The organism is Microvirga sp. M2 (assembly GCF_047497095.1).
Classification (GTDB): domain Bacteria; phylum Pseudomonadota; class Alphaproteobacteria; order Rhizobiales; family Beijerinckiaceae; genus Microvirga.
In genome coordinates this window covers 1859992-1916242 of record NZ_CP134064.1, presented here as the reverse complement: position 1 = coordinate 1916242, position 56251 = coordinate 1859992, and the positions used below count along the sequence as shown (strand labels likewise).

General features: G+C 65.0%; 56 protein-coding genes and 1 riboswitch (2 of these 57 running past the window's edge). Of the genes, 24 read left to right on the top strand and 32 right to left on the bottom strand.

The window, feature by feature from the left end:
* Positions 1-181: the 5' portion of a basic amino acid/polyamine antiporter gene (locus RE429_RS28450; RefSeq protein ID WP_414475965.1), read on the bottom strand. Its footprint begins 1202 nt before the window's first position; only the first 181 of its 1383 coding nucleotides appear in the window; it begins with the start codon at positions 179-181; the stop codon falls past the left edge of the window.
* A gap of 988 nt (positions 182-1169) precedes the next feature.
* On the opposite strand from RE429_RS28450, the gene RE429_RS28445 reads away from it, so the two are divergent.
* Positions 1170-2096: a DMT family transporter gene (locus RE429_RS28445; protein WP_414475067.1), complete on the top strand. Its 927-nt coding sequence runs from the start codon at positions 1170-1172 to the stop codon at positions 2094-2096.
* A gap of 3 nt (positions 2097-2099) precedes the next feature.
* Here the strand turns inward: RE429_RS28445 and RE429_RS28440 are convergent, their stop codons facing one another.
* On the bottom strand, positions 2100-2990 hold the full coding sequence (locus RE429_RS28440) for a LysR substrate-binding domain-containing protein (RefSeq protein WP_414475964.1): 891 nt from the start codon (positions 2988-2990) through the stop codon (positions 2100-2102).
* Between the two features lie 269 nt (positions 2991-3259).
* On the opposite strand from RE429_RS28440, the gene RE429_RS28435 reads away from it, so the two are divergent.
* A complete protein-coding gene (locus tag RE429_RS28435; protein ID WP_414475066.1) occupies positions 3260-3562 on the top strand; it encodes a DUF1127 domain-containing protein in 303 nt (100 codons plus the stop codon).
* A gap of 10 nt (positions 3563-3572) precedes the next feature.
* Here RE429_RS28435 and RE429_RS28430 read toward each other — a convergent pair whose 3' ends face one another.
* From RE429_RS28430 to RE429_RS28420, 3 genes are read right to left on the bottom strand one after another with little or no spacing between them, the layout of a single operon-like run.
* Positions 3573-4307, bottom strand: coding sequence for a DUF937 domain-containing protein (locus RE429_RS28430; RefSeq protein ID WP_414475065.1), 735 nt, complete (start codon positions 4305-4307; stop codon positions 3573-3575).
* 37 nt (positions 4308-4344) lie between these two features.
* Entirely contained in the window at positions 4345-5724 is a 1380-nt protein-coding gene (locus RE429_RS28425; protein WP_414475064.1) for an MATE family efflux transporter, read from the bottom strand.
* Positions 5724-7574: a monovalent cation:proton antiporter-2 (CPA2) family protein gene (locus tag RE429_RS28420; protein WP_414475063.1), complete on the bottom strand. Its 1851-nt coding sequence runs from the start codon at positions 7572-7574 to the stop codon at positions 5724-5726. The genes RE429_RS28425 and RE429_RS28420 overlap by 1 nt, the downstream gene beginning before the upstream one ends.
* Positions 7575-7717: 143 nt before the next feature.
* Between RE429_RS28420 and ispH the strand changes: the two genes are divergently transcribed.
* Genes ispH through rnhA form a run of 3 tightly spaced genes read left to right on the top strand, consistent with a single transcriptional unit; the run spans position 7718 to position 10098 of the window.
* Positions 7718-8677, top strand: a complete 960-nt coding sequence (gene ispH / locus RE429_RS28415; protein ID WP_414475062.1) for a 4-hydroxy-3-methylbut-2-enyl diphosphate reductase — start codon at positions 7718-7720, stop codon at positions 8675-8677.
* Positions 8678-8680: 3 nt separating this feature from the next.
* A complete protein-coding gene (locus RE429_RS28410) occupies positions 8681-9646 on the top strand; it encodes a homoserine kinase (protein WP_414475060.1) in 966 nt (321 codons plus the stop codon).
* Positions 9643-10098: a ribonuclease HI gene (gene rnhA, locus RE429_RS28405; protein ID WP_414475059.1), complete on the top strand. Its 456-nt coding sequence runs from the start codon at positions 9643-9645 to the stop codon at positions 10096-10098. Before RE429_RS28410 ends, rnhA begins: the two co-directional genes overlap by 4 nt.
* 62 nt (positions 10099-10160) lie before the next feature.
* Here the strand turns inward: rnhA and RE429_RS28400 are convergent, their stop codons facing one another.
* Both RE429_RS28400 and RE429_RS28395 read right to left on the bottom strand, forming a co-directional pair.
* Positions 10161-10643 (bottom strand): peroxiredoxin, encoded by a 483-nt coding sequence (locus RE429_RS28400; protein ID WP_370434393.1) that lies wholly within the window; start codon positions 10641-10643, stop codon positions 10161-10163.
* A 43-nt stretch (positions 10644-10686) separates the two neighbouring features.
* Positions 10687-11514 (bottom strand): protein-disulfide reductase DsbD domain-containing protein, encoded by an 828-nt coding sequence (locus RE429_RS28395; RefSeq protein WP_414475058.1) that lies wholly within the window; start codon positions 11512-11514, stop codon positions 10687-10689.
* Between the two features lie 105 nt (positions 11515-11619).
* Between RE429_RS28395 and RE429_RS28390 the strand changes: the two genes are divergently transcribed.
* Positions 11620-12231 (top strand): YqgE/AlgH family protein, encoded by a 612-nt coding sequence (locus RE429_RS28390; RefSeq protein WP_414475057.1) that lies wholly within the window; start codon positions 11620-11622, stop codon positions 12229-12231.
* Positions 12232-12236: 5 nt separating this feature from the next.
* Here the strand turns inward: RE429_RS28390 and RE429_RS28385 are convergent, their stop codons facing one another.
* The 11 genes from RE429_RS28385 to coxB form a co-directional block, all read right to left on the bottom strand.
* A complete protein-coding gene (locus RE429_RS28385; RefSeq protein WP_414475056.1) occupies positions 12237-15119 on the bottom strand; it encodes an EAL domain-containing protein in 2883 nt (960 codons plus the stop codon).
* A 200-nt stretch (positions 15120-15319) separates the two neighbouring features.
* A complete protein-coding gene (locus RE429_RS28380; RefSeq protein ID WP_414475055.1) occupies positions 15320-16603 on the bottom strand; it encodes a M16 family metallopeptidase in 1284 nt (427 codons plus the stop codon).
* Positions 16600-18015: a threonine synthase gene (gene thrC / locus RE429_RS28375; protein ID WP_414475054.1), complete on the bottom strand. Its 1416-nt coding sequence runs from the start codon at positions 18013-18015 to the stop codon at positions 16600-16602. Before thrC ends, RE429_RS28380 begins: the two co-directional genes overlap by 4 nt.
* Before the next feature lie 115 nt (positions 18016-18130).
* The gene (locus tag RE429_RS28370; RefSeq protein WP_414475053.1) at positions 18131-18877 is read right to left on the bottom strand and encodes an SURF1 family protein; all 747 of its coding nucleotides are present in this window, start codon (positions 18875-18877) and stop codon (positions 18131-18133) included.
* The gene (locus RE429_RS28365; RefSeq protein WP_414475963.1) at positions 18874-19248 is read right to left on the bottom strand and encodes a DUF983 domain-containing protein; all 375 of its coding nucleotides are present in this window, start codon (positions 19246-19248) and stop codon (positions 18874-18876) included. Before RE429_RS28365 ends, RE429_RS28370 begins: the two co-directional genes overlap by 4 nt.
* A gap of 97 nt (positions 19249-19345) precedes the next feature.
* On the bottom strand, positions 19346-20191 hold the full coding sequence (locus RE429_RS28360; protein WP_414475052.1) for a cytochrome c oxidase subunit 3: 846 nt from the start codon (positions 20189-20191) through the stop codon (positions 19346-19348).
* Between the two features lie 68 nt (positions 20192-20259).
* Positions 20260-20850 (bottom strand): cytochrome c oxidase assembly protein, encoded by a 591-nt coding sequence (locus tag RE429_RS28355; protein ID WP_414475051.1) that lies wholly within the window; start codon positions 20848-20850, stop codon positions 20260-20262.
* Positions 20851-20857: 7 nt separating this feature from the next.
* A complete protein-coding gene (locus RE429_RS28350; RefSeq protein ID WP_370434401.1) occupies positions 20858-21019 on the bottom strand; it encodes a hypothetical protein in 162 nt (53 codons plus the stop codon).
* Positions 21020-21024: 5 nt separating this feature from the next.
* The gene (locus tag RE429_RS28345) at positions 21025-21981 is read right to left on the bottom strand and encodes a heme o synthase (protein ID WP_414475049.1); all 957 of its coding nucleotides are present in this window, start codon (positions 21979-21981) and stop codon (positions 21025-21027) included.
* A gap of 136 nt (positions 21982-22117) precedes the next feature.
* Complete coding sequence (gene ctaD, locus RE429_RS28340) at positions 22118-23734, bottom strand: cytochrome c oxidase subunit I (RefSeq protein WP_370434403.1); 1617 nt, start codon at positions 23732-23734, stop codon at positions 22118-22120.
* A 32-nt stretch (positions 23735-23766) separates the two neighbouring features.
* A complete protein-coding gene (gene coxB / locus RE429_RS28335) occupies positions 23767-24621 on the bottom strand; it encodes a cytochrome c oxidase subunit II (protein ID WP_414475048.1) in 855 nt (284 codons plus the stop codon).
* 316 nt (positions 24622-24937) lie between these two features.
* On the opposite strand from coxB, the gene RE429_RS28330 reads away from it, so the two are divergent.
* Both RE429_RS28330 and RE429_RS28325 read left to right on the top strand, forming a co-directional pair.
* Entirely contained in the window at positions 24938-25450 is a 513-nt protein-coding gene (locus tag RE429_RS28330) for an invasion associated locus B family protein (RefSeq protein ID WP_414475047.1), read from the top strand.
* A gap of 37 nt (positions 25451-25487) precedes the next feature.
* On the top strand, positions 25488-26048 hold the full coding sequence (locus RE429_RS28325; protein ID WP_414475046.1) for a hypothetical protein: 561 nt from the start codon (positions 25488-25490) through the stop codon (positions 26046-26048).
* A gap of 256 nt (positions 26049-26304) precedes the next feature.
* Here the strand turns inward: RE429_RS28325 and RE429_RS28320 are convergent, their stop codons facing one another.
* Positions 26305-27609 (bottom strand): hemolysin family protein, encoded by a 1305-nt coding sequence (locus RE429_RS28320; RefSeq protein WP_414475045.1) that lies wholly within the window; start codon positions 27607-27609, stop codon positions 26305-26307.
* A 168-nt stretch (positions 27610-27777) separates the two neighbouring features.
* Positions 27778-27870, top strand: a riboswitch (glycine riboswitch).
* Positions 27871-28029: 159 nt separating this feature from the next.
* On the opposite strand from RE429_RS28320, the gene gcvT reads away from it, so the two are divergent.
* From gcvT to gcvPB, 5 genes are read left to right on the top strand one after another with little or no spacing between them, the layout of a single operon-like run.
* On the top strand, positions 28030-29178 hold the full coding sequence (gcvT, locus tag RE429_RS28315) for a glycine cleavage system aminomethyltransferase GcvT (RefSeq protein WP_414475044.1): 1149 nt from the start codon (positions 28030-28032) through the stop codon (positions 29176-29178).
* 18 nt (positions 29179-29196) lie between these two features.
* Positions 29197-29571: a glycine cleavage system protein GcvH gene (gene gcvH, locus RE429_RS28310; protein WP_414475043.1), complete on the top strand. Its 375-nt coding sequence runs from the start codon at positions 29197-29199 to the stop codon at positions 29569-29571.
* A 16-nt stretch (positions 29572-29587) separates the two neighbouring features.
* Positions 29588-30064, top strand: coding sequence for an OsmC family protein (locus RE429_RS28305; protein WP_414475042.1), 477 nt, complete (start codon positions 29588-29590; stop codon positions 30062-30064).
* Between the two features lie 16 nt (positions 30065-30080).
* A complete protein-coding gene (gene gcvPA / locus RE429_RS28300) occupies positions 30081-31421 on the top strand; it encodes an aminomethyl-transferring glycine dehydrogenase subunit GcvPA (protein ID WP_414475041.1) in 1341 nt (446 codons plus the stop codon).
* Positions 31421-32989, top strand: coding sequence for an aminomethyl-transferring glycine dehydrogenase subunit GcvPB (gene gcvPB, locus RE429_RS28295; protein WP_414475040.1), 1569 nt, complete (start codon positions 31421-31423; stop codon positions 32987-32989). Before gcvPA ends, gcvPB begins: the two co-directional genes overlap by 1 nt.
* Before the next feature lie 127 nt (positions 32990-33116).
* Here gcvPB and RE429_RS28290 read toward each other — a convergent pair whose 3' ends face one another.
* Positions 33117-33767 (bottom strand): HAD family hydrolase, encoded by a 651-nt coding sequence (locus tag RE429_RS28290; protein WP_414475039.1) that lies wholly within the window; start codon positions 33765-33767, stop codon positions 33117-33119.
* 425 nt (positions 33768-34192) lie between these two features.
* On the opposite strand from RE429_RS28290, the gene RE429_RS28285 reads away from it, so the two are divergent.
* Positions 34193-34846 (top strand): flavin reductase family protein, encoded by a 654-nt coding sequence (locus RE429_RS28285; RefSeq protein ID WP_414475038.1) that lies wholly within the window; start codon positions 34193-34195, stop codon positions 34844-34846.
* A gap of 40 nt (positions 34847-34886) precedes the next feature.
* On the opposite strand, the gene RE429_RS28280 is transcribed toward RE429_RS28285, so the two are convergent.
* The gene (locus tag RE429_RS28280; RefSeq protein ID WP_414475037.1) at positions 34887-35831 is read right to left on the bottom strand and encodes a LysR family transcriptional regulator; all 945 of its coding nucleotides are present in this window, start codon (positions 35829-35831) and stop codon (positions 34887-34889) included.
* Between the two features lie 196 nt (positions 35832-36027).
* On the opposite strand from RE429_RS28280, the gene RE429_RS28275 reads away from it, so the two are divergent.
* From RE429_RS28275 to RE429_RS28240, 8 genes are all read left to right on the top strand, one after another.
* Positions 36028-36855: an ABC transporter ATP-binding protein gene (locus RE429_RS28275; RefSeq protein WP_414475036.1), complete on the top strand. Its 828-nt coding sequence runs from the start codon at positions 36028-36030 to the stop codon at positions 36853-36855.
* A 22-nt stretch (positions 36856-36877) separates the two neighbouring features.
* Complete coding sequence (locus tag RE429_RS28270) at positions 36878-37840, top strand: ABC transporter substrate-binding protein (RefSeq protein ID WP_414475035.1); 963 nt, start codon at positions 36878-36880, stop codon at positions 37838-37840.
* On the top strand, positions 37830-38582 hold the full coding sequence (locus RE429_RS28265) for an ABC transporter permease (protein WP_414475033.1): 753 nt from the start codon (positions 37830-37832) through the stop codon (positions 38580-38582). The genes RE429_RS28270 and RE429_RS28265 overlap by 11 nt, the downstream gene beginning before the upstream one ends.
* Positions 38564-39352, top strand: a complete 789-nt coding sequence (locus RE429_RS28260) for an ABC transporter permease (protein WP_414475032.1) — start codon at positions 38564-38566, stop codon at positions 39350-39352. The genes RE429_RS28265 and RE429_RS28260 overlap by 19 nt, the downstream gene beginning before the upstream one ends.
* A 111-nt stretch (positions 39353-39463) precedes the next feature.
* Positions 39464-40696, top strand: a complete 1233-nt coding sequence (locus RE429_RS28255; RefSeq protein WP_414475031.1) for a CaiB/BaiF CoA transferase family protein — start codon at positions 39464-39466, stop codon at positions 40694-40696.
* Positions 40697-40728: 32 nt separating this feature from the next.
* On the top strand, positions 40729-41550 hold the full coding sequence (locus tag RE429_RS28250; protein WP_414475030.1) for a p-hydroxycinnamoyl CoA hydratase/lyase: 822 nt from the start codon (positions 40729-40731) through the stop codon (positions 41548-41550).
* 60 nt (positions 41551-41610) lie between these two features.
* On the top strand, positions 41611-42456 hold the full coding sequence (locus tag RE429_RS28245; RefSeq protein ID WP_414475029.1) for an MBL fold metallo-hydrolase: 846 nt from the start codon (positions 41611-41613) through the stop codon (positions 42454-42456).
* A 36-nt stretch (positions 42457-42492) separates the two neighbouring features.
* Positions 42493-43305 (top strand): TIGR03084 family metal-binding protein, encoded by an 813-nt coding sequence (locus RE429_RS28240; RefSeq protein ID WP_414475028.1) that lies wholly within the window; start codon positions 42493-42495, stop codon positions 43303-43305.
* 65 nt (positions 43306-43370) lie between these two features.
* Here RE429_RS28240 and RE429_RS28235 read toward each other — a convergent pair whose 3' ends face one another.
* The 8 genes from RE429_RS28235 to RE429_RS28200 all read right to left on the bottom strand — a co-directional run bounded on the left by RE429_RS28235 (position 43371) and on the right by RE429_RS28200 (position 51036).
* Complete coding sequence (locus RE429_RS28235) at positions 43371-43853, bottom strand: ATP F0F1 synthase subunit B (protein ID WP_414475962.1); 483 nt, start codon at positions 43851-43853, stop codon at positions 43371-43373.
* Between the two features lie 16 nt (positions 43854-43869).
* Complete coding sequence (locus RE429_RS28230; protein WP_414475027.1) at positions 43870-44424, bottom strand: F0F1 ATP synthase subunit B'; 555 nt, start codon at positions 44422-44424, stop codon at positions 43870-43872.
* Between the two features lie 218 nt (positions 44425-44642).
* Complete coding sequence (locus tag RE429_RS28225; protein WP_009764739.1) at positions 44643-44867, bottom strand: F0F1 ATP synthase subunit C; 225 nt, start codon at positions 44865-44867, stop codon at positions 44643-44645.
* Positions 44868-44928: 61 nt separating this feature from the next.
* Positions 44929-45657 carry a F0F1 ATP synthase subunit A gene (locus RE429_RS28220; protein WP_414475026.1) on the bottom strand — a complete coding sequence of 243 codons (729 nt, stop codon included), beginning with the start codon at positions 45655-45657 and terminating at the stop codon, positions 44929-44931.
* A 62-nt stretch (positions 45658-45719) separates the two neighbouring features.
* Complete coding sequence (locus tag RE429_RS28215) at positions 45720-46091, bottom strand: AtpZ/AtpI family protein (protein WP_414475025.1); 372 nt, start codon at positions 46089-46091, stop codon at positions 45720-45722.
* Between the two features lie 206 nt (positions 46092-46297).
* Positions 46298-49756 carry a chromosome segregation protein SMC gene (gene smc / locus RE429_RS28210; protein ID WP_414475024.1) on the bottom strand — a complete coding sequence of 1153 codons (3459 nt, stop codon included), beginning with the start codon at positions 49754-49756 and terminating at the stop codon, positions 46298-46300.
* A 59-nt stretch (positions 49757-49815) separates the two neighbouring features.
* Entirely contained in the window at positions 49816-50454 is a 639-nt protein-coding gene (locus RE429_RS28205) for a DsbA family protein (protein WP_414475023.1), read from the bottom strand.
* Between the two features lie 72 nt (positions 50455-50526).
* Positions 50527-51036, bottom strand: a complete 510-nt coding sequence (locus RE429_RS28200; RefSeq protein ID WP_414475021.1) for a DUF721 domain-containing protein — start codon at positions 51034-51036, stop codon at positions 50527-50529.
* Between the two features lie 57 nt (positions 51037-51093).
* Here RE429_RS28200 and mutY point away from each other — a divergent pair, with 57 nt between their 5' ends.
* The gene (mutY, locus tag RE429_RS28195; RefSeq protein ID WP_414475020.1) at positions 51094-52197 is read left to right on the top strand and encodes an A/G-specific adenine glycosylase; all 1104 of its coding nucleotides are present in this window, start codon (positions 51094-51096) and stop codon (positions 52195-52197) included.
* 285 nt (positions 52198-52482) lie between these two features.
* On the top strand, positions 52483-53304 hold the full coding sequence (locus RE429_RS28190; RefSeq protein WP_414475019.1) for an SPFH domain-containing protein: 822 nt from the start codon (positions 52483-52485) through the stop codon (positions 53302-53304).
* An 11-nt stretch (positions 53305-53315) separates the two neighbouring features.
* Here RE429_RS28190 and RE429_RS28185 read toward each other — a convergent pair whose 3' ends face one another.
* The 3 genes from RE429_RS28185 to RE429_RS28175 form a co-directional block, all read right to left on the bottom strand.
* A complete protein-coding gene (locus tag RE429_RS28185; RefSeq protein WP_414475018.1) occupies positions 53316-54284 on the bottom strand; it encodes a LysR family transcriptional regulator in 969 nt (322 codons plus the stop codon).
* Positions 54285-54368: 84 nt separating this feature from the next.
* The gene (locus RE429_RS28180) at positions 54369-56180 is read right to left on the bottom strand and encodes an ABC transporter permease (RefSeq protein WP_414475017.1); all 1812 of its coding nucleotides are present in this window, start codon (positions 56178-56180) and stop codon (positions 54369-54371) included.
* Positions 56177-56251 carry the final stretch of an extracellular solute-binding protein gene (locus RE429_RS28175; RefSeq protein WP_414475016.1) on the bottom strand. It continues 906 nt past the right edge of the window, so the window shows 75 of its 981 coding nt (coding positions 907-981); its start codon lies beyond the right edge, outside the window; its stop codon occupies positions 56177-56179. The genes RE429_RS28180 and RE429_RS28175 overlap by 4 nt, the downstream gene beginning before the upstream one ends.

Below are 56251 nucleotides of genomic sequence, written 5' to 3'. Positions count from 1 at the left end.
CATAGACGCCGGCGTCGAGATCGGGCTTCCTCTCGGCAAGAGCCTGGAAGACGCGTGCCAGCGTGTACATGCCGCCGGCAGCGATGCACCACGCGATGATGGCCCCGAACGGGCCAGTCGCATTGCCGAAGGTGCGAGGCAGGGAGAAAATGCCAGCGCCAACCATGGAGCCCACGACCATTGCAGTGAGCACCGGCAACGTCAGCCGCTGATCCGGAGCATTCGCTGCCGGGTTGACTTGTGTCTGTTCAGAGCCTTCTCGCGGCTGGATCGACTTGTGAAGCGGGTGTGCCTCTGCCATCGCCGTCCCTCCTGCCTGTCGTCTCTTCGTCGGACCTGACGACAAGGAACTCCAAGAGATGATGGCTGAGTTTTCAGCGATCAGGCCGGAGAGTGTTGTCGGTGGACGTCGGATTCATCAGGCCTAACCCCGAGACTGATCAAGGATCGTTCTCTGTCGTGAGATCCCTTCAACGCTGTCGTCTGCACTGGAACGCAACGCTTTACTATTGGGCCAAGAGTCAATGCCTTGGGATCGGATTGACAACCATACTCCCTTTTCGGCAAAGCCCCAACATGCACGTCTTGCCCGTCGATCCGCAGGTTGGGATCCCACAAGTGGTGTTCCGCCCCGGCTGCGTATCAGCGCGAAACCACCTGTGGGCGCAGCCCCTTTGATCCGGAACTGCCGCGCTTGTTCGTCGAACGACAGCGTCGTGTCGAACCCGCTGGCTGCTCCGGTTCGGGCCTAACCTGCGGCACGAGCGCGGAGTTTGATCGCTGCCGTTCGCTCTGCCTATCGGGGAAAACCCCGAAGTCGAGCGGAGAATGCCCGGAACCGAGCAGCAATTTGCCCATCCCGACAGTCCGGTCCTTGCTGCCCGGGACCTTCGGTGACGTAACCAGATCGAATGGCCAGAGGGACGACAATCCCGGTCCCATATGACTTGCAGGGGATTCCAATGTCTCAGGCAACGCGGGTCATTGCGTTGCGCAGATCGCATTCCCAAACGGCACATTCGGGCGGTTCAGGACCCGGTCTGCGACGATTGCCAGGGTATTTCTTGCGCGTCTCATCAGCATTCCAGGAAAAATCGATGATATTTCATCATTTGTGTTGATGATCGGCTCCGCGTAATCGGGATATCTCACGATTCTTCGGAAGACCCATGACCCAGGCCACTGCCACGATGTCTGCGCCGGATGCCAAGCGCTTCGACGGAACCACCTTCGGGCTCTATGCCGCCACCGTTTTCCTGTGGGGCGTGAGCTGGATCGGGATCCACGCGCAGCTCGGCGTGGTGGCGCCGGAGATGTCGGTGCTGTGGCGCTTCCTGCTCGCAGCCTTCCTCATGTGGGCCTGGGTGCTCGCCACCGGCCACCGGGTTCGGTTCGGGCTCGCCGATCACCTGCGTTTCGCGGCGGTCGGATGCTGTCTGTTCTCGTTCAATTTCATCTCGTTCTATTATGGCGGCTTGAGCGTGCCGTCGGGGCTGCTCTCGGTGGTGTTCTCGCTCGCCTCCGTGTTCAATCTCGTCCTGAGCTTCGTCATCTTCCGGCAGAAGGTGGAACCACGGGTGGCGCTCGGCGGCGTGATCGGCGTCATCGGCATCGGGCTCCTGTTCTGGCCGGAAATTGCGGGTGCGGGCTTCAATGCGGACGCGCTCAGGGGCCTCGGCCTCTGCGTCATGGGCACGCTGTTCTTCTGCTCGGGCAACATGATCTCGACCGTCGTGCAGCGCCGGGGCGTGCCGCTGCTCTCCGCCACCGCCTGGGGCATGACCTATGGCTGCATTGTGCTGCTCACGCTGAACGTTCTTCGCGGCAATGCCTTCATGGTCGAGCCGACGGCCGCCTATATCGGCTCGCTGCTCTATCTCTCGATCGGCGCTTCGGTCCTGGCCTTCATGGCTTATCTCACGCTGCTGCGCCGCCTCGGGGCCGCTCGGGCAGGCTACTCGACCGTGCTGTTCCCCATCATCGCGCTTGCCGTGTCCACGCTGCTCGAAGGCTACCAGTGGACGGCGCTCGCCGGGATCGGCGTGGTGTTCGCGCTCATCGGCAACGTGCTGGTGCTGCGCAGGCCCGCCCGCTGAGGCTCACTCCGCGGCGGCCGGATAGACCGGGCGGGTGGAGCCCAGATTGTCGAGCGACTGCTTGATCTGGAATCCCAAAGCATCTGCGAGCGGGTTCTCCTCGCCGCGCGCGCGGATGAGGCCGATCTTGCACGAGGGCAGTGCGGGGAATCCGTCGGAGGGCCCCAGGATGCGCATGCCGGGGCGCACGGCGCTTTCCGGGAGGACCGAGACCGCGAGACCCGACAGGACCGCTGCGCCCACGGCCGTGGAGTTCCAGCTCACATAGGCGATGCGGAAGGCGCGGTCCGCGCTCTCCAGAGCTTCTGTCGCGTAGTGGCGCCAGTCGCAGTTCGGGCGGCCGAGCGCCAGCGGGATCGGCGTCTCCTCATGCACGCCGTGGCGGCCCGAAGTGACCCATAAAAGCTGCTCGATGCGCACGATCTCGGATGGGCCGCGCCGGTCCACATGGGTGATGATCGCGAGGTCGAGGTCGCCGTGCTGCACCCGCCCGATCAGGTTGTGGGTGGGTTCGCACATCACCGTCACCTCGGCCTTCGGGTTGGAGCGCGAGAACCGCGCCAGGATCTCCGGCAGGTAGCGGTCGGCATAATCGTCGGGAAGGCCCAAACGAACGCGGCCCGTGAGCTCGTGCTCGTTGAAGGAAGCCATGCATTCCGCGTTCAGGCGCACGATCCGGCGGGCGTAATCGAGGAGCCGCTCGCCCTCGTCCGTGAGCTTGGAGAGGCGTCCGTCGCGCTCGAAGATCGGGCGCCCCACCCGGTCCTCCAGCCGCTTCATCTGCATGGAGACGGCGCTCTGCGTCTTGTGGACGATCTCCGCCGCGCGGGTGAACGACCCCGTATCCGCGATCGCCACGAAGGTGCGGAGCTGGTCGATATCAAGCAGGTGCATGGCCATGATCCCATCATCAACGATTCTGATGATACAAATCTCAAACAATCGTTTCAAGTGATGAAAGGGAACGTGCTATTTTTCCGAAAAGATGAAAAGATTCGTCTTTCGAAACAAGGTCTTAGAGGAAGTTTCGTTCTAGCTGGCGTTCCATAATGTCTCCCAGGAGCCCTGCTGGAACGCCTTTGGAACTCCCTGGAACGGTTCGGAGCGTTCCAGAGCATCCCGAGAGCCCCTGTGAGGTCCTTCACGAGCGAAAGGAGACTGACATGTCCCGGTCTGCGGCGCCTAACCTGATCTCTCCCGTACCCCCGATGCTGGGCAGGCTCCTGCGTACGCTCGTCTCACTCGCCAGGGCAGTCAGGGATCGCAGCGAGGTCAAGCATCTCGCCGAGTTCGACGAGCGCATGCTCAAGGATATCGGCCTGACGCGCGGCGACGTTGAAAGCGCCCTGATGGAACCCGTTCATCATCGCCCGTCATCGATGCTCGTGCGATGCGCGGAGGCGTCCGCCCGGCACATGGATCTGCCGCCGCCGCACGCCAGTCACGGCCGGTGGACACGCTTGTGAGGGGAGGAGGCTAAGATTTCCTCGGGCCCGTTCCCCAGGCATCCTCCAGAATCCCTTGAAGGGATGTGAGATATTGTATCTGCATCTCGCGTCCCTTTTCCATCATCTCGCCCCATGAAGCGGACGGCGAGGGCTCCGGAGGCTTCTCGGTCTCGGGCATCGAGAGGAAGCCCGCCATCATCTCCTGGAGGGGGGTAGCGGCAGGCTTCTTCTCCGGCGCCGGGACCTTCAACCATCCGGCCCAGAGTTCAGTCCAGGCATTGACCGCATCCTGCTTCGATGTGTCGGCCGTATCCGGCGAAGCAAAACTCTGGACGACCTTCGACTGCGCGGCCATCCACTGCGTCAATCCCCCCGCGAGGAGGCCCGCATAGATCGGCAGGATCTGCTGCATGATATCGACGCCGATGCCGGCGAAATTCGCCGCCTGATGGGCCACCAGGCGGCTGGCCTCGTCGGAGCCGAAGAGCTGGTCGAGCAGGCGTCTGCCCTCCTGCTGCGCCTGCTGAGAATAGGTTTGTCCGGCGGCCTGCCAGAAATTCTGATAGCCGCCACTCATCAGGGATTGCAGGAAGCGGCCCGGATCGCCGTTGGTCAAGGTGTGCTGAAGTCCCATGGCGAAGGCCGGCAGAACGGCCGCCATGGCGCGCTGCTGCTGGTCGGCCGAGAGCTGGAACTGCCGTGCCAAAGTCTCGAAAGCCGCTTGGGTCTGCGCCTGGCGCATCAGATCGAACCAGTTGAACATGGCAGGCTCCTCGAAGGCGTGAACGCCCGGCTGCCCTTTATGGGATCGGGACAGCTTGCCTCTCCAAACGCCGGATTGTCCAGAACGCAGTGACGATCGCTGCGATCCCGAAAACGATCGATCCGGCGCCGATGCCGATCAGGGCGCCCTTGGGCCCGCCGATCTGCGCCCCGAAATAGGCGAACGGGATCATTCCCAGCGTTGCCCGCCCCCAGTTGAAGAAGGTGGAGAGCAGGGGATAGCCGAGGTTGTTGAACGACGCATTGGACACGAAGACCAGGCTCACGAAGAACCAGATGAAACCGCTCAGCTGGCAGAAGAAGCGCACCAGCTCCGCCGTCAGCGGCGGAGCGTTGAAAGCCAGGACGATGGCTTCCTGCAGCAGGAACAGCAGAAGCCACACGCTCAGGACGTAGACGATCATGAAGGTGAGGGAATCCTTCAGGGTCGCCCTCATGCGGTCGTACCGGCCCGCGCCCCAGTTCTGCCCTAGAACCGGCCCGATGGCCCCGGCCAGCGCAAAGACGCCCGCGAAGGAGACCGGCGTCACGCGGTCGATGATGGCGGAGGCCGCAATCGCCTGATCTCCGAACCGCGCCATGACGCCCGTGAAGAATGCGTTGGCGGCAGGCGCGGCGAGGTTGGTGAGAACAGCCGGAACGGCGATGGCGAAGAATGGCCTCGCGTCACGGATCACGGATTGCAGGCTGGGCTTGGCCAGAAGCCGGTGGGTGCGGGTGACATAGAGATACCCGACATAAAGATAGACCACGCGCGCGAGGCTGATGGTCAGGGCTGCGCCGTCGGATCTCAGATCCAGGACGAAGATCGTGACGGGATCGAGAAACACCGTGATGATGGCCACCGAGAGCGTCGCGTACATGCTGCGCTTGGCGTCGCCTGCGGCGCGCAGGAGGGTTGAGAACGCCATGCCGGCGGCCATCATCGCATTCGTCGGCAAGGCGATCCAAAGGAAGCTGTGCGCGACCTGATAGGCTTGGCCGCTCGCTCCCATGGCTTTGAGAATCTGTGGCAGAAAGGGCATGACGATCAGGCTGACGGCCGCGCCGATCGCCACCATGAGGATGCTTCCCGAGGTCGCGAGCCGCCGCGCATCCTCGTGCCGGCGCGCCCCGAGGGCGCGCGAAACGAGAGCGCCGATCGGGATCATCAGGCCGACATTGATCGAGACCGTGAAGAACATCACGACGGTCGCCAGGCCGACGCCCGCCGTCATGCTCGGATCGTGGAGCCACGAGATGTAAAGCAGCGACACGAGGTCGACGATGAAGATCGCGATCAATCCGGCCGCGCCCGTCCCGGTCATCACGAGCACGTGGCGCATGGTCGAGCCCTGCACGAAGACAGGCGTATCGGCGCGCGCCTCCGAGGCCCGCTCGGCAGGGGTGGCGTCCATCAGAGTGCTCCTTCGCCGAGAATGTCGCGCGTTTCCGGGCTCAAGGCCTTGGCCTTCCCGGTGGGAGAGGTGAGGGGTTCCGGCGCGATCTTGGCTCCGACCACGAGCTCGGCCCCGAAACTCGCGCCGATTTCCTTCTGGAGGAAGAGCCGGGCGATGTCGCGCTTGCGCACGTCCTGGGCCGCGCCGAGGGCGGTTTCCGCGTCGATTCCAAGTTCCTCGAGGGCCGAACGGCCGAAGACGATGGCGGATTCGAACGTTTCACGAAGCTGATAATCGATCCCGATCTTCAAGAGCTTCACCGCATGAATCCGGTCGTAGGCGCGCACGAAGCTGCGGGCGTTCGGGAAGTTCTCGTGAATGATCTCGGCGATCTTCTCGATCGTGTCCGGTTCGTCCGTGCATACGCAGATCATTTCCGCCTTTTCGGCGCCGGCCGCCCGGAGCACGTCGAGGCGCGTCCCATCCCCGTAATAGATCTTGAGACCGAAACGGGCGGCATCGCGCACGCGTTCCACGTTGTTGTCGATGACGGTCGCATCGATGTCCTGCGCGAGCAGCACCTGATTGACGATCTGCCCGAAGCGCCCGAAGCCGATCACGAGGACCCGGCTCGACAGATCGCCCTCCTGTCCGAGCAGATCCTCTACGCCCGGGCCCGTGGATCGCTCGGGACGGGCCAGAAGGGCTTTCTCGACGAGGGTCGAGAAGATGGGGCCGAGAAGCATCGTGATGGCCGCCAGCGCCGTCACGGACTGCGCCTCGGCCTGAGCCATCAATCCTGCACCCGTGGCGACGGGCAGGAGCACGAAGGCGAATTCGCCCGCCGTGCACAGGAGCGTGCCGGATCGGAGGCCTTCGCGCCACGTGGCGCCGAACAGGCGCGAGAGAATGGTGGTCAGGATGGTCTTCCCGACGATCACCGCCGGGGCCGCGAGGGTCAGCAGCACCCATTGCTGGCGGACGAGGCCCAGATCGATCGACATGCCCACGCTCATGAAGAACAGGCCCAGCAGCATGCCGCGAAAGGGCTCGATATCGGCCTCGAGCTGGTGCCGGAAATTCGATTCGGCGAGCAGCAGGCCGGCCAGGAACGCGCCCATGGCCATGGAGAGGCCCGCCTCCTGCATGAGCAGGGCGGCGCCCAGGACCACCAGCAGCGCCGATGCGGTCATGACCTCGCGGGAGCCGGTGCGCGCGAGGATGCGGAAGAAAGGATTCAGCCCGTAGCGGCCGACCAGGATGACGGCGCCGATGGCGGCGATGGCCTCGCCGGCGGCCGAAAGCCGGTCCAGCATCGAGTTGTCCTCGACCGCCGTGCCCGAAGCCAGCAGGGGCAGAATGGCGAGCACCGGCACCACCGAGAGGTCCTGAAACAGCAGGATGGCGAAGGAGCGCTGTCCGTAAGGCGTCTGAAGGTCCTTGCGCTCTCCCAGCATCTGAAGGGCGATCGCGGTGGCCGAGAGCGCCAGCGCAACGCCGATGACGAAGGCCGCCCTGAATCCGAAGCCGATGGTGAGCGAGGCGCCGCCGAGGCAGAGCCCCGTGACGGCCATTTGAGCGAAGCCCAGCCCGAAGATGTCCCGCTTCATGGACCAGAGATGGGACAGCTTCAGTTCCAGCCCGATGATGAACAGCAGGAGCACCACGCCGAGTTCCGCCACGGTCGCGATCGTTCCCGGGTCCTCGACGAGACTGAGGCCCGAAGGGCCGATGGCGATTCCCGCCGCCAGATAGCCGAGCACGGCGCTCAGGCCGATGAATCGGAACATGGGAACGGCAATGACGGCCGCCCCGCAGAAGGTCAGGATCGGCGGGAGAAAGCTGACATGGGAGGCTGGGCTGGCCATCGGGCAATCGGATCCGGTGAGCAATCACCCCTTTCTAGGGAGTCTTGCCCCGAAGGGCGAGCCCTTCTTACGAATGGCCAAGCCGCGAATTACCGCCACTCCCGCTTGACAGGGAGGGCCTCGTCTCGCCACATCGCGGGATCATGACGAAGCCGCCCCTCCACATCCTTCTCTGTGCCCCGCGCGGCTTCTGCGCCGGGGTGGTCCGCGCCATCGACGCCGTCGAGAAGGCGCTTTCGATCCACGGGGCGCCCGTCTATGTACGCCACGAGATCGTGCACAACAAATACGTGGTGGAGAACCTGAGGCAGAAGGGGGCAGTCTTCGTGCGGGAGCTCGACGAGATTCCGGACACCGAGGCTCCTGTGATCTTTTCGGCGCACGGCGTGCCGAAATCGGTGCCGGAGGCCGCTCAGGCGCGCAATTTCTTTGCCATCGACGCCACATGCCCGCTGGTGACCAAGGTGCATCGGGAGGCGCAGCTCCACCACAAGCGGGGCCGTCACATCATCCTGATCGGTCATGAGGGGCATCCGGAGGTGGTCGGCACCATGGGGCAGCTGCCCGAAGGGGCGACGACCTTGGTGGAGACCGTGGACGATATCGCCCGGCTGCAGCCGGGCGACCCGGAGAACTTGGCCTTCGTGACCCAGACGACCCTGTCCGTCAACGACACCCGGGACATGGTGGATGCCCTGAAAAGGCGCTTTCCCTTCATTATCGGTCCGCACAAGGAAGATATCTGCTACGCCACCACCAACCGGCAGGGTGCGGTCAAGCGGGTGGCGCCTCAGGTCGACGCCATGATCGTGGTGGGTTCCCCCAATTCATCGAACTCCCAACGCCTGCGCGAGGTGGCCGAGCGGGAAGGGTGCTCCCTGGTGCGCCTGATCCTGCGGGCGGAGGATATCGACTGGTCGCTGTTCGGAAACGTTCGCAGTCTCGGCATCACGGCGGGCGCGTCGGCGCCGGAAATCCTCGTGGAAGAAATCATCGATGCCTTTGCCGAGCGCTATGAAGTGTCGGTAGAGAGCGTCTCGACGGCGGACGAGAGCGTGTTCTTTCCTTTGCCGCGTGAATTGCGTGAGCAGGCGGCGGAGTAAGCAGTGGCAGTCTATACGGAAGTCAGCGACGAGGAGCTCGCAAGCTTTCTCGAAACCTACGATATCGGCACGGTGCTGTCCTACAAGGGCATCGCGGAGGGGGTGGAGAACACCAATTATTTCCTCCACACGACGGAAGGCTCCTACATCCTGACCCTCTACGAGAAGCGGGTGCGGGAGGCCGACCTGCCGTTCTTCCTCGGGCTGATGCAACATCTGGCGAACAAAGGCTTGAACTGCCCTCTGCCGGTCGACAATCGCCAGGGGCAGCCGCTCGGGCGGCTCGCGGGGCGGCCCGCGGTCATCATCACGTTTCTCGACGGCATTGCCGTCCGCAGGCCCACCTCCGGACATTGCGGGGCCCTGGGCGGCGCGCTGGCCAAGCTCCACCTCGCTGGCCAGGATTTCGCCATGAGCCGCCCCAACGCCCTGTCGCTCGACAGCTGGGGGCCGCTCTTCGCCCAGGCCGAGGCGCAGGCCGATACGGTTTCGGGCGGCCTTGCCGACCGGACGAGGCGGGAGCTCGCCAACCTGCGCGAGGCCTGGCCAGCGGATCTGCCCACCGGCATCATCCATGCCGATCTGTTCACCGACAACGTGTTCTTCATCGGCGCCGAGGTGTCGGGGCTGATCGACTTCTACTTCGCCTGTACCGATGCTTTCGCCTATGACGTCGCCATCTGCCTGAACGCTTGGTGCTTCGAGCCGGACGGGTCGTTCAATCTCACGAAGGGGCAGGCGATGCTGACGGGCTATCAGGCCGTCCGCCGGCTCTCCCCCGAGGAAGTCGGGGCTCTGCCGGTTCTCTGCCGCGGCTCGGCCATGCGCTTCATGCTCACCCGCCTCGTGGACTGGCTCAACGTGCCGCCCGGCGCGCTCGTGCGGCCGAAGGATCCGCTGGAATACGACCGCAAGCTCCATTTCCACCGCCATGTGCGGCACGCGCGCGAATATGGGCTCGAGGCATGAGCGGCTCTGAGCGCGTCCTGATCTATACCGACGGCGCCTGCTCGGGAAATCCCGGGCCGGGCGGCTGGGCGGCCATCCTGTTCTTCAAGGGCAGCGAGAAGGAGATTTCCGGCGGGGAGGCTCATACCACCAACAACCGCATGGAGATCCGCGCCGCCATCGAGGGGCTCAACGCCCTCAAGCGTCCCTGCGCCATCGATCTCTTCACGGATTCTCAGTATGTGCGCCAGGGCATCACGCAATGGATGCACAACTGGAAGCGCCGCGGCTGGCGCACCGCCGACAACAAGCCCGTGAAGAACGAGGATCTCTGGCGAGAACTCGACGAGGCCGCGTCCCGGCACGACGTGGCCTGGCACTGGGTGAAGGGGCATGCGGACGATCCCACCAACATCCGGGTCGACGAACTGGCGGTCGCCGCCATGCAGCCCTTCAAGAAGAGGCGCGCCTAAACAAAAGCCCCTGCCGGCATCGCGCGGGCAAGGGCCTCAATGTCCGAGGGCTGATAAAAGGATCAGAGATCCTTCAGGATGTTTTCCGCGCCCGAGACCTGCGCCTTGGACGGCGTATCTTCCACGTTGATGGCCTTCACGACGCCGTCGTCCACCACCATGGAATAGCGCTGGGAGCGGATCCCGAGGCCGAAGCCCGTGCCGTCCATGGTCAGCTTGATCGCCTTGGCGAAATCGCCGTTGCCGTCGGACAGGAATTCGATGCCGTCGGCGCTCGCGGATTTGGCCCAGGCATCCATGACGAAGACGTCGTTGACGGCGGTCACGAGGATCGCGTCGACGCCCTTCGCCTTGATTTCCTGGGCGCGCTGCACGTAGCCGGGCAGATGGTTGCGGTGGCAGGTGGGGGTAAAGGCGCCCGGAACCGCCACAAGCACCACTTTGCGCCCCTTGAAGAGGTCGTCCGTGGTCTTGGCGACCGGTCCGTCCGGCGTCATGACGCGGAAGGTGACCTGGGGAAGGCGTTCTCCGACCTGGATGGCCATGCACTTTGCTCCAAAGCTTTAGCTGTCGTTTGGGATTTCTTCACTAGCGCGACAGGCTGTCGCCGTCGAGGCTCACCTGCGTTTCGACGGCCTTGTCCCCGGCGACGAGCGTGAGGACGAGGGGAACGGGTCCCGATGCGTCCTTCGGCCTGTCCTCGATCGTCAGGGTGAAGCGGTTGCGTTCGCCGTCGGGTGTGACCGAGACATACCAGTTCTCCGGAGCTTCGGCGAACAGAACCGCCCTCGCACCGTCCTGGGCGCGGACCGAGACGGTCAGGGCGGCGTCCGCGCCTGTCTTCGGCTGCACGGACAGAACTGCCGGATCGCCCGGATCGCCGAGAGCCCGCCTGCGGGGAACCCTTCCCATGGCCCCGTCGATAGCGGCGCGGTCGGGGCCTGACGCCGTGAGGGGCCGAGCCAGGTCCGCATGGGCCGGAATGCAGATATCCTTGCAGATGCCGTAATCCACCGTGAGTGCGAGTTTGACCGGCTTGTCCGCAACCTTGGGTTTCACTACGACCGGCAGGGTGACCTCCCGGCTGTAGACATAGGCGACGCCCGCCGCATCCTCATGGCGTTCCGGGGCCGGCCACTGGACCTCGATATCGGCGACATTTTCCGATGCCGACCAGTCGAAGCTCGGCGGCAGGCCGGACTCGCCGGGATTGCGCCAATAGGTCTTGAAGCCGGGATCGAGGGTGATCGCGATCCCGGCCAGCCAGGTCTCCCCCAGCTTTCCCCCGGACAGGAGCTGGACCTGGGAGTGGAAACCCTGGGCGGAGGTCGAAGCGGGGAGGGACTGTCCAAAGGCCGTGATCGAGGACAGAGCCACAAAAAAAGCAGATATGACGATGCGGAATGTCGTTGTCATGGAACTGACGCCTCCCTGAGGCGCTTCCTTTATGCGGTTTCTACTCGGGTCTGCCATCCACGATCCCGTGATCGGTTTGGCGGCCCAGCAAGGCAGATTCGAGACATGAGCTTTCAGCAGGATCCCTACGGCACCGGCAGCCCCTACCTCGACGGGCAGATGCTGGTCGCGATGCCCGGCATGATGGACGAGCGGTTCGCCCGAGCGGTGATCTATGTTTGCGCCCATTCGCCGGAAGGAGCGATGGGGATCATTCTCAACCGGCCCGCCGGAAACCTCAACATGCCGGATCTCCTGGTCCAGCTCGAGATCGTGCCGGAGCCGGAGCGCATTCATCTGCCCGAGCGCGTGGGCCGCATTCAGGTTCTCATGGGCGGACCTGTGGAGACGAGCCGCGGATTCGTGCTGCATTCGCCTGATTTCCATCTCGCCCAGTCGACGCTCCCGATCGACGACGGGGTGTGCCTGACGGCGACCATCGACATTCTCCGGGCCATCGCCCAGGGCCGCGGTCCGCAGCAGGCGGTTCTCGCGCTCGGCTATGCCGGCTGGGGCGCGGGGCAGCTCGAGCACGAGCTCCAGGCCAACGGCTGGCTCATTTGCCCGGCCGATGCGGAGCTGATCTTCAGCACGCCCGCCGAGATCCGCTACGAGATGGCCTTGCGCCGGATCGGGATCGAGCCGGCGATGCTGTCGATGGATGCCGGCCACGCCTGAGCGTTCTACGCGGCTTCCGTGCTCGTCGCGCCGACGAGGTGGCGTGCCTGCGTCACCGACATCGGCTCGCCGAAGACCGGCCCCTGCGCGTATTCGCAGCCGAGCTGGTAGAGTTCGATGGCCTCCGATTCGCTTTCCGCGCCTTCCGCGACGATCTCCATGCCGAGCTCGTGCGCCATCTTGACGATGGAGCGCAGAATGACGGAGTTGCCGGAGGCCATCTGGCGGACGAACGACTCGTCGACCTTGATCGTATCGAACGGGAACCGGAGCAGGTAGGAGAGGGCGGAATAGCCCGTACCGAAATCGTCCAGCGAAAGGCCCGCGCCGAGGTCCCGGAGGCGGCCCAGCATCTGGGCCGAATATTCCGGGTTTTCCATCACGAGGCTTTCGGTCATCTCGAGCTTGAGCGAGCCGGGAAGAACCCGTGTGCGGGCGATGACCGTCTTCACCTCCTGCAGGAGGTCGTGCCGCAGAAGATGGTGGCTCGACATGTTCACGCTGGCGAAGATCGGAGGCTCCACCTCCAGGGCGCTCTGCCAGACGGCGAGTTCCCGGGCGGTCTGTTCCAGCAGGAACACGCTGAGCTTGATGATGAGACCCGTCTCCTCGGCGATGGAGATGAAGTCGCTCGGGGCGATGCGGCCGAGGCGCGGATGGTCCCAGCGCAGCATGGATTCGAAGCCCGCGATGGTCCGGTCTTCTAGCCGCACGATCGGCTTGAACAACACCTTCATCTCGTTGCGCTCGAGCGCATGGCGCAGATCGCTCTCCATCGTGAAATGGTCGCTGCGGTCCGACCGCATCGTGGGGCGGAACACCTCGATCCGGTCGCCGCCGTGGCGCCGGGCATGGGCCATGGCGATCTCGGCGTTGCGCAGGACCTCCTCGCGCCGGGCCGCGATCTGCGGATCGTGCAGGGCGATGCCGATGGAGGCGGTGAGAAAGATCTCGCGGTCCGCATAGGTGACCGGGGTCGTCACGATGCGCCGGACCATGTCGGCGAAGGCGATAATGCGATCGGGCTCGCGCTCGGAGAGCAGGATGATCGCGAATTCGTCGCCCGAGATGCGCGCCAGCGTGTCCTGCGGCTTGAGCAGGCGGCCGAGGCGGCGGGAGAGCGTGAGCAGGATCGAGTCGCCGGCGGCGTAGCCGGATTGATCGTTCGTGTCCTTGAACTTGTCGATGTCCACCACGAGCACGGTCGGGCGCAGGGAATCGCCCTGGCTCGCGAAGGTGAGGGCGGCTTCCAGGCGATCGTAGAAGAGCTGACGGTTCGGCAGGCTCGTGAGGCTGTCGTGCACGGCATCGTGCAGCAGGCGCTCCTCGGCGGTCTTGCTGCCCGTGACGTCGGCCAATGTGCCGACGATGCGGATCACCTCGCCGTCGGACCCGATCACCGGACGGGCTTTCAGGCGGTACCAATGATGCGCGTTGGATGAGGAGCGCAGGCGGAAATCCTGCACCAGACGGCCGCGCCGGTGCTCGATGACCGTATCGAGCGCGAGCCGGTAGCGATCCCGGTCGAAGGGGTGAATCAGGTCGAGCCAGGCCGAGGCCGGGCCTTCGAGAGCGCCTCGCTTCAGCCCGAGCTGGTGCTCGATGTCGGGGCTGACGAAGATGTTGTCGGAGACCACGTCCCAATCGAACACGATGTCGCCGGCGCCCGCGAGGGCGAGGGCGCGGCGCTCCGTATCGTTGACGAAGCCGCGCGCGAAGCCGCCTCCGGCGAAAGCATGCTGCATGACGGTAAAGCCGATCAGCATGACGATCAGCACGAGCCCCCCGATCAGCGCGGGCGGTACGAGGTCGGAGGCGAGCTGACCGAGAATGGTGAAGCTCGCCGCCACCGTCCAGGCGATCAGCAGAAGCCAGGTCGGCACGAGCATGATGGCCCGGTCGTAGCCGTGCGTCGCCAGATGGATGACGAGAATGAAGCCGATGCCGGCGACGGCGGCGATCGACATGCGCGCCACGCCCGACGCGACCGAGGCGTCGACGACGGCAAGGAGCAGGAGCGCCCCGAGAAAGGCCAGCCAGAAGGCCGTCACATGGCTGTAGCGGACATGCCAGCGGTTCAGGTTCAGATAGGCGAAGAGGAAGACGAGCAGGGTCGCCGCCAGGACGGCTTCCGCGCCGGCGCGATAGATCTGCTCGGTTGCCTCGGAGATCGGGAACACGCGCTGGAAGAAGCCGAAATCGATGCTGGCATAGGCGAGCACCGCCCAGGCCAGAGCCGCGGCGGCCGGGAAGATCAGGGCGCCCTTCACGACGAAGATGATGGTGAGGAACAGGGCGAGCAGGCCCGCGATGCCGATGATGATGCCCTTGTAGAGCGTCAGGCCGTTCACGCGCTCCTTGTAGGCGGCCTGATCCCAGAGATGGAGCTGGGGCAGGTTGTTGGTGCGCAGCTCCGCCACGAAGGTGACCGTCGTGCCCGGATCGAGGGTGATGAGGAAGACATCCGCGTCGGGGCTGTCGTCGCGCTCCGGGCGGATGCCCTGGCTGGCCGTGACGGCGGCGATGCGGGAGGAGCCGAGATCCGGCCAGAGAACGCCTGAGCCGGTCAGCCTGAAATGCGGCGCCACGAGGAGGCGGTCCACCTGCTCGTCGGTGTCGTTGGTCAGCGCGAAGACGATCCAGTCCGGGCGGGTGCCGGCCTCGCGAGCCTTCACGGCGATGCGGCGCACGATTCCGTCCCGTCCCGGAGCCGTGGAGATGCGGATCTCGTCGCCGTCCGACCTGTAGCGCTCGATGGCCGGGGTAAGATCGATGGCCTTCATCTTGGGGTCGACCCGGACGGATTCCACCGCCCAGCCGGTCGACGGCCAAGTGAGCCCCAGAAACGCCGCCAGCAGACAGGCTATGGCGAAAGATACGATCCGCAATGCTTCGGTTCTTTCGTCCGGTCCAAAGGTGAAAGGCGAATTGGTACCGGTCAGGGAGCTTGAGGGCAAGTCGAAGCCTCGAGAGGCCCCGACTTGTCCGCATGACTCATTTGTTATCGTTAACCACGCGCATGGAGGCAGTTTGCGGCGGGATTGAGGAGAAAAAGATGTGACGTAACGGAAGAAAAGGCAGAAAATAATCAGCCCTGCAGACCCGCCGTGATCGCCGTAAGGGAAGGCAGAGCCTTGATCGGGCCGATGGCCGCGACGGTCGGTTTCCCCTGCAGGAGAACGCGTCCCGCTTCGCGGACGTGACCCTCGTCGAGATCGTCGACTTTCCGCACGATCTCGTCGCTTCCCACGATCCGGCCCCACGAGAGGAGCTGGCGTGCCATGCGCTCGATCCGCCCTCCGGGCGTTTCGAGGGCCGTCAAAAGCGCCACCTTCATCTGCGCCTTGGCGCGCGTCATCTCGATGCCGCTGATGTCCTGCGTGGCCTGGCGCATGCAGTCGAGGGTCACCTCGGTGAGTTCGCCCACGTCGGATGCGCCGGTTCCGGCGCCGATGCCGAAGAGACCGCAATCGGAGAAGGGCCAGTGGAAGGAGTCGATGGAATAGGCGAGGCCCCGGGTCTCGCGGACCTCGTGCCAGAGGCGCGAGGTCAGGCCGCCGCCGAGGATATGGGCGAAGAGATGGGTGGCGTAATAGCCCGGATCCTTGAAGGAGAGGCCCGGGAGACCGAGGACGATGTTGGCCTGCTCGAGCTTGCGGGGGATGCGCCGTTCGCCGCCCGTATAATGCCCGGTCTCGGGGGCGCGAATTCCGGTGGCCGGCATCGCTCCGAAGAGGCGCTCGGCCGCGTCCACGATCTGGGCATGGTCGACATTGCCTGCCGCCGCGAGCACCATCTTGGCCGGGATGTACTCGCGCGCAAGGAAGGCCCGGATGGTGGCGGCGTCGAAGCTCCTGATCGTGTCGGGGGTGCCGAGAATCGGGCGACCCACGGGCTGGCCGGCAAAGGCCGTCTCCATGAAGGCGTCGTAGATCAGATCGTCGGGCGTATCCTCGACGGCGGCGTATTCCTGCAGGATCACGCCCTTCTCGCGGGCGAGCTCGCCGTCGTCGAAGGCCGAGTTGATGAGGATGTCGCCGAGCACATCGAGCGCGACATCGGCATTCTCGCCGAGAACGCGCGCCGTATAACTGGTGTATTCGACGCTGGTGGCGGCGTTGATGTCGCCGCCCACGTTCTCGATGTCCTCGGCGATCTGGCGCGCGGAGCGGCGCGAGGTGCCCTTGAAGGCCATGTGCTCGATGAGATGCGACAGGCCGTGCTCATGCGCCTGCTCATGCCGCGATCCGGTGCCGACCCACACGCCGAGGGTGGCGGTGGCGATTTCCGGCATGTGCTCGGTCGCGACCGTCAGGCCGTTGGACAATCTCGTGATGTCGACCCGCTTCTCGCGGACGAAATGCTGGTTCATGCAGCCGCGCCTCTGACGGCCCGGGCGCGCTCGCGGATGAAGCGCTCCACCGAGGCCTGATCGTTCGGGAGAACCGTGAAGCTCTCTTGCCGCTCCATCAGATCAGCCATGTGCGGCGGAAGTGCGGGGCGAATGCCGGTTGCGCGTTCGACCGCGTCGGGGAACTTGGCCGGGTGGGCGGTCGATAGGGCCACGACGGGCACTTCGGGCCGGTCCTCGAGGAGGGCGCGGGCCGCGCGGGTGCCGACGGCGCTGTGCGGATCGAGCACATAGCCCGTCGCGCGGTAGGTCCGGGCCATCTCGTCGGCGACATTCGCCTCGTTCACGGCCCGGGCCGAGAATTCCTCGCGGATGCGGGCAAGCGGGGCCGCTTCGATCAGGAAAGAGCGGGACTGGCCCAGACTGGCCATCAGGCGGCGGATCGCCTCGGCGTCGCGGCCATAGGCCTCGAACAGCAGGCGCTCGAAATTCGACGAGATCTGGATATCCATCGACGGCGAGGTCGTGGGCGCGACGCCCGTGATCTCATAGGCGCCGGAGTGAAGCGTGCGCGCCAGGATGTCGTTGGCGTTCGTGCCGATCATCAGGCGCTCGACGGGCAGGCCCATCCGCTTGGCGGCCCAGCCCGCGAGGATGTCGCCGAAATTGCCCGTGGGCACCGAGAACGAGACGGGCCGGTGCGGCCCGCCGAGCGCCACGGCCGCCGTGAAGTAATACACGGCCTGCGCGGCCACGCGGGCCCAGTTGATGGAATTCACGCCCGAGAGCTGCAGCTCGTCGCGGAAGCGGGCATTGTTGAACATGCCCTTCACCATGGTCTGGCAATCGTCGAAGGTGCCTTCCACCGCCAGGGCATGCACGTTGGGCGAGGCCACCGTGGTCATCTGGCGGCGCTGCACGTCGGAGACCCGGCCATGCGGGTAGAGGATGAAGATATCGACCTGATCGAGGCCCTTGAAGGCTTCGACCGCAGCGCTGCCGGTATCGCCCGAGGTCGCGCCGACGATGGTGGCGCGCGCGCCGCGCGCCTTGAGAACATGATCCATGAGGCGGCCGAGGAGCTGCATCGCCACGTCCTTGAAGGCGAGCGTCGGGCCGTGGAAAAGTTCGAGCAGGAAGAGGTTGTCGTCGAGCTGGGTCAGGGGGCAGACGGCGTCATGGCGGAAGGACGCATAGGCCTCGTCGATCATGCGGCCGAGCGCGGCCGCCGGGATGTCGCCGTCCACCAGCGGGCCGAGAACGGCCTTGGCGACCTCCGCATAGGGTTTTCCGGCAAAGCTCTTGATCGTGTCCGCCGTAAGGCTCGGCCATGTTTCCGGCATGTAGAGGCCGCCGTCCCTCGCGAGGCCGGTCAGAAGCGCGTCGGAAAAGCCAAGCGCGGGAGCCTCCCCGCGGGTCGAGACGTGGAGCACGGTCAATCTCCTGAAAATGCGGCGGGACAATAGGTGGCCAGGGAGGATGCGGCAAGCCGGTTCTCGTCTATCGGCCGGGGAAAGGGCGGCCGCCGGCAGGCGGTTCCGCCGGGCTTCATCCCCTGATGCGCTTCCAGGCGAAGGCGCCGAAGACGCCGACGAGAGTGAGCGCGAGGCCGTACCAGGTCAGCGCATATTGCAGATGGTTGTTGGGCAACGTGAGCTGGGTCTGCCCGCCGCGCGGCCAGTCGCCGGGGTTGGGCGTGGCGTCCACGTCGATGAGGAAGGGGGCGACGCGCTCGAGGCCCCGGGCCTTCGCGATGGCCTGCGGATCGCGGGTGAACCACGTATTCTTCGCGGGATCGTCCTTGGGTGTGAAGAAATTGCGCGCCTCGGGCGCGCGTACGAGGCCGGTGACCGTCACCTCGCCCTCGGGCCTGCCCTGGGGACGCGTGGCGGGATCCTTCAGCTCCATCGGAACGATGCCGCGGTTGACCATCAGAATCGCGCCCGTGGGGAGCTTGAGCGGCGTGACCATGTAATAGCCCTGGAGGGGCGCGCCCTGCCGCGTTCCGGGAGCCAGACCGTAGACCGGAGCCTCCAGGTCGTTCAGGAATGTGCCGGTCACCCGGACCTTGCGGAACTCGTCCTGGTCCGCCCGCCAGCCGGCCCAGTCGGATTCGGGCAGGACCGAGCCGGGCTCGCCATAGGCGCGGGTCTCGATCTGCCCGATCAGCCCGTCTTTCCAGGCCTTGCGCTGGAGCTGCCAGGTGCCGAGCCCAATAAGGATCGCGAGGGCGATCAGCGTGGCGATCCCCGGCAGAATCAGCGAGCGGGCATTGTTCAGACGTGTCGCAGTCACTTCTTGAACCGCCCTTCCTCCGCCTTGTGATGGTACTGAAGCGCCACCAGAACGCCCTTCGAGGGCCGCACGAGGGCGAGGCTCAAGGCGATGCTGAGCGCCGACCACATGACGAGATGGAGCCAGATCGGCGGCGAGAAGGCGAATTCGACCCACAAGGCGAGGCCAACGACCACGATGCCGACGATGGACATCACGAAGAAGGCCGGACCGTCCCCCGAATCGGCGAAGGCGAAATCGAGGCCGCAGACCTCGCATCGCGGGCGCATCGTGAGGAAGCCCTGAAACAGGTGGCCCTTGCCGCAGCGGGGGCACAGGCCCTTGAGGCCGGTGACGACGGGCGGGGGAACGGTCTGGTCCTGAGCCACGATGATTCTCCGTGAAAGGCCTCCCTCACATGGGAAGGGCGGGCCGAAAAGCGAAGGGCGGCCCGAAAGCCGCCCTGCAAAGGTCGTTTCGTAAACGGCGTTAGTGACCGCCGTAGCCCCAGACGTAGATCGAGGCGAAGAGGAAGAGCCACACCACGTCCACGAAGTGCCAGTACCAGGCCGCGAATTCGAAGCCGAGATGCTGCTGGGGCGTGAAGTCGCCGCGATAGGTGCGCAGCAGGCAGACGGCCAGGAAGATCGTGCCGATGATCACGTGGAAGCCGTGGAAGCCCGTCGCCATGAAGAAGGTGGCGCCGTAGATGTTGCCGCTGAAGCCGAAGGCCGCATGGCTGTACTCGTAGGCCTGCACGCAGCTGAACACGAAGCCCAGGATCACGGTGAGCCACAGGCCCGCCTTGAGGCCCTGGCGGTCGTTGTGCAGGAGCGCGTGGTGCGCCCAGGTGACCGTGGTGCCGGAGGTCAGCAGGATCAGCGTGTTGAGCAGCGGCAGGTGCCAGGGATCGAAGGTCTCGATGCCCTTCGGGGGCCACACGCCGCCCAGAGCCTCGACGCGCGAGTAGAGCATCGGGTCGCCGGCATAGAGCGCGGCATCGAAATAGGCCCAGAACCAAGCTGCGAAGAACATCACCTCGGAGGCGATGAACATGATCATGCCATAGCGGTGATGCAGCTGAACCACGCGGGTGTGCGAGCCGGTATTGGCTTCGCGCACCACGTCGGTCCACCAGCTGAGCATGGTGTAGAGCACGCCGATGATGCCCGCGCCGAAGATATAGGGGCCCAGGTGCATGCCGCCGAGCGTGATGGCCTTCCACCAGGTCACAAACCCGGAAGCCATCAGGAAGGCGCTGATCGAGCCGATGAGCGGCCATGGGCTCGGTTCAAGAATATGAAAGTCGTGGTTCTTGGCGTGGGCCTCGGCCATTTTTTGTCGTCTCCGTGCCTCGAATGTGAACTCGCTTTAAGACGTTTCCGTCCAGCTTGTCACGTCCCTTATTGAGCGATGGGTTTGGTTGATGACGTCGCCTCCGCCACCGGCTTGCCCGCCTTGGACGGGAAGTAGGTGTAGGACAGCGTGATGGAAGTGAGATCCTTCACGTCGGTATCCTGCGCCAGGCGCGGATCGACGTAGAACACGACCGCCGATTCCAGGGTTTCCCCCGGTTGCAGGGTCTGCTCGGTGAAGCAGAAGCATTCCAGCTTCGAGAAGTAGCTGCCCGCGAGGTCCGGCTGCACGTTGTAGGTGGCGATGCCGGTGGCGGGTTTGTCGCCGGTATTGGTGACCTTGTAATAGACCGTCGTGGTCTCGCCGAGCTTCACCTGGACTTCGGGCTTCTCGGGCGCGAAGCGCCAGCTCAGGGCGGGGGAGACGTTGGCGTCGAAGCGCACGGAAATCGTGCGGTCCACCACTTGGGATGCATTGTTGGCGCGCACCACGGGCGTGCCGTCGAAGCCCGTGACCTTGCAGAAGAGATCGTAGAGGGGCACCGAGGCATAGGCGAGCCCGACCATGCCGACGGCGACGCCGAAGCAGGCGAAGGCCGTACGGTGCATCTTGCGTTGGGTGTTGGGAGCTTCAGCCATTCTCATCTCACAGCGGACGGTTCAGCACCTGCGGGCCCAGCTTCGCGATGGTGATCGCGAAAAGCAGGATGCAGAGAATTCCGAGCGTCAGCCCGAGGGCGATCGACCGGCGCCTGCGGCGCTTCTGTTCCTCGGGCGTGAGGCGATAGGAGGAGTTCGGATCCGACATTCTCTTCACCCCAGAACCGGATGGAAGAAGCCGAGGCCATGCTCCGCGAGGAGCGTGGCGAACAGCAGGAAGAGATACAGGATCGAAAAGCCGAAGAGCTGCTGGGCGACGCGCATGGCCGGCTCGCCCTGACGCAGGCGGTAGACCTGGATCGCGAGCGCCAGCATGCCCAGACCGCCGACGAGCGAGACGATCGCGTAGGCGAGACCGCCGAAGCCCGCGAAGACCGGAGCCATTCCGAGCGGGGCGAGGATCACCGTATAGGCGAGGATCTGGAAGCGGGTCACGGCAGGACCGGAGACGTTGGGCATCATGGGAACGCCGGCACGCTCGTAGTCGCCCGACTTCACCAGGGCCAGGGCCCAGAAATGGGGCGGCGTCCACATGAAGATGATGGCGAACAGAATGACGCTGTCCCACGCCACGTGGCCGGTCACGGCCGCCTGCGCGACGATCGGGGGAAGGGCGCCTGCGGCGCCGCCGATCACGATGTTCTGCTGCGTCGAGCGCTTCAGCCACATGGAGTAGACGACGACGTAGAAGAAGATTGTGAAGGCCAGAAGACCGGCTGCCAGCCAGTTGCTGGCGAGTCCCAGGATCAGCACCGAGCCGGCCGTCAGGGTCATGCCGAAGGCGAGAGCCTCGCCGGGCTGGATCTTGCCGGCGGGGATCGGGCGCTTGCGCGTGCGCGTCATGACCGCGTCGATATCCGCGTCCCACCACATGTTCAGGCAACCCGACGCGCCGCCGCCGACGGCGATCATCAGCAGCGACACGAAAGCCAGCACGGGATTCACGTCCGGGTGGCTCACGACCATTCCGACGAGCGCCGTGAACACGACGAGAAACATCACGCGTGGCTTCAGGAGGGCGAAGAAGTCGGACACGTCTCCCTGGGAGAGGCCCGCATGGTCGAGGCTCTCGGTTGGGGAATCGGTCAAACTGTTCGACAGGGTGTTCATATCCAATAATCTTCCGAAACGCCGAAGGGTGAGGCGAGAGCGCCTCTCGATGTCAGCTCCTCGCCGGAAGGCTTGGGACGTGAATCCAAGCCCTCGGGGGAAGAGCGGGCGGCAAAAGCCGCCCGGCTCGATGGGTCTAGTGGCCCGTATCGACGATGCGGGGCAGGGTCTCGAACTGGTGGTAGGGCGGCGGAGAGGACAGGGTCCATTCCAGCGTCGTCGCACCTTCGCCCCACGGGTTGCCGGCGGCCTTCTCCTTGCGGACGAAGGCGTAGATCACGCCGCCGATGAAGACGAACAGACCGGCGAAGAAGATGTAGGAGCCGATCGAGGACACCAGGTTCCAGCCCGCGAACGCGTCCGGATAATCCGCGTAGCGGCGCGGCATGCCGGACAGGCCGAGGAAGTGCATCGGGAAGAACAGCACGTTGGCGCCGATGAACGCGATCCAGAAGTGCAGCTTGCCGATCCAGTCAGGCATCACGTAACCGGTGATCTTCGGGAACCAGTAGTAGATGCCCGCGAAGATAACGAACACGGCGCCGAGCGAGAGCACGTAGTGGAAGTGCGCCACCACGTAGTAGGTGTCGTGCATGTAACGGTCGATGGGTGCGTTCGCCAGCACGACGCCGGTGACGCCGCCGACCGTGAACAGGAACACGAAGCCCACGGCCCACTGCATGGCCGCCGTGAAGCGGATCGAGCCACCCCACATCGTGGCGATCCACGAGAAGATCTTCACGCCGGTGGGCACCGCGATCACCATCGTGGCGAACACGAAATAGGCCTGGGTCTGCAGCGAGAGGCCGACCGTGTACATGTGGTGCGCCCACACGACGAAGCCGACGACGCCGATCGCCACCATGGCGTAGGCCATGCCGAGATAGCCGAAGATCGGCTTCTTCGAGAAGGTGGAGATGATGTGCGACACGATGCCGAAGGCCGGCAGGATCATGATGTACACTTCGGGGTGGCCGAAGAACCAGAACAGGTGCTGGTAGAGCACCGGATCGCCGCCGCCGGCCGGATCGAAGAACGTCGTGCCGAAGTTGCGGTCGGTCAGCAGCATCGTGATCGCGCCCGCGAGAACCGGCAGCGACAGGAGCAGCAGGAACGCGGTGACCAGCATGGCCCAGGCGAAGAGCGGCATCTTGTGCAGCGTCATGCCCGGAGCGCGCATGTTGAGGATCGTGGTGATGAAGTTGATCGCCCCGAGGATCGAGGCTGCGCCCGCGAGGTGCAGGGCCAGGATGCCGAAGTCGAGAGCCGGGCCGGGATGGCCCATGGTCGAGAGCGGCGGATAGACCGTCCAGCCGCCGCCGAAGCCGAGCGAGCCCGGAGCGCCTTCGACGAAGAGCGAGCAGAGCATCAGGCAGAACGCCGAGACGGTGAGCCAGAAGGAGATGTTGTTCATCCGCGGGAAGGCCATGTCGGGCGCGCCGATCATGAGCGGGATGAACCAGTTGCCGAAGCCGCCGATCAGGGTGGGCATCACCATGAAGAACACCATGATGAGGCCGTGGCCGGTCACGAAGACGTTGAAGGCCTGCGGATTGGAGAAGAACTGCAGACCGGGCTCCTGGAGTTCCAGGCGCATGGCGATCGACAGGAGGCCGCCGACGATGCCCGCCGTGAAGCCGAAGATGAGGTAGAGGGTGCCGATGTCCTTGTGGTTCGTCGAATAGAACCAGCGCCGCCAGAACGTCGGGTGATCGTGGTGATCCGCGTGAGCGGCATCAACTGCATGTGCCATGATGCGACCTCTGTGGTCCTTGATTTTCTAAATTACTGGGCGTCGGCGAGCTGGAACGGAGCCGAACCTTCGGCTGAAGCATAACGCTGCTTCGCCTCGGCCAGCCAAGCGGCATATTGCTGCTCGCTCACGACGCGGATTTCGATCGGCATATAGGGATGGCCATTGCCGCAGAGTTCCGAGCACTGGCCGAAATAGACGCCTTCCTTCTCGGCCTTGAACCAGGTTTCGTTCAGGCGTCCGGGGATGGCGTCGACCTTGATGTAGAACGACGGCATGGCGAAGGAATGAATCACGTCCGCCGACGTTACCTGGACGCGCACGACCTTGCCGACCGGCACCACCATGGCGTTGTCGGCGCCCAGCAGGCGCGGCTGGTCGGGTTTCAGCGCGGCCGCGTCGGTGACCATGTTCGAATCGAACTTGAAGCCGCCCTGATCGGCCGGGTACTCGTAGCCCCAATACCAGGAATAGCCCGTCGCCTTGATCACGATGTCCGCCTGCGGCGGAACCAGCTGCTGGCGGAGAAGGCGGAAGGACGGGATCGCGACCGCGACGAGGATCAGCACCGGAACGATTGTCCATGCCACCTCGAGAAGAGTGTGGTGAGTGGTCCGCGAGGGAACCGGGTTCTTCCGCTCGTTGAAACGGGCGATGACCACCAGGAGCAGCGCCGCAACGAAGAGGCAGATCAGGGCGATCAGCCAAAGCAGGTAGGTGTGGAAGTTGGACACGCTCTGTCCCAACTCGGTCACCATCTCCTGCATGCCGGTTTCCCAGGGAGAGGGGCGGCCTGCGGCAGCCCATGCCTCACTTATGCCCAACACAAGTGCGACCGCTGCCGTGGAGAGGGCGGTCACCGATCGACGTCCAGTCTCGATCCGCATCGGCGTTCCAAAGCTCCTAAAGATATGGTGGCCGGGAGGCCACGAAAGCATAAAGGATACGACGCGGGCGTGCGAATAGCGGCGCCCGGCTTGCGCCATCACCTTTGATCCACGTCAAAGACCACAGTACGCGCCGAAGCGCAACGGTTCCGAGGCCGCAATTTGTGCGTCATAACCGCCAAAAGCGATTGTGGTCCCCACATATCTCCCTCTCGCTTGACATTATAGCCTCTGCCATGGTCCCAACGGGCCGAGGATTTGGATCGGAGCGGCCGCGCCGCTGCCCTTGATAGAGGGTTCATGCAAGGAGAAACCGATGGGCGTTTCACGATGGGTCCGCTACGGGGTGACGGCATTCCTTGGCCTGTCAGCCTTGGCCGCTGCGAGTGGCGCCGGTGCCCAAGGGATGGTGAAGAACACCTATGGCGACTGGCAGATGCGCTGCGAGACCCCCGCGGGAGCCACTGCCGAGCAATGCGCCCTCGTTCAGAACGTGGTGGCGGAGGACCGGCCTAACGTCACCCTCGTCATTATTGTGTTGAAAACCGCCGACGGCAAAAGCCGCCTCCTCCGCGTCGTCGCGCCGCTTGGTATTCTTCTGCCGTCCGGGCTGGGCCTGAAGATCGACCAGACGGATATCGGCCGGGCGGGGTTCGTGCGCTGCCTGGCCACGGGTTGCGTTGCCGAGGTTGTCATGGAAGATAATCTCATCAATCAGATGAAGACCGGGCAGTCCGCCACCTTCATCGTGTTCCAGACGCCCGAGGAGGGCATCGGAATTCCCGTGTCGCTGAACGGATTCGCGACCGGCTTCGATGCGCTTCCTTAAAGAGACAAGACGGCAGGAAGAGAGCCGGGGGAGTTCGATGATAAAGGGTTTGGGTGCAAAGGCCGGTGTGGCATTGGCCGTTCTGGGCGTTTCGACTCTGGCCGGGTGCACGTCTTCCGGCGAGGGCGGCGGCATGGGCATCGGCGAAATGCTGCTGACGGGCGGCGCGTCGCTCGCGCCGGTACAGGCCAAGGCTCTGGACGATGTGTATTGCCCGCCGGTGACGGTCTTCGAAGGGGGCTCCACGATCCGGTCCGGAGATTCGTCGTCTCCGCGCAGCCAGATCGCGATCGCCAATCTCGCCCGCGAATGCGTGGGGCAGCCGGACGGGTCGACCCTGGTGAAGGTCGGCGTCGAGGCCCGCGCCCTCCTGGGCTCCGGCGGATCGGCGGGGCGCTACAATGTCCCGGTCCAGTTCGTGGTGAAGGACGGTTCGACCGTCATCGCGAACAGAAGCCGCAGCGGCGTAGCGACCATTCCGGCCGGCAGCACCCAGGCGAGCGTGACCGTCGTCGAGGACAACATCGTCGTGCCCGCGGCGCTCGTCAACACCTTCGAGATCGAAGTCGGGCTCGGCGCCCGGGGCCGGCGCGGCTAGACCATCGAACGTGAAAAGTGGATCCACTTTTGGGATTCAATCCGATGCTCCACTCCTTAAACGGCGCATCGTTCGGAGCGGACCCGAAGGGCCATGTTCGTGAAAACCGGGTCCACTTTTCGCTCGCGCGGCCCGCTGGGTCCGCACGATGCGCTAGAGCCTTTTCCGCAAAAGTGGATGCCGGTTTTGCGAAGAAAAGGCGTCTTTCTCAAACAACAGGAGCCTTTTCCATGAACCGAAGTTCATGGAAAAGGCTCTAGGAGCGGGTGACGGAACCCGCCCTCTGGTTCAAGGGCATTGCGAGAACCTTGTCGATCCGGCGCTCGTCCAGGTCCACCACCTCGAAGCGCCAGCCGAGCGCGTCCACCTGCTCGCCCGTGCCGGGCAGGCGCTGCAATTCGCTGATCACCAGCCCGCCGACCGTGTGATAGCTGCGGGCCTCGGGCAGGGGCACGCCCAGGACGTCCGCCATTTCGTCGACCGGCATGGACCCCGCGAGCAGCCAGGAGCCGTCCTCACGGCGCACGGCATCGGGCTCGGGCGTCTCGCCGTCGGACCGGAAGGCGCCGACGATCGCCTCCAGGGCGTCCGCCGGCGTGACGACGCCCTCGAAATGCCCGTACTCGTCATGGACGAGGGCCATGGGCACCTCCGAATCGCGCAGAACCGCAAGCGCATCGAGAGCATACAGGGTGTCGGGAATGACAGGGGCGGTTTGGATGTGGGGGCGGATGTCCAGGGCCTGATCCGAGAGCATGGCGGCCAGGAGATCCCGTGACTGAACGACACCGATGATGTTGTCGGGAGAACCTTCGCTGACGGGCAGGCGGGAATGGGGGGTCTCCAGCAGGAAGCTGCGGATCGCCTCCGGGTCGTCGGCGACGTCGATCCAGTCCACGTCCGTGCGCGGGGTCATGAGGCCGCGCACCGTCCGGTCGCCGAGGCGCAGGACGCCGGAGATCATGCGCCGCTCCTGCTCTTCGATCACGCCGGCGCTCTCGGCCTCCCCGACGAGCATCTTGATCTCTTCTTCGGTCACGGTCGTTTCCTCGCGCGAGGACGTGCCCAGGAGGCTGAAGATGAAGCGCGTCGAGGCATTCAGAAGCCATACGGCGGGGGCGGCGACCTTCGAGAGCACCAGCATCAGCGGGGCCATCGTGCAGGCGATGCCCTCGGGATGACGAAGCGCAAGCTGCTTGGGCACCAGCTCGCCGACGACGATCGACAGGTAGGTGATGAGGCCGATCACGACGCCGAACCCGAGGGGCTCGGCAAACCCGTCCGGTACGCCCTCGGCGCGGAGGATATGAGTCAGGCGATCGCCAAGGGCCGCGCCCGAGAAGGCGCCTGCCAGAATACCGACGAGGGTGATGCCGATCTGGACCGTGGACAGGAAGCGCCCCGAATCCTCCATGAGGGCAAGGGCCGTGTTGGCCCCGGAGCGGCCCTGTTCGGCCATGGCCTTCAGGCGGGGCCTGCGGGCCGAAACGATAGCGAGTTCTGAAAGCGCGAAGACGCCGTTCAGGGCGACGAGAGCAAGAGCGATGACCAGTTCGAGCAACGGTGCCAGGAGCTGCCGACCGGATCAGGCCGCGCTTTCCCCTTCTGTGGATGGTGACCCTAACATGAGGGTTCCGACGCAATCCGTCAATTAAGCCGGGGAGAGATCCGATGCGGCACCCTGATTTGTTGACAGGATCCGATTTCCTCTTCAGAGCTAAAGGCGCCGATGATCCCCGCGGAAGAGACCGGGCTTTCCAAGTCCGGCGCCGAAGGCGCAACCGCCCCGGAAACGCTCAGGCCAAAGGACCGCGCGGGAGCTGGCACTCTGGAAAGCGGCGATGCATGCAAACGCGTCGCCCACCGACGGGCGTAACCTGCCGCTTAGAGCGGTTTGGGAAATCTCTCAGGTCTCGGGACAGAGGGGGCGCAGAGCAACGGGCCGCAAGGCCCGATGAAACGCGCATCTTTGAGGAATCCGATGGCCGAGCCCGAGCACAGCGACCAGCCGCTTCTGCAAACCCCGCTTCATGCCGCCCATGTGGCGCTTGGCGCTCGCATGGTGCCCTTCGCCGGCTACGACATGCCGGTGCAGTACCCCACTGGCATCCTGACCGAGCACACCTGGACCCGCGAGCATGCGGGCCTGTTCGACGTGTCCCATATGGGCCAGGCTTTCCTCGTGGCCGAGGACAAGAGCCACGAAACCGTCGCCAAGGCGCTCGAAGCCCTGATCCCCGCCGATGTGCTGAGCCTCAAGCCCAACCAGCAGCGCTATTCCCAGCTCATGGCCGAGGATGGCGGCATTCTCGACGACCTCATGGTCACCCGCGTCGGCGCGCCGGGACACGAGGGCTGGCTCTATCTCGTGGTGAATGCCTCCATGAAGGCGGCGGATTACGCCCATATCCAGGCGCGGCTGCCCAAGGGCGTCACGCTCGCCCCCAAGGATGACCTCGCGCTCATGGCTCTCCAGGGCCCGTCCGCCCAGAGCGTGCTGGCCAAGCTCGCGCCGGATGTCGCCGAGCTGCCCTTCATGATGTCCGCGGACGTGCAGATCGACGGCATCGCGTGCCATGTGTCGCGTTCGGGCTACACGGGCGAGGACGGCTTCGAGATTTCGTGCCGCGCCGACGACGCGGCGAGGCTTTGGGACCGGCTCCTGTCCGACCCGGAGGTAAAGCCCATCGGCCTCGGCGCGCGTGATTCGCTGCGTCTCGAGGCGGGGCTGTGCCTCTACGGCCACGATATCGACGCCGCGACTTCGCCCATCGAGGCCGGCCTGATCTGGTCGATCCAGAAGCGCCGCCGCGAGGAAGGCGGCTTCCCTGGCGCCTCGCGCATCCAGCGCGAGATCAAGGACGGTCCCGCCCGCGTGCGGGTCGGCATCAGGCCCGAGGGCCGGGCTCCGGCCCGCGAAGGCGCCACCATCATCACGCCCGACGGGCGCGAGGTCGGCATCGTGACCTCCGGCGGATTCGGTCCGACCGTCAACGCTCCGGTCGCCATGGGCTATGTGTCGAAGGACGTGTCCGCCCTCGGTACGGACCTCCATCTCGTCGTCCGCGGCAAGCCGCTTCCCGCCAAGGTCGCGGCCATGCCGTTCGCACCGCATCGTTACAAGCGCTAACACCCAGAGGAATTGATCATGACCACGCGTTACACCAAGGATCACGAATATGTCCGCGTCGAAGGCGACGCCGGGATCGTCGGCATCTCCGACTACGCCCAGAGCCAGCTCGGCGATGTCGTCTTCGTGGAGCTGCCGAGCGTCGGCAAGACGCTCGCGAAGGGTGACGAGGCCGCCGTTGTCGAAAGCGTGAAGGCCGCCAGCGAGGTTTATGCCCCGGTTTCCGGCGAGGTCGTCGAGGTCAACAGCGAACTCGAAGCCGCGCCCGGCACCGTGAACGAGGATCCGGCCGGCCGCGGCTGGTTCATGAAGATCCGCCTCACGAACCAGAGCGAGCTCGACGGCCTCCTGACCGAAGAGCAGTACCAGGAATTCGTGAAGTCGATTTCTTAAACCACGGGAGATCCCGATGTCGCACGTCTACACGGCCCATGTGCGCTGGATGCGCGGAGAGGACGAGGTCTTCTCCGACAACCGCTACAGCCGCGCGCATCGGTGGTCGTTCGACGGCGGCATCGACGTCGTGGCGTCGGCATCGCCCCTGGTGGTGCCGCTGCCTCTCTCCCGCGAAGACGCGGTCGATCCCGAAGAGGCATTCGTGGCGGCGGTGTCGAGCTGCCACATGCTCACCTTTCTCGGGATCGCCGCCAAGAAGCGCTTCGTCGTCGACGCTTACGAGGACAAGGCGCTGGGCCTCATGACGCCGAACGAGAAGGGCAAGCTCTTCATTTCCAGGATCACCCTCGATCCCGTCATCGCGTTCTCCGGCGACAGGGTCCCGACGCCAGAACAGATCGCCGACATGCATCACCTCGCCCACAAGGAATGCTTCATTGCCAACTCCGTGCTCACGGACGTCGTGGTGGCGGGCATCCCCACGCACTGAACCAAGGTTTTAACCGATGCGTTATCTGCCTCTCTCCGACACCGACCGCAGCGAGATGCTCGCGCGCGCCGGCGTCAAAACGGTGGACGAGTTGTTCGCCGACGTGCCGAAGAATCTGCTTCTGAAGGAACCGCTCGATCTGCCTCGCCACAAGGGCGAGCTGGAGGTGGAGCGTATCCTGTCCCGCATGTCCGCCAGGAACGTTCCTGCCTCATCCGTGCCGTTCTTCGTGGGCGCGGGCGCCTATAAGCACCATGTTCCGGCGACTGTCGACCACCTGATCCAGCGGTCCGAGTTTCTGACGAGCTATACGCCCTATCAGCCGGAGATCGCTCAGGGCACGCTGCAATACCTCTTCGAGTTCCAGACCCAGGTCGCCGCTCTCACCGGCATGGATGTGGCGAACGCCTCCATGTATGACGGATCCACGGGCACGGGCGAGGCGGTGCTCATGGCGCACCGCGTCACGAAGCGCCGCAAGGCGGTGCTGTCCGGCGGCCTGCACCCGCATTATGCCGAGGTGGTGCGCACCCTTTCCGACATGGCGAGCGACCATGTCGTGACCATGCAGCCGGATGTTGCGGGCACCGAGGACATCCTCTCGCAGATCGACGACAGCGTTTCCTGCGTCGTGGTTCAGTCGCCGGACGTGTTCGGCAACCTGCGCGACCTGAAGCCGATCGCCGAGAAGGCGCACAAGCATGGGGCGCTGCTGATCGCGGTCTTCACGGAAGCCGTGTCGCTCGGCCTCGTGGCCTCGCCCGGCAGCCAGGGCGCCGATATCGTGGTGGGCGAGGGCCAGTCCATCGGCAATGCGCTGAATTTCGGCGGTCCCTATGTAGGCCTTTTCGCGACCCAGTCGAAGTTCGTTCGCCAGATGCCCGGCCGCCTGTGCGGCGAGACGGTGGACGCGGACGGAAACCGCGGCTTCGTGCTCACCCTTTCCACGCGCGAGCAGCATATCCGCCGCGACAAGGCGACATCGAATATCTGCACCAATTCAGGCCTTTGCGCGCTGGCTTTCACCATTCACATGACCTTGCTCGGCGAGGCCGGCTTGAAGCGCCTCGCTCGCGTCAATCATGCCAACGCCGTCAAGCTCGCCGATCAGCTCGGCGCCGTGAAGGGCGCCGAGGTTCTCAACAGGACCTTCTTCAACGAGTTCACCGTGAAACTCGCCAAACCCGCCGCGGAAGTGGTCGAGCGCCTGGTCGCGAAGGGCGTGCTCGCGGGCGTGCCCGTCTCGCGCCTGCTGCCGGGTGCCGGCCTCGACGACCTGCTGCTCGTGGCCTCCACCGAAGTGAACACCGATGATGATCGCGCGGCCTTCGTCGCCGCCTTGAAGGAGGTTCTGTGATGTTGAACCGCCAGGGACGTCCCACCACAGCCGGTCAGGCCGGCACGACCGAGCACCCGACTTTTACGGGCAACAAGGCGCTGGCGCAGGTCGAGCCGCTGCTCTTCGAGATCGGTCGCTATGACACCACCGGCGTCGACATCGACGAGCCGGAGGATTTCGAGCCGCGCCTCGGCGGCCTGGAGCGCAAGGAGGCGATGGGTCTTCCGGGCCTCTCCGAGCCGGAGACCATGCGCCATTACGTGCGTCTGTCGCAGATGAACTACGGGATCGATACGGGCCTGTTCCCGCTCGGCTCCTGCACCATGAAGCACAATGCGCGCCTCAACGAGCGCATGGCGCGCCTGCCGGGCTTCTCCGACGTGCATCCGCTGCAGCCGGTTTCCACCGTGCAGGGCGCACTGGAGCTTATGAACGAGCTCGGCCACTATCTCGTCACGCTCACCAACATGACCGCCGTGGCGCTCTCGCCGAAGGCCGGGGCGCATGGCGAATTGTGCGGCATGATGGCGATCAAGGCCGCCATCGAGGCGCGCGGCGAGGGCAAGACCCGCAACGTGGTTCTGGTGCCCGACTCGGCCCATGGCACGAACCCGGCGACCGCCGCGCTGATCGGCTTCGTCGTGAAGCCCGTTCCCGCCCGTGAGGACGGTTTCGTGCATGTGGACGACGTGAAGGAGCGCCTCGGGCCGGACGTGGCCGCGATCATGCTCACGAATCCCAATACCTGCGGTCTCTTTGAGCCGCAGGTCGCCGAGATCGCGAAGGCGATTCACGAGGCGGGCGCCTATTTCTATTGCGACGGCGCGAACTTCAACGCCATCGTCGGCAAGGCGCGTCCGGGCGATCTCGGCGTCGACGCGATGCACATCAACCTCCACAAGACCTTCTCGACGCCTCACGGCGGCGGCGGTCCGGGTTCCGGTCCGGTGGTGCTCTCCGAGCGTCTCGCGCCTTATGCGCCCGTGCCGTTCGTGCGCATGGGCAAGGACGCCTTCGAACTGGTGGAGCAGGCCTCCGATGCGGCCGAGAAGCCTTTCGGCCGCATGACGGCCTTCCACGGCCAGATGGGCATGTATGTGCGCGCACTGTCCTACATGCTCTCGCATGGCGCGGACGGCATGAAGCAGGCGTCGGAAGATGCGGTGCTCAACGCCAACTATATCCGCGCGGGCCTGTCGGACCTCATGTCGCTGCCCTTCGGCGACAAGCCGTGCATGCACGAGGTGCTGTTCGACGACGCATGGCTCAAGGACACGGGCGTGACGACGCTCGACGTGGCGAAAGCCATGATCGACGAAGGCTATCATCCGATGACCATGTACTTCCCGCTGGTCGTGCACGGCGCGATGCTGATCGAGCCGACGGAATCGGAATCGAAGGCGTCGCTGGATCTTTTCATCGCGACGTTGCGCGATCTCGCGATGGCGGCAAAGAACGGCGAGACGGAGCGCTTCACCGGCGCGCCCTACCACGCCCCGCGCCGTCGTCTCGACGAAACCCGCGCCGCCCGCAACCCGGTGCTCAAGTGGACGCCGCCCGCACCGGTGGCCGAAGCGGCGGAGTGAAGATCGCTACCAAGCGCAAATGCCCGGCCATGAGCCGGGCATTTTCATGAGGCGAGCGGAGGCCGCCGCGCTCATCCTCCGCCATATCGCGGCTCGGGCTTCTCGCCTTCGCGGGGGTAATGCGGTTCTACGCGCGGGCCCGCGCCGTGATCGCCAGATCCGCCATGTTCGAAATCGTGACAGGCGCGCCCGCCCGCCGAAGCTGCTCGGCATGGCCGGGGCCGCAATGTCCCCCGCCGGTGAAGCCGATGACACGCATCCCGGCAGCGACCGCCGCCTGAACGCCCGCGGGTGAATCCTCGATCACGAGGCATTCTTCCGGCCGCGCTCCCATCTGCCGGGCCGCGAAAAGGAACAGGTCCGGTGCCGGCTTTCCGCGGGCGACCTGCGTGGCGCTGAAGACGTTGTCGAAGAGGTCCGCCAGTCCGGTCACACGCAGCGACAGGGCAATGCGTTCCGGCGCGGAGGATGAGGCGACGCAGCGCGGATGGGACAGGGACCGGATGGCCTCGCCCACGCCTGCAATCGGCTTCAGGTCCGTCTCGAAGCGCGCGAAGAGGGCGCTGTTGACCCGCTCGGCAAAATCGCCCGGCAGCGTGCAGCCGTGATCCGCTTCGATGCGGCCGATCATGTCCCTCATGCTCTTGCCCACGAATTGCCGCGTGATCTCGTCCGCCGTGTAGGGCAGACCGAGAGCGGTCAGAACGTCGGCGTCGACCTGACTGGCGAGGGGCTCGGAATCGACCAGAACGCCGTCGCAGTCGAAGATCAGCAGCATGATGGAACTCGCATGAAATCGGCAGAGGGAAGCGTAGCTCTACCATCGCCGGCACGCGGGAGAAAGGACCGGAGATCCTGGAGCATCGAACCGGAAAAGTGGTGACCGGTCTTGCGTGAAAAGATGCTCACAAACAGAGGCTGACAGCATCGGATAGGGGTTCGATGTCACACCCGATGCTGGTGGCCGAAAGACCCGCTCGGATCCGATCCTGGAGCCGGTGCCGGGCAACGGCCGAGCCTGCCCTTGGAGCGGCGCTTGGGCCGGCTCATAGGTAAAATCTATAGCATCGGAAGGAATTTCGTGTTGGTCCTCATCCGGGTCTGCGTCCCATAGTGGGGAAAATTCGCCTCCGCTTCGAGCGTGAGGTCGGTTCCAAACGGTTGGATGAACGCATGCCTCAAGGGGGAGTTTCAGTGGAGTCCGTGTCTCTGAATAAGACCTCTGATAACGACGATCATTACTTCTATGAGCCCGCCCTGGGGCACGGGTTGCCCCACGATCCGTTCAAGGCGATCGTCTGCCCTCGTCCGATCGGCTGGATCTCCACGTGCGATTCCAAGGGCCGGGCCAATATCGCGCCCTACAGCTTCTTCAACGCGGTCTGCGATGCGCCTCCGGCCGTCGCCTTCGCCAGCGACGGATGGAAGGACAGCGCCCGGAACATCGCGGAGACGGGCGAATTCGCGTTCAACTTCGTCACGCACGAGCACGCGCAGCTCATGAACCGGTCCTCCGTCCGGTTCGAGAAGGGCACCGACGAGTTCTCCGAGGTGGAGATAGAACGCAGGGCCTGCCGGAAGATCTCCGTGCCGTGCGTGGCGAACAGCCCTGCCGTGCTCGAATGCAAGCTGATGAACATCGTCGAGCTGCACGATATCGAAGGCCGGAAGACCGAGTACAAGCTCGTGATCGGCCAGGTCGTCGGCGTCCACATCGACCGCGCGTTCCTGCGGAACGGATTGTTCGACTTCGCGGCCACGCGGCCCATCATGCGCGCAGGGTACCGGGGCGAATATGTTCAGGTCGCTCCGGATGCGCTCTTCACCATGCTGCGCCCGCCCGAATCCTATCTCTGAAGTCCCGGCGTTCCGGCAGTTCCTCCATGAAGGGCCCCGGTCAGGCCGGCCGCTTGGAGATGAGGCTCGGGTGGCTGTCGAGGATCATCTGATGGACGACGTCCCGAATTGTCTCCTCGGCCGCCGACAGGGTGCGGTCGGTGTTCCAGACCAGATTGAGCTCCCGGGTGACGGCTGGCGAGACGATCCGTCTGGCGCTCAGCCGCCCCTGGCTCACTCCGTCGCGGACGCTGTCCAGCGGGAGCACCGCAACGCCGATCTCTCTTTCCGCCAGCTGCTTGACCACGGATACCGCCTGGATCTCATGGCTGATGGAGAGCGGGATGCTGTTCCCCTCGGCGAGCTTGTTCATCTGGGCCTTCAGTCCATGCGGGGCGCCTGAACCGTTGCCGAGCAGGATGAGGCGGTACTGAGCCAGTTCCGAGAAGTCGATGGGGTCGGTCGTCTTGCCGATCACCTTCGGGCTGCCGACGGCATACAAATTCTCTTCGAACAGACGCGTCGCGGTGATGTTCTGGGCCTTCGCAAGATCATAGCCGCTGATCACGGCGAAACTGATTCCTTCGCTCGCCTTCGAGATGCGGGCGAGGAGGGATGAGCTCAGATCCTCGATCACATTGATCGAAATGCCCGGATAGTCGCGCGAGCAGCGCTCGATGGCGGAAGCCGAGATCGCTTCGCTGAGACCGGGCGTCAGCCCCAGCGTCACCTGCCCCCTCAGGCCCTCCTCGTAGTCCCGCACCGCATTCCGCGCTTCGGCGACATATTCCAGAATAGTCCTAGCCTTGTTGAAGAAAATACGTCCCGTCTCGGTCGGCTCGACGCCACGGGAATGCCGCACGAGGAGATTAGCCTTCAGTTCTGCTTCTAGGTTTTTGATCTGCTCGCCGATCGCCGGTTGGGATATACGCAGAACCTCCGCCGCCTTCGTGAAGCTGCGCAGTTCGATCACCTTTACAAAGTAGGAGAGCTGACGGAGCTCCATTGCCGGGTTCCTATCTCACCTGACCGCGCCTTCGTAATCTCGCGCCTATCTATATCACGGTTGCTTCGCCGAACGCCAACTGGCCCCTCTTTCCGCCAGTGCCCATGGTCCGACACCTTTGGCTCGCATAGGTATTTCCGATTGGATTCCTTCTCCCGCGATTTCTATGCTGATCGAAGTAACAGGGTGAGGAACGATGACCGAAACCGCCACCGCACTGATTCAGAGACGGACAGGTTCTTCGGCTCTGGTTCTCGATCATGTCTCCAAGGCCTATGCCACCGAAGACGGTGGGATTCTGGCGGTTGCGGATATCTCCATCAAGGTTCCGGAAGGGGAGTTCCTGTCCATCATCGGCCCGAGCGGCTGTGGCAAGTCGACCCTGTTCCGGATCCTGGGCGGCCTGGTCGACGACTGGAGCGGCATGGTGCTGGTGAACGGCAAGCCCGTCGCGACAGCCGACCGGGCCATCGGGATGGTCTTCCAGGAAGATTCGACGTTTCCCTGGCGCACGGTGCTCGAGAATGTGGAGTTCCCGCTGGAGGTGTCCGGCGTCGACAAGGCCGAGCGAAGGGAGCGCGCCCGCTATTTCCTGGAACTCGTCGGCCTCCAGGGTTTCGAGAACCGCTACCCGGCGCAGCTCTCGGGCGGCATGCGCCAGCGCACGGCGATTGCCCGCACGCTGGCCTACGAGCCGCGTATCCTTCTGATGGACGAGCCGTTTGCCGCGCTGGACGAACAGACCCGGCTGCTCCTGGGTGACAAGGTTCTGCAGCTGCACAGCAAGCTCAATCAGACGACGGTGCTGATCACGCACAACATCACCGAGGCCGTGCAGCTGTCGGACAGGGTCGCGATCATGACCTACCGGCCGGGACGGATCAAACGGATGCTCGACATCAATCTGCCACGGCCGCGCAGCTCAGAAATCGTGTCGAGCGAGCAGTTCGGGCGCTACGTGGCGTCGATCTGGGGCGACCTAAGGGAAGAAGCCAGCAAGGGACTGGCCGCATCGGAACGATAAAAACCGTAAGGGAGGACTTGTCATGACCACCAAGGCACTACGCTCAACACTCTGCATGCTCGCATTGCTCGCAATGCCGATTTCGCAGGCCTCGGCCGCCGATAAGCTGAAACTGGCCATCAGTCAGAAGGGGCAATGGGACACCGCGATGGCGGAGTTCGGCATGCGCGAAGGATTTTTTCGCGATGAAGGCCTCGAGCTGGAGCTGTTCTACACGAACGGCACCGCCGAAACACAGCAGGCCGTGATCTCGGGCAGCGTCGATGTCGGCATCGGGGTCGGGTTCCTCGGGCTCCTGGCCGCCTATACCAAAGGCGCTCCGGTGCGTGTGATCGCGAGCGAATGGACGGGCGCCAGCGACTTCTTCTGGTATGTGAAAAGCGACAGCCCGGTGAAGAGCCTTGCCGATGCTGACGGGAAGACCATCGGATTCTCGACGGTCGGCTCTTCGAGCAACCTCGTGGTTCTTGCTCTTCTCGACCAGTACAAGGTCAAGGCCAAGCCGACTCCGACCGGCGGCACGGCCGCGACGATGACGCAGGTTCTCTCGGGACAGATCGATATCGGCTGGTCCCAGGCTCCGATCGGACTGCAGGAAGTCAAGGAAGGCAAGCTGCGCATCGTGGCAAAGGGCTCCGACGCCAAGGCGATGGCGGACCAGACGACCCGCGTCTCCATCTCGACTGCCGACGTGCTCGCGGCCAAGCGCCCCGCACTCGAACGCTTCATGCGGGCCTATAACAAGACCCTCGACTGGGCCTATGGCGGCACGAAGTCGGTGGAGTATTTCGCCGCGGAACTCAAGATACCATTCGAGCTCGCCCTCGCGGCGCGCGATCAGAACTACCCCAAGGATGCCTTGAGGTTGGATGTCGTCCGCGGCCTCGAGCAAACGATGCAGCAGGCCGTCGAACTCAAGCGTCTCTCCGAGCCGCTGACCCAGCAGCAAACCAACGAACTGATTCAGATCATCCATGCGAAATGACCCGGTTCCGCTCCAATCCTTTGCACCCATCGTGATCGTCGGACTCTGCGTCCTGATCCTCGAAGGGGTGATGCGCCTTTCGCTCGTGTCACCTCTCATCGTCGCCTCGCCGTCGCAGGTCGTGGGGAGTTTCCCGCTTCTGTGGGACGAGCATATCGGCCTGAGATTTCTGCAGACCTTCGCCGAGACCCTTCTGGCGACGATCCTCGCGATGGCCATCGGCGGACCCGTCGGATGGCTGCTTGCGAGGAACGCCAAGCTCGACCTGGCTTTCCGCGGCTGGGTGGCGGTCGCATCCTCGGCGCCGCTCATCCTCATGTATCCGCTCTTTCTCGTCGCGTTCGGGCGGAACATGGGGACCGTCGTGGCGATCGGGGCCGTGTCGGCGCTGGCCCCGATCATCCTGAAAACCCGGGACGGCCTCACCGAGGTCAAGACGGTGTTGATCGAGGTCGGGCGCAGCTACGGATTGTCGGAGCAGAAGCTGTTTCGCATGATCATGCTTCCTGCCGCTGCACCATCGATCATCAACGGCCTGCCACTGGCCATCATCTTCGCACTCGCGAATGTCGTGGCGGTCGAGTTCATCATCAACTACGGCGGAATCGGGTACCTCGTCGGGGAGATGGCCGATCGTTACGAGATCCCGGGAATGTATGGAGCCATTCTCGCGGTCATCACGGTCAGCACTCTGTTCTACTACGTCACGGAGAGGATCGAGCGATGCCTACGTCCCTTCTGAGGATCAGCGCTCCTTCGACGACGACGACGATGGACGTCCTGTGGCTGCGCACGAGCTTCGCGCTCATCGTGATCGGAGCCTGGGAGCTCGCGGCCGTATCCGGGCTGATGCTTCGACAGGTTCTTCCCGGCATCAGCGAGATCGTGTGGACGGTCGGCCTCCTCGTGTTCAGCAAGGCCTTCTACCCGCATCTGGCGATCACGCTCGTGGAAGTCGCGGCATCCATCGCACTCGCCTTGATCGCCGCCGCAGCCGTCACGATCCTGTGCGGTGCGGTCCGCTTCCTGCGCGAAGGACTCTCGCCGATTCTCTACTATCTCGCGCCGACGCCGAAGATCATCTTCTTTCCGATCGCGTTGACCGTCTTCGGCGTCGATACCGGCTCAAAGATCGCTATCGGGGCATTGTCGGCCTTCTTCCCGATCGCGATCAGCATCCTGGCCGGCCTCGTGCGGATCGAGCCGGTCTATCTCGACGTGGGACGCAGCTTCAAGCTCACCCCATGGCAGATGATCGCGAAGATCTATGTTCCATGTCTCTGGATCTCCGCACTGACCGGGCTGCGGCTGGGTACGGGGCTGGCCATCATCGGCGTTCTTCTCGCCGAGACCAAGCTCGCGTCCCACGGCCTCGGGCATCTCGCGATCCAATACTACAATTCGTTCAAGATCACCGAGCTCTACGCCGTTCTGGTGATCACCTTCGTGCTTGCAGGCATCATCAACTGGCTCATCTCGCTGGCGGAACGAGGAATGCCCCGCGCGCGATGACCGGCCTTCCCCGCCGGACCGACGGACAGCGGCATTCTCGTGAGCCGTCGCCGCCGGTCCGCGCATGATCATGCAGGTCGATCGGTTTCATGTCGGAGAATTATGACATCCATGTCCGCTACGCCGCTTTCGGGAATTAGGGTTCTTGATCTCACGTCTGTCGTCGTCGGCCCTGCCTGCACGGTTCGGCTGGCGAATTACGGAGCGGATGTCGTCAAGGTGGAATCCTTCGAGGGCGACCAGATGCGCGCCTTGGGAGGACCGTCGCCCACGGGCGAGCATTCGGGATCCTATCTGCATTTCAACGGCGGCAAGAGATCGATCTGCCTGAACCTGAAGCAACCGGCCGCCCGCAGGATCGTGTCGCGCCTTCTGGACGTCGCCGACGTGTTCGTCTCCAATATGCGTCCGGATGCGCTCGCTCGTCTCGGGCTCGATGCCGACTGCTTGAGGGACGAGCATCCGCGCCTCGTCCACTGCACCATCACGGGCTTCGGCCCGGGAGGTCCGTATCGCGGCCGCGCCGCTTACGACAGCGCCCTCCAGGGTGCGTCCGGCATCGCCGGCTTGTTCAATCGGCGGGATGGCGACCCCAAATATGTGCCGCTCCTGATCTGCGATCACGTGGTCGGTGAGATCGCGGCCGGCGCCATCCTGTCGGCACTCTTCGAGCGGGAGCGTACGGGCCGCGGAACGAAGCTCGAAATTCCCATGTATGAGACCATGGCGGCCTTCGTGCTGCAGGAGCATCTCGGCCCCAAGACCTTCGAGCCGGCGCTCGGCGCGGTCGGCGACAGCCGCGTGCTCAATCCGGACAACCGGCCGCTTCAGACCGCCGACGGGTGGATCAGCCTGACGGCGAACACGGATGCGCAGACCCGGGCCTTCCTCAAGGCCATCGGGCGCGAAGACGCCATCGACGATCCGCGTTTCAGGACGACCGCCGACCGGTATCGGCATGTCGGCGAGTGGTTCGCCTTGCGCAACGACGCCTTGAAGGCGCGAACGACGGCGGAATGGCTGGAGCTCTTCGCCGCATACGACGTGCCGGCGATGCCGTGCCACACGCTGGAGACCCTGCTCGACGACCCGCATCTCACGGCGGTCGGGATCCTCGGCGACATGGTTCATCCGACCGAGGGGCGCATTCGCGGCATCCGGCCGACGATCCTCAACGACGATGCCGTCGCGCCTGCCGGCAGGGCGGCCAGACCCATCGGCTGGGACACGCGATCCGTTCTTTCGGAACTCGGTTTTTCGGCGGGCGACATTCAGGAATTTCTCAAGGCCGGTGTCGCGAGGGTGTATGAGCCCGCCGGCGGAGCGGCGGGAATGGTTTCGTGACACACGGGCTCAACAGCTGGAAGGCGACGCGCATGTCCTGGAAGAATGTGCTGGTGGATTTCGAGGACGGTGTCGCCTGGGTGACGCTGAACCGTCCGGAGAAGCGCAATGCGATGAATCCGGAGCTCAACCGGGAGATGGTCGAGATCCTTGACGCACTGGAGACGGACGATCGCTGCCGGGTGCTGGTTCTGACGGGGGCAGGGGATTCGTTCTCCTCCGGCATGGATCTGAAGGAATATTTCAGGGAGACGGACGGCAAACCCGCGGCCGTTCGGGACCGCATCTTCCGGGCGGCGGCCGATTGGCAATGGCGGCGGCTGCGAACCTATCCCAAGCCGACGATCGCCATGGTGAACGGGTGGTGCTTCGGAGGCGGCTTCACGCCGCTCATCGCCTGCGATCTCGCTCTCGCGGCGGAGGAGGCTCACTTCGGCCTGTCCGAAATCAACTGGGGCATCATTCCTGCCGGGAACGTCACGAAGGCCCTCGCGACGGTCGTCGGGGATCGCGCGGCCCTCTACTACATCATGACCGGCAAGGTGTTCGACGGCAGGCGCGCCGCCACGCTGGGACTGGTCAACGAGGCATATCCTCTGGGCAACCTGCGCGCGCAGACGCTTTCTCTGGCGAGGGTGCTGATGGACAAGAATCCCGTCGTGCTGCGGCACGCCAAGACCGCCTTCAAGAACATCGACGTCATGGATTGGGAGATTGCCGACGATTATCTGCGCGCCAAGCAGGACCAAACCCGCTTCCAGGACACGGAACGCGGTCGGGAGCGCGGCATGCAGCAGTTCCTCGACGAGAAATCCTACCGTCCCGGTCTCGAGAGCTATCGTCGGGGCGAATAGCGCCGACGTTCCGGCCCCGGCCGATCGGAAAGGCGCGTGAGACCATTGAGGCGAGACGACATGCACCATTCTTCATCCGCCGTGAGGCAGGTCGGAGACCTGACCGTCTGGGCCGTCAGCGACGGAGAGCTCGCGGCGGACCTTTCCGTGTTCTCCAATCTGGAGCCGGAGGAGGCCGGGCGCCTGACGGGCGCGGGCCGCTTCGACCATGTCCTTCTGCCGGTGAACACCTTTCTGATTCGGCTCGGGCCGCATTTCGCCCTGGTGGACGCGGGCGCCGGCCCCGCGGGAGGTCCCGCACTCGGAAAGGTCGTTGAGAACCTGGAGCGGATCGGTGTGCGTCGGGGCGAGATCCGCACTCTGTTGATGACGCATCTCCATCCGGACCATTCGAACGGCCTCGTGGATCGGGACGGTCATGCGGTCTATCCCGAGGCGGAGCTCCTGCTTCATGCGCGGGAGGCGGAATTCTGGCTCGACGGCGACATCGACGGTTCCGTCAGCGAAAGAACCCGGAGAAACATGGCGGCAGCCAGACATGCGACGGCGCCTTACGGGGGGCGGATCCGCCGCATCGAGGATGCGGAGCAGGTGCTGCCCGGAGTGGCGGCGGTGGCGCTTCCGGGTCATACACCCGGACATACCGGATGGCTTCTGCAGTCGGGCGGCGAGCGCCTGTTCCTGTGGGGCGACATCGTGCATTTCGCAAAGGTTCAAACGGCTCGCCCGGAGGTCTCGCTCGTCTTCGACGTCGATCAGGCCGCCGCTCGCGCCATGCGCACCGAAACCTTCGAAAGAGTCGTCCGGGAGGGCTTGGCCGTCGCGGGAGCCCATCTCCCGTTTCCCGGTTTCGGAACCGTCGTGCGCGTGGCGGACGGCTATCGCTACCGGCCCGATGGCCCGTGACGAGGGCGGCGTGAGTGTATCGACTGGGAGCGGAGAATGCTGGAGCAGATCGTCGATTTCCGGGATGAGGCATCCGAGCTCGCCCGATTGTTGGCGCGGTTGAGCGAGGGGGATTGGGATCGCGTGACCCAGTTCAAGGGGTGGACGATCAACGACGTGATCCTCCATCTCTATGCGAGCGACTGGATGGCGGCAGCCGCGGCGCGGTCGGCCGACGCGTACGAGCAGATTCGCGGCGACGTGCGCCGCAGGCGCGAAGGCGGCCTCTCCATGATCGAGGAAACGCGGCTGCGATTTCCGGGCTTGAGGGGCGCGGCCTTGTTCCAACGCTGGCAGGAGCAGGTGGATGAGCTGTGCCGCCTGCTCGCCGTGAAGGATCCGACGGAGCGGCTGACCTGGTCGGGACCCGGGATGGCGGTGCGCATGTTCGTCACGGCGCGGCAGATGGAGACCTGGGCCCATGGCCAGGAGATCTACGACGCCATGGGAATCGAGCGCGTTGAGCACGATCGCATCAGGAACATCGCGGTCATCGGGGTGAAAACCTTCGGCTGGAGCTTCTCCAACCGGGGCCTGCCGGTCCCGGAGCAGCCGCCACGGGTCGAACTCACCGCGCCGTCGGGGGTGCGGTGGGTCTGGAACGAGGACGCATCGGCCAATGTCGTGCGGGGAACAGCCGTGGAGTTTTGCCGGGTGGTCACGCAGGTTCGCAATGTCCGCGATACGAATCTCTCGGCGCGGGGAGAGGCGGCGTCGCAATGGATGCGGATCGCTCAATGCTTCGCGGGCCCGCCGGCGGCCCCCCCGACGCCGGGATCGCGCTACACGGCCGCTTCGGCCGCGAGCTGAATGGAATGCAAAAGGCCGCCCGAAGGGCGGCCTTGAAAGTGTCGGCGCGGACGCGCGAGACGCTCTTACTGCAGCTTCGTGCGCACGTCGTTGAGGCCCTGGCTCACCAGCGAGGCGGCCGTACTGCCCGTGATCTCCTCGCGCAGCACGCGCTCGGACGCCTTGACGGCGGCATCGACCGCGGCGGCACGGACCTCGGCGGAGGCCTGGGCCTCGGCCTGCGCGATCTTCGCTTCGGCGGTGGCCGTGCGGCGCTTCACGAAGTCGGCCATCTTCTCCTGGGCCTCGCGGGCCAGGCGCTCGGCCTCGTCCTTGGCGGCGGACACGATGTCGGCTGCCTCGCGCTCGGCGGCGGCGCGCTTGGACTCGAATTCCCTGAGGAGCTTCTCGGCATCCTCGCGCAGGCGCTTGGCCTCGGCGAGTTCATCGGCGATGCGCTTGCCGCGGGAATCGAGCTGATTCAGCACTTTCCCGGGAACGCCGTAATAGAACATGATGCCCCAGAAGATGAAAAAGGCAACGGCGACCCAGAATTCAGCACTCTGCAACATGGTGTGTCTCCGATCAGGCGTTGATCTGGTCGAGGGCGGTTTCGACCGCCTGCGGGGCCGGAGCCTTGCCGGTCAGGCGCTCGATGATGGCGCTGGCCGTATCGCGCGCGATGCCGCGCACATGGCCCATGGCTTCGGCCTTGCGACCGGCGATGGTGGCCTCGGATTCGGCAAGGCGCTTGTTGAGGTCGGCTTCGAGAGCCTTGCGCTTGGCGTCGCTTTCCGCGGCGAGCTTGGCGCGGGTCTCCTGCGCGAGGGTCTGGGCGCGGCCCTTGGCCTCGGCCAGAGCCTTCTCGTAGGCAGCTCCGGCTTCCTCGGCACGGGTCTTCATCGCGGCGGCGTTGTCGAGGTCGCGGGCGATGATGGAGCGCCGGTTCTCGATGATGCCGGACAGGCGCGGCAGGACCAGCTTGGACATCAGGGTGTAGAGCACCGCGAAGGTGATCAAGAGCCAGAGGAGCTGACCGGCATAGGTTTCCGTCGCGAAGGGCGGGAAGCCGACATCCTCGTGAGCGCCACCGTGCGCTTGGGTTTCGGCGTGGGTCGTCTGAGCCTGAGCCTGGGCCATGGAGCAGATCCTAAAAGGATGAGTTATCCTGGAGCATAGTACCTTCCGGCCGGGCCGGACTACACGCTCATCTTTGTTTTCGCATCGTGTCCGCGAGGGGCCGGAGCCCGTCCGCGCGCACGATGCCTGAAAATAACGAATGACGGCGGATCACCGCCGTCACTCAAGCCGAGGCGAGGCACTGGCCGCGCCCCGACCTCCCGATCACCGTCTTGGACTTAGGTGAAGAGCAGAACGAGAGCGACGACGAGGCAGAAGATGCCGAGACCTTCCGCGAGCGCCGCACCGATGAAGGCGCGGGCGAACTGGCCATCAGCTGCCGACGGGTTGCGCAGAGCGCCCGACAGGAAGTTGCCGAAGATGTTGCCAACGCCCATAGCGGCGAGGCCCATGCCAATGCAGGCAAGGCCCGCGCCGAGGAACTTGAAAGCAACCGGATCCATTGTGAACTCCTTGAGTAGTCTGTGACCGGGAGGGGAGGGGAGAGGCTAACGCAGCGCAGACCTAGTGGCCCGGGTGCAGCGCGTCGTTAAGGTAGATGCAGGTCAACACAGTGAAGACGTAGGCCTGCAGAGCGGCGACGAGGAACTCGAGCGCCATGAGAGCAACCGCCATGAGAAGCGGCAGCGGAGCGAGGATCGACAGAGCGCCACCGGCGCCCAGGAGCGCAACGACGAAGCCGCCGAAAACCTTCAGTGCGATGTGCCCCGCGAGCATGTTCGCGAAAAGACGCAGGGACAGCGAAACCGGTCGCGACAGGAACGAGATGACCTCGATGACCACGATGAAGGGCAGAAGCCAGACCGGCACGCCCGATGGGACGAACAGGCCGAAGAAATGGGTGCCGTGCTTGACGATGCCGTAGACGACGACGGTGCCGATGACGAGCATCGCCAACGCGAAGGTCACGATGATGTGGCTCGTCACGGTGAAGAAGCCCGGGATCATGCCGAGCATGTTCGCCGTGAAGACGAACATGAAGAGGGAGAAGACGAGAGGGAAGAACTTCATGCCTTCCTTGCCCGTCGCATCCGTGAGGGTTCCGGCCACGAAATCGTGCAGGACCTCGGCGACCGACTGGCCACGGCCCGGAACGAGCGCGCGCTTGCGGGTCGCCACCATGAAGCCGCCCACGATCAGGGCTGCGGCACCGATCATGAACAGTGACGAATTGGTGAAGCTGATCGCCGGGATGATGGGCTTGATCTGGAATTGTTCGATCGGGCTCGCCATGATCAGCTCTTAAATCTCGCGGTTGCTCAATGCCGTTCGGCTGTTGAAAGTCGGGCTTCAGATCACCGCTTCTCGTCATACTTGGCCGGCTTGACCAGTCCGGCTGCCCTCAGGAGGTTGAGCATGCCGGCACAGAAGCCGAGTATGAGACAAACGATCAGGCCCCAAGGCGAAGTCCCCGCGAAGTGATCGACGAGCCAACCGATGACCCCGCCTGCAACGACTCCTGCGACGAATTCGGCCGAAAGCCTGAAGGCTTGGCCCAATGCACGGGAATCAGAAGTCTGGCGGTTGCGAGTTTCAGGCTCTGCCCGATGAGCGGATGCTTGAGAGATCCGTGCATCGAGAGATTTCAGCCTCGCGGACAAGTCGGCATCATCGGCACTGCCCGGTTTCCGCTCATCTCCACCGTTCCGCTTGTGAGGGTCCGCCATTGCGATCTCCTTAAAAGCGTTGCGGGAAAATGCTTGGAAGCCCAGCCCCGAAAGCCGGGCGCAACATATGAGCGGGGGGCAACCCTGTCAAGGACCCTCTGAAAACATCTAAGGTCTTGAATAAATTAGAAAAAGAGCGTTTTTGCGCGAGCTTGGCCCGAAAGCCCACACGTTTTTGAGGCCGAACGAAGGCAAGGCTGAAAGCCTTAAGCCACCTCAAGAATGCGTTCGGCGCTCTGCAGGTCGACCGACACCAGCTGCGACACGCCCCGCTCGGCCATGGTGACGCCGAAGAGACGGTCCATGCGGGCCATGGTGATCGGGTTGTGGGTGATGACCACGAACCGCGTCTCGGTCTGCTTCGACATCTCCTCCAGGAGGTCGCAGTAGCGTTCCACGTTCGCGTCGTCGAGCGGGGCGTCGACCTCGTCCAGCACGCAGATCGGAGAGGGATTCGTGAGGAACACCGCGAAGATGAGGGCCGTGGCCGTCAGCGCCTGCTCGCCGCCGGACAGAAGGGTCATGCTTTGGGGCTTCTTGCCCGGGGGGCGGGCCAGAATCTCGAGGCCCGCCTCCAGAGGATCGTCCGAATCGACGAGGGTCAGTTCCGCCGTGCCGCCGCCGAAGAGAGTGCCGAAGAGGCGCTTGAAGTGGCCGTTCACCACGTCGAAGGCGGCAAGCAGACGCTCGCGGCCCTCGCGGTTGAGGCTTCCGATGGCCTGGCGCAGGCGCTTGATGGCCTCGACGAGATCGTCCCGCTCCGTGGTGATGCCCGTGTACTTGGCCTCGAGCTCCGTCAGCTCCTCGTCGGCGCGCAGGTTCACGGCGCCGAGGCGCTCGCGGTCGGCCTTGAGAGAATGGAGCTTCGATTCGATGGCCGCGTGGGAGGGCAGTTCGGTCGCTTCCCTCAGGCCCGCCATCTCGATCAGGCCGGCCGGGGTGGTTTCGAGATTCTCCGCGATGTTGCGGGTGATCTCGGAAAGACGCTGGACGGCGGCCTCGTGGCGCGCCTGGGAGCCGGCGCGCGCCTCTCGGGCGGCCGCGAGGGCCTCGAGTGCCGCGCGAGCGGCGCGGTCCGTCTCGGCAAGACCGGTTTCCGCATCGGCGAGACGGTCGGCGGCTTCCTTGCGCCTGGCTTCCGCCGTCTCGACCTCGGCCATGAGAGCGCGGCGGCGCTGGAGATAGGTGTCCGGAGCCTCCGACAGGCGCTGGTGCTCGTCCTGGGCGCGTTCGAGGCGCTCGCCCAGGTCCTCGTGAGCCTTGGCGGCGCGGGCGGCGCGCTCGGTCCAGAGGCGGATGTCGGCGGCAATCGAATCACGGCGGCGGCGGCGAAGCTCGGCTTCGTGCGTCAGGGACTGGAGCGCGGCACGGGCTTCCGACGCGGCGGCGCGGCCCTCGGCCACGCGGGTGCGCTCTTCGAGCAGCCTGCTTTCCAGGTCTGGCGCGGGCGCCAGATCCTGCAGGGCGCCTTCCGCATCCTCCACGCGTTCCAGGGCTTCGGCCTCGCTTTCCGAGAGGCGGGTGAGGCCTTCCTGCAGGGCCGAGCGGCGCTGGCCGAGCTCGGCCTCCCGGCGCTCGGCGGCGGAAAGCCGGGTGCGGGCGGCGTCGAGGGCCTGGCGCGCCTGGCGCGCGGCCTCGATGGCCTGCACTTCCCGGGAGGCGGCCCGGCGCACGGCGTCCAGGGCGGCCTCCGCCTCGTGGCGCAGGTGGTCGGCATGCTCGCGTGCCTCCGCGGCCTCGCGCTCCAGGTCGCCGAGGCGATTCTTCTCCGCCAGACGGCGGGCCGCGGGCGAGGGCGCTTCCGCCGTCGTGGTGAACCCGTCCCAGCGCCACAGGTCGCCTTCCTGGGAGACGAGGCGCTGGCCGGGCTTCAGCAGGCCGCGCAGGCGCAGGCCGTCGGCCTTGCTCACGACGCCGATCTGCCTGAGGCGGCGCTGCAGTTCCACGGGAGCCCTGGACAGATCGGCGAGCGAACGGACGCCTTCCGGCAGGGCCGAATCGCCTTCGCCCGCGCCGGTCATCTCCCAATGGTGCGGGGCGGAGGGGTTGGTGGAGGCTTCGAGATCGTCCCCGAGCGCGGCGCCAAGCGCCGTCTCGTAGCCCTTCTCGACCGTGATCTGGTCGAGGGCCGGAGGCCAGAGATCCCCGGTCGCGGAGGTGACGAGCTTGGCGAGCGTCAGCGCCTCCGTTTCGAGGCGCTGCGCCTTGCGCTCCGCCTCGTTGAGGGGCTGGCGCAGCCGGTGCTCCGCCTCCCGGGCCGCCGCGAGAGCCTCGCGGGCTTCCATGACGGCCTCTTCCGAGCTCTGCGCCGTCTCCTCGGCGATCGCCATGTCCTCGCGCAGGTCGTCGATGGGAGGTCCGTCCTCCGCCGAGGTGGACAGAGCCTCGATCTCGCGCTCCAGGCGCTCCTTTTCGGACCGGAAACGGGCCGCGCGCTCCATCTCCTCGCGCACGGCCCGTTCGAGGGCGGCGCGGCGGGCATTGAGGTCCGAGGTCTGGGCCTGCAGGGCGCTCAAGCTCGTCTCGGCCTCGGCCAAGGCGGCTTCCGCCGCCTGGAGGCGTTCTTCGCTCTCGGCGCGGGCATCCTCGGCCCCGTCGGTGGTCTGGGCGATCTCGGCGGCTTCGACCTGGAGGCGCTCGATGGCGGTCTGCGCATCGGCCCGCTGGGCAGCCTCGCGGGCAAGGTCCCGGCTCAGGTCGCCGATATGGCGCTCCAGCTCGATCACGCGCTCCTTGGAGCGGCGCTCCTCCGATTCGAGTTCGTTGCGGGCATGCGTGAGCCGCTGCAGGGCCGCGGCCGCCTCGGCCTCGGTCTGCCGCAGGGCTGGGATGCCATGGGCCGCGACGGCCTGGGCGGTCGCCGTCCGGGTCTGCTCTTCCGTAAGGTCGGCGACGGCCTTGAGGTCCTCGGCGACCTGGCGTTCGGCGGTGGCGGCCTGTTCGCGCGCCTCGGCGTAGCTGATGGCGTACATCAGGGCTTCGAGGCGGCGGATCTCGGACGAGAGGTTCTTGTACCGGGAGGCCTGGCGGCCCTGGCGCTTGAGGCTTTCGATCTGGCTTTCGAGTTCGCGAATCACGTCCTCGACGCGCACCAGATTGTCCTCGGCGGCCTTGAGGCGCAGCTCCGCCTCGTGGCGGCGGGCATGGAGGCCCGCGATGCCGGCGGCATCTTCCAGGATGCGGCGGCGCGCCTGGGGCTTGGCCGAGATGATCTCGCTGATCTGGCCCTGGCGGACGAGGGCGGGGGAGCGCGCGCCGGTGGCCGCGTCGGCGAACAGGATCTGCACGTCGCGGGCGCGCACTTCCTTGCCGTTCACGCGATAGGTCGAGCCTTCCTCGCGTTCGATCTTGCGCGAGATTTCAAGGAGGTCGGTGTCGTTGAAGGCTGCGGGCGCCGTGCGCTCGGCGTTGTCGATGGTGAGCATCACCTCGGCCCAGTTGCGGGCCGGGCGATTGCCGGAGCCGGAGAAGATGACGTCGTCCATCCCCGTGGCGCGCATGTTCTTGTGGGAGTTCTCTCCCATCACCCAGCGCAGGGCTTCCATGAGATTGGACTTGCCGCAGCCGTTCGGCCCGACCACGCCGGTCAGGCCCGGCTCGATCAGGAAGTCGGTCGGCTCGACGAAGGTCTTGAACCCTGCGATGCGAAGGCGCGTCAGCTTCATGGACACACCTTCATGGACACACCTTCGCGCCCGGCCCGTTAAGGGCCGGTTGATGGGGCTTACTCGCCCAGCAGAGGTTTGATGACCTTTTCAATCCCATCGATCGTCAGGCTTCCCGGATGACGCTGGCCATTAATGAAGAAAGTCGGGGTGGCGTCCACACTGAACTGCTCCATAGCCCGGTTCTTCACCGCGTTGACTGCGTCATAAAGTTTCTGGTCCTTGAGGCAAGCATCAAATTTTTCCTGTGAAAAACCTGCCTGCTTCATGAGCTGACGCAGCGAATCGAGGGGCTTGTCCACAAAGGCCCAGTTCTTCTGCTGCTCGAAGAGCATGTCGGTGATCGGGTAGAACTTGTCGTTGCCGTCGCAGCGGGCGAGCATGAAACCGGCGGTCGCGAGCGGATCCAGGGGAAATTCCCGCAGGATGAAGCGGATCTTGCCCGTATCGATGTAGCGCTTCTTCAGCTCAGGCCAGGTTGTGGCGTGGAAATGCGCGCAATGGGAGCAGGTCAGGGAGGCGTACTCGACGATCGTGACCTTGGCGTTCTCCGGCCCGAGGGCGACATCGCCGCGGGGCCCGGCGACCGCGAGATCCTGAACGGCGACGTTCTGCGCCAGGGCCGGGAGGCTGGTCGCAAGGTAAGCGGTGACGGCTGCGGTCCCGAGAAGCTGAAGCGTCTGACGCCGGGTGATCATGGGAAGGGAACTCCTGAAGAGATGCTGCTTTGCGGTAAAATGAGACGATGGCGAAGGCAAGCGCCGCTCATCTCACGCTTTCGTGCGTGAACCGGAGCTGACGATGGCCTGTCCCAGCCGGTCGAGGGCGTCCTTGAGGCGATCCTCCTCGATGCCGCCGATGGCGGAGGCGACCTTCGCCCTGTCGGCCGGGCTGATGGGCGGGGCCGGGGGCTTCTTCGGTTCGATCCGCCGCACGGGGCCTTGCTTCAGCACGATCTTTCCGATGCAGCGCCAGCCGTAATAGGTGTTCACCCGGTCGATGACCATCGGCGCCATGTGCTGGAGTTCCAGCGCGAAGGCGCTCTCCACGCGCACCACCAGGGTTGCGGGCTCCGGGCGCGCCTCCGGGTCCGCATGGGGCGCCTTTCGCTTCCACTCGATCTTGAGGGGCTGGGTGAAGGCTGCGAGCCGCTCGCCCACGATATCGGCCCAGGCCATGATGATGTCGGAAGTCGCAAAGCCTTGCGCCGCAAGGCTCGGGGAAAGACAGACGTCGAGGAACTCGGCGAGGGGGCGGGCCAGGGGGCTCGGTCGTCTCATGTTGAATGTCCAAAAGCCGCGTTGGAATATTCCGTTTAGACCGTTATTCCACATCACATGTTAACGCCCGCTTCGAGCGCGACCAAGCCCGACCCGCAGGACCTGCTTGCCTGGTACGACCGTCACCGGCGCGAGCTGCCTTGGCGCGCCCGGGCGGGCGAGGCCGCAAACCCTTACCGCGTCTGGCTTTCCGAGATCATGCTGCAGCAGACCACGGTGGTCGCGGTCAAGCCGTTCTACCTCAATTTTCTTGAGCGCTTCCCCACCGTGGAGGCTCTCGCCGAGGCGCCCACGGATTCGGTCATGCAGGCCTGGGCCGGCCTCGGCTATTATTCCCGCGCCCGCAACCTCCATGCCTGCGCCAAGGCGGTTGTGGAGAATCACGGCGGAGCATTTCCCTCGACAGAGGCCGAGCTTCTGAAGCTTCCGGGGATCGGGGCCTATACGGCGGCCGCGGTGGCGGCGATCGCCTTCGACCGGAAGGCCGCGGCTGTAGACGGCAATGTGGAGCGGGTCGTGTCCCGCCTCTTCATGGTCGAGGAGCCGCTGCCCAAGGCGAAGCCTCTCATCCGGTCACTGACGGAAGATCTCGTGCCCGAGGACAGGCCAGGCGATTTCGCGCAAGCCCTGATGGATCTCGGCGCCACAATCTGCACGCCCAGGCGCCCCGCCTGCGCGCTCTGCCCCTGGATGAAGCCGTGCCAGGCCCGCGCCATGGGCCTCCAGGAGACGTTTCCGAAGAAGCAGAAGAAGGAAACGGGGCCATTGCGCAAGGGCGCGGCCTTCGTGGTGCTGCGCGCCGACGACACGATCCTCTTGCGCACCCGTCCGCCGACCGGCCTGCTCGGCGGCATGGCGGAGCCGCCGACGAGCGAATGGGAGCCGAATTACGAGCCCGCCCGCGCAGTCCTCGATGCTCCGATCGACGCGCGCTGGCAGCGCCTGCCGGGCACGGTGCGCCACGTCTTCACCCATTTTCCGCTGGAGCTGACGGTGCTCTTCGCGAAAGTCCCCAAAGGCACCCCCGCGCCTGACGACATGCGCTGGACCCCGCGCCTGGAGCTCCACGAGGAGGCCTTGCCGGGCGCCATGAAGAAGGTGCTCGTCCATGCCCTGGGCGATCTGCCGGGAGCGAAGGCCAAGGCTTCGGTGAAGAAGTAGCCAAGGCTTACTCATCCGAATTCCGTTTCTAGACAATTGAAACGTTGCATCGTTATGATAATAGGGCATTGGGGTTCGAATCCCCATTTTCGGGTCCCTCTTTCTCAACGCGACGCTCACAGGGGCGCGGCCAGTTCATAAAAGAGAGGACTCACCGGATCGGTACCGCGCAAGGCCTCCTGCATCGGCCAAACGGCAAACAAGGTTTGGGCTCTGAGAGCTTCGGGCTCCCGCTCTCTCGTTGTGGTGCAGGAGGCCGATCGCATCGAATAGAGGGAGGCCATAGTGCTGCGCGAAACCTGGAGCTTCGAAGGGCTTCTGACCGTCTTCCTAGGTCTTGGGTTTTTCCTTTTAGTGCTGTCCGCACTCAGACGAGCCTTCAAAGGCCTCACGGTAGGACAGCGACGGACCGGCATCTTTGTCACCGTATACGAATGGGAACACGCTCTTCTCTATCTCGATGGTCGATTCTCGGGACTCGTGCCGCCTGGGCGGCACTTCAATCTTGGCTTGCGGCAGCGCGATATTTACACGCTGCGCCGGTATGAACGGTTTCTCACGACCGTTCCCCTGGATGTCATGAGCGCGGACAAGCTTGTCTTCCGGCTCGCGGCGACAACAACTTACGAGATTGTCGACCCTCGACAGGCCTTCGAAGTCATCGATCTTGACGCTCATGTCCGGCTCGCCGTGACGACTGCCCTCGCCAAGCTGGCCGCAGAGCACACCCTTGAGGCCTTCCTGACGGAACGCGCAACCCTGGATGAAAGGCTGCTCGCCATGCTCTCGGCTCCGGTTGCCGGCTGCATGATCAAGACCAGCACGATCACGACAGTTACTTTGCCGCCTGAAATCAGACGCTTGATCACGGAGGTAGAGAGGGCAAAGCTCGAAGGTCTGGCCACTCTGGAGCGCGCCCGGGGAGAGCATGCCGCCTTGCGCTCATTGGCGAATGCAGCCCGAATGCTGAAAGGCAATCCCGAGCTGATGAATCTGCGCGTGTTGCAATCCTTGTCGGTCACCAATGGCAAGCGGTCGCCAACACTGGTCCTTGGACAAGGAGCCCTGCTCCCCATCGGCAACGATGCAGAGACAATGGACGAGTAGGAAGCGGGAGGTCACCCACCCAGCAATGCCCTCTGATTGCGCTTGAACAGGGCCGCCAGCGCAGTCGCCACGCGTGTCACGTTCGGGCGGTTGCGGCTGCGGCGATGCATGACCAGGAACACGTCCTCGATCAGCTCGCCCTCGGGCTTCACCACCTGGACGAGATCGGGATCGGAATCGCCGAGCCAGCAGGGTAGGAAGGCGGCCCCCAAGCCCGCCTTCGCGGCCTGATAGCGGATCGGCATGTCGCCGATGCGAGCTGCGATGGTGCGTCCTTGCGCGAACTCGGCGACGTAGGCCGCCTGCCGGGACAGGGTCGGGTCCTCCGGCGGGGCGATGACGGTCGCCGGATCCTCGGTGGTGGCGTAGATCGCGAAGGCGATCTGCCCGATCTTGCGCGCCACGAGATCGTCCGTGGCCTCGGGCAGGACACGCATGCGAAGCGCGATGTCGGCCTCGCCCGAGGCGAGGTCGAGCCTGCGGCGGGTCGGGATATAGGCGATCTCCACGGGCTCGGCGGCCTTGTGCAGCTCGGCCGAATGCAGCGACAGGAACAGGGCGACGGAGGAGGTCGCGGTCACGCGAACGGGCGCATCCGGATCGGGCCGGTAGGCGGCGGCCGTGCGCGTGATCGCGCCCGCCGCTTCGCCCATGGGGACGGCCGCTTCGAGGATCGCCTGCCCGGCTTCCGTCAGCTCGAGATTGTTCGGGCCGCGCTGGAAAAGGTCGAGCCCGAGGGCCTCTTCCAGCGCCTTCACGCGCCGGGCGATCGTCGGTTGGCTCTGCCCCAGCGCCCTGGCCGCGCCGTTCATCGATCCATGAGCCACCACGGCCAGGAAGATCCTGAGATCGTCCCAGGACGGTTCGTTGAGGGCGAGATGAAAGGGATCGTGAGACGCATGAGCCATGGCAGGATGGTAAAGCGTTCGCCGCGTGCGGGCATAGGGGAATGTTCCACGGTTGAGGACGATCCGCACCATGCTCCGTCGCCGGGCCGCTCGCAGCCCCGCATCGATGGGAGAGCGCTCAACGTTCCTGGCGCGGTCGGACGCCGTCAGACGCCGTCAGACGCTTAGTACCGGCCTGGCTCCGGCTGGCCTCGGCGCTCCCGCGTGAGGATCCGCCCGGACCGGCTCGCCGGAGGAGAACGCCGTGCCTTCCGTCGGACAATGCCAGGGCAGGGTGCCGGCCGGCAGATAGCGGCCGAGGGCGTGGAGCGCCAGCATCGCGAGCGTCACGACCGCAACGATCACCACGGCGACGGCCGATGCCTGGCTCGCGAGGCCCGCTTCTTCGAGGCTGTAGAGCACGACCCCGATGGTCTCGGTACCCGCCGACCAGAGCAGCGCCGAGACGGTGAGCTCGCTGAAGGCGAGCAGGAACGCCATCAGGCCGCCCGCCACGGCGGCCGGAAGAAGCGAGGGAAGGACGATGTCGATCAGCCGCCGGGTCAGTCCCGCGCCGTCGAGGGTGGCGGCCTCCTCCTGCGCCACGTCGATTTGCGCCATGCCCGCGAGAACGGGCTTGAGCACGACCGCGAGGAAGCGGGCGAGATAGGCGAACACGATGATCGACGGGGTGGCGTAGAGCGAAAGGCCGATCAGCGGCAGCGGTTTCAGGAACAGGAGGATACAGGCGATCGCCAAGACGATTCCGGGCAGGACATAGGAGGTTTCGAGAAGAGCCGTCATCGGGATCCGGGCAGGCCCCGCCAGGCGCACGAGCGTATAGGCCATCGGGATCCCGAGGACGGCCAGCAAGCCCGCCGCGCCGCCCGCATAGGCCAGGGAATTGGCGAAGGCCCGCATGGTCGCGTCCTGCCGCGTCAGCACTTCGGCGAAGTTGTCGAGGGTGATCGTGCCGAGATTCAGCGGCATGCCGTAGGACGGCACGAGCGCCGCCGTCAGCAGGGACAGCATGGGCAGGATCAGAACGAGTGCGATGACGGAAGCGACGAAGACCTCGCCTGCGGCGCGGGCTCGGCCGAGATGCCAGAACGGTTGCAGCGGGGCGTCTTCTTCCAGCAGAACCTCTCCGCGGCGCGTCAGGATCTGGCTCACCGCCACACACAGGATGGCGATGACCGCGACGAGAAGGCCGAGAGCCGCCACATCGCCGAGCATGCCGGTTCCGAAACTCGACAGGCGGCGATAGATGAGAACGGGCAGGGTGAGATAATTCACCGGCGCGCCCAAAAGGGCGGGAATGCCGAAATTGCCGATGCCCGCCACGAAGGCGAGGAGGCCCGCACCGAGGAGATGAGGCCGCAACAGCGGCAGCGCGTGATCGATGACGATGCTCAGCGGTCGGGCGCCGTCCACGCGCGCGGCCTCGACGACCGCGAGCGGGATGCGCTTGAGGCCTGCGCTCATCACCACATAGACGAGCGGCGCATGGTGCAGCCCGAGCACCAGGATGATGCCACCGCGCCCGAGCATCGGGTTGGCGCTGCCGGCTTCGGGCGCGAGGCCCAACGTATTCAAGATCGGCGAGGCAGGGCCTGCGAGATGGAGGAAGGCCAGGGCGATCACCTGGGGCGAGATCATCACCGACAGGACGAAAAGGAACGAGGCGAGACGGCGCCCACGCATGTCGGTGATGCCCAGCGCCAGCGCCATCGCGGTGCCGAGCGGAACGGCCAGAAGGGTGGAGAAGAAGGCGGTTTCCAGCGTCGCCTGCGCGGCCTTCAGGGCGGACCGGCCGGAAAGGGCCGCGAGCGCCTTTCCGGGGTCCAAGCTTCCCCCCGGGGCGAGAGCGGTCAGGAGAAGCCGCAAGGCCGGCATGATCTCGAAAGCGAAGACCACCAAAGCGACGAAAGCGAGGAGGCCGAAACCTCCCCGCTCCAGAAACGGCGTGTTGGTCGTGCGGTGTCTCACTGTCCGAAGATGTCGGCGAAGGCCGCCTTGTTCTCGGTTTCGTCGGCGAGAGCCTTCGCAGCGTCGAAGCC

Coding starts and splice junctions, on each gene's coding strand:
- RE429_RS28445 (WP_414475067.1), top strand. CDS start 1,170: ATGACCCAGGCCACTGCCACGATGTCTGCGCCGGATGCCAAGCGCTTC.
- RE429_RS28440 (WP_414475964.1), bottom strand. CDS start 2,990: ATGCACCTGCTTGATATCGACCAGCTCCGCACCTTCGTGGCGATCGCG.
- RE429_RS28435 (WP_414475066.1), top strand. CDS start 3,260: ATGTCCCGGTCTGCGGCGCCTAACCTGATCTCTCCCGTACCCCCGATG.
- RE429_RS28430 (WP_414475065.1), bottom strand. CDS start 4,307: ATGTTCAACTGGTTCGATCTGATGCGCCAGGCGCAGACCCAAGCGGCT.
- RE429_RS28425 (WP_414475064.1), bottom strand. CDS start 5,724: ATGGACGCCACCCCTGCCGAGCGGGCCTCGGAGGCGCGCGCCGATACG.
- RE429_RS28420 (WP_414475063.1), bottom strand. CDS start 7,574: ATGGCCAGCCCAGCCTCCCATGTCAGCTTTCTCCCGCCGATCCTGACC.
- ispH (WP_414475062.1), top strand. CDS start 7,718: ATGACGAAGCCGCCCCTCCACATCCTTCTCTGTGCCCCGCGCGGCTTC.
- rnhA (WP_414475059.1), top strand. CDS start 9,643: ATGAGCGGCTCTGAGCGCGTCCTGATCTATACCGACGGCGCCTGCTCG.
- RE429_RS28400 (WP_370434393.1), bottom strand. CDS start 10,643: ATGGCCATCCAGGTCGGAGAACGCCTTCCCCAGGTCACCTTCCGCGTC.
- RE429_RS28395 (WP_414475058.1), bottom strand. CDS start 11,514: ATGACAACGACATTCCGCATCGTCATATCTGCTTTTTTTGTGGCTCTG.
- RE429_RS28390 (WP_414475057.1), top strand. CDS start 11,620: ATGAGCTTTCAGCAGGATCCCTACGGCACCGGCAGCCCCTACCTCGAC.
- RE429_RS28380 (WP_414475055.1), bottom strand. CDS start 16,603: ATGAACCAGCATTTCGTCCGCGAGAAGCGGGTCGACATCACGAGATTG.
- RE429_RS28360 (WP_414475052.1), bottom strand. CDS start 20,191: ATGGCCGAGGCCCACGCCAAGAACCACGACTTTCATATTCTTGAACCG.
- RE429_RS28355 (WP_414475051.1), bottom strand. CDS start 20,850: ATGGCTGAAGCTCCCAACACCCAACGCAAGATGCACCGTACGGCCTTC.
- RE429_RS28350 (WP_370434401.1), bottom strand. CDS start 21,019: ATGTCGGATCCGAACTCCTCCTATCGCCTCACGCCCGAGGAACAGAAG.
- RE429_RS28345 (WP_414475049.1), bottom strand. CDS start 21,981: ATGAACACCCTGTCGAACAGTTTGACCGATTCCCCAACCGAGAGCCTC.
- ctaD (WP_370434403.1), bottom strand. CDS start 23,734: ATGGCACATGCAGTTGATGCCGCTCACGCGGATCACCACGATCACCCG.
- coxB (WP_414475048.1), bottom strand. CDS start 24,621: ATGCGGATCGAGACTGGACGTCGATCGGTGACCGCCCTCTCCACGGCA.
- RE429_RS28330 (WP_414475047.1), top strand. CDS start 24,938: ATGGGCGTTTCACGATGGGTCCGCTACGGGGTGACGGCATTCCTTGGC.
- RE429_RS28325 (WP_414475046.1), top strand. CDS start 25,488: ATGATAAAGGGTTTGGGTGCAAAGGCCGGTGTGGCATTGGCCGTTCTG.
- gcvT (WP_414475044.1), top strand. CDS start 28,030: ATGGCCGAGCCCGAGCACAGCGACCAGCCGCTTCTGCAAACCCCGCTT.
- gcvH (WP_414475043.1), top strand. CDS start 29,197: ATGACCACGCGTTACACCAAGGATCACGAATATGTCCGCGTCGAAGGC.
- RE429_RS28305 (WP_414475042.1), top strand. CDS start 29,588: ATGTCGCACGTCTACACGGCCCATGTGCGCTGGATGCGCGGAGAGGAC.
- gcvPA (WP_414475041.1), top strand. CDS start 30,081: ATGCGTTATCTGCCTCTCTCCGACACCGACCGCAGCGAGATGCTCGCG.
- gcvPB (WP_414475040.1), top strand. CDS start 31,421: ATGTTGAACCGCCAGGGACGTCCCACCACAGCCGGTCAGGCCGGCACG.
- RE429_RS28290 (WP_414475039.1), bottom strand. CDS start 33,767: ATGCTGCTGATCTTCGACTGCGACGGCGTTCTGGTCGATTCCGAGCCC.
- RE429_RS28280 (WP_414475037.1), bottom strand. CDS start 35,831: ATGGAGCTCCGTCAGCTCTCCTACTTTGTAAAGGTGATCGAACTGCGC.
- RE429_RS28275 (WP_414475036.1), top strand. CDS start 36,028: ATGACCGAAACCGCCACCGCACTGATTCAGAGACGGACAGGTTCTTCG.
- RE429_RS28270 (WP_414475035.1), top strand. CDS start 36,878: ATGACCACCAAGGCACTACGCTCAACACTCTGCATGCTCGCATTGCTC.
- RE429_RS28265 (WP_414475033.1), top strand. CDS start 37,830: ATGCGAAATGACCCGGTTCCGCTCCAATCCTTTGCACCCATCGTGATC.
- RE429_RS28260 (WP_414475032.1), top strand. CDS start 38,564: ATGCCTACGTCCCTTCTGAGGATCAGCGCTCCTTCGACGACGACGACG.
- RE429_RS28255 (WP_414475031.1), top strand. CDS start 39,464: ATGTCCGCTACGCCGCTTTCGGGAATTAGGGTTCTTGATCTCACGTCT.
- RE429_RS28250 (WP_414475030.1), top strand. CDS start 40,729: ATGTCCTGGAAGAATGTGCTGGTGGATTTCGAGGACGGTGTCGCCTGG.
- RE429_RS28245 (WP_414475029.1), top strand. CDS start 41,611: ATGCACCATTCTTCATCCGCCGTGAGGCAGGTCGGAGACCTGACCGTC.
- RE429_RS28240 (WP_414475028.1), top strand. CDS start 42,493: ATGCTGGAGCAGATCGTCGATTTCCGGGATGAGGCATCCGAGCTCGCC.
- RE429_RS28230 (WP_414475027.1), bottom strand. CDS start 44,424: ATGGCCCAGGCTCAGGCTCAGACGACCCACGCCGAAACCCAAGCGCAC.
- RE429_RS28225 (WP_009764739.1), bottom strand. CDS start 44,867: ATGGATCCGGTTGCTTTCAAGTTCCTCGGCGCGGGCCTTGCCTGCATT.
- RE429_RS28220 (WP_414475026.1), bottom strand. CDS start 45,657: ATGGCGAGCCCGATCGAACAATTCCAGATCAAGCCCATCATCCCGGCG.
- RE429_RS28215 (WP_414475025.1), bottom strand. CDS start 46,091: ATGGCGGACCCTCACAAGCGGAACGGTGGAGATGAGCGGAAACCGGGC.
- smc (WP_414475024.1), bottom strand. CDS start 49,756: ATGAAGCTGACGCGCCTTCGCATCGCAGGGTTCAAGACCTTCGTCGAG.
- RE429_RS28205 (WP_414475023.1), bottom strand. CDS start 50,454: ATGATCACCCGGCGTCAGACGCTTCAGCTTCTCGGGACCGCAGCCGTC.
- RE429_RS28200 (WP_414475021.1), bottom strand. CDS start 51,036: ATGAGACGACCGAGCCCCCTGGCCCGCCCCCTCGCCGAGTTCCTCGAC.
- mutY (WP_414475020.1), top strand. CDS start 51,094: ATGTTAACGCCCGCTTCGAGCGCGACCAAGCCCGACCCGCAGGACCTG.
- RE429_RS28185 (WP_414475018.1), bottom strand. CDS start 54,284: ATGGTGCGGATCGTCCTCAACCGTGGAACATTCCCCTATGCCCGCACG.